This window comes from Streptomyces sp. NPDC041784 (genome assembly GCF_055591025.1).
Genome location: NZ_JBVJAB010000004.1, coordinates 370,023 through 426,260, shown reverse-complemented (window position 1 = coordinate 426,260; position 56,238 = coordinate 370,023). Strand labels below are relative to the sequence as shown.

52 protein-coding genes and 1 pseudogene are annotated in these 56,238 nt (G+C 73.3%); 27 read left to right on the top strand and 26 right to left on the bottom strand.

Annotated elements, in window-relative coordinates:
- Positions 1-306: 306 nt before the first annotated feature.
- Positions 307-2,485, top strand: a pseudogene (locus tag ACZ6D7_RS11325) (DEAD/DEAH box helicase).
- 369 nt (positions 2,486-2,854) lie between these two features.
- Here ACZ6D7_RS11325 and ACZ6D7_RS11320 read toward each other — a convergent pair.
- From ACZ6D7_RS11320 to ACZ6D7_RS11300, 5 genes are all read right to left on the bottom strand, one after another.
- On the bottom strand, positions 2,855-3,118 hold the full coding sequence (locus ACZ6D7_RS11320; protein ID WP_469487285.1) for a type II toxin-antitoxin system RelE family toxin: 264 nt from the start codon (positions 3,116-3,118) through the stop codon (positions 2,855-2,857).
- Entirely contained in the window at positions 3,111-3,377 is a 267-nt protein-coding gene (locus tag ACZ6D7_RS11315; RefSeq protein WP_469487282.1) for a type II toxin-antitoxin system Phd/YefM family antitoxin, read from the bottom strand. The genes ACZ6D7_RS11320 and ACZ6D7_RS11315 overlap by 8 nt, the downstream gene beginning before the upstream one ends.
- 251 nt (positions 3,378-3,628) lie before the next feature.
- On the bottom strand, positions 3,629-4,309 hold the full coding sequence (locus tag ACZ6D7_RS11310) for a response regulator (RefSeq protein ID WP_469487277.1): 681 nt from the start codon (positions 4,307-4,309) through the stop codon (positions 3,629-3,631).
- A gap of 59 nt (positions 4,310-4,368) precedes the next feature.
- Entirely contained in the window at positions 4,369-5,577 is a 1,209-nt protein-coding gene (locus tag ACZ6D7_RS11305; RefSeq protein ID WP_469487275.1) for a sensor histidine kinase, read from the bottom strand.
- 5 nt (positions 5,578-5,582) lie between these two features.
- Positions 5,583-6,323 carry a TetR/AcrR family transcriptional regulator gene (locus ACZ6D7_RS11300; protein ID WP_469487272.1) on the bottom strand — a complete coding sequence of 247 codons (741 nt, stop codon included), beginning with the start codon at positions 6,321-6,323 and terminating at the stop codon, positions 5,583-5,585.
- Positions 6,324-6,549: 226 nt separating this feature from the next.
- On the opposite strand from ACZ6D7_RS11300, the gene ACZ6D7_RS11295 reads away from it, so the two are divergent.
- Positions 6,550-8,085 carry an MFS transporter gene (locus tag ACZ6D7_RS11295; protein ID WP_469487270.1) on the top strand — a complete coding sequence of 512 codons (1,536 nt, stop codon included), beginning with the start codon at positions 6,550-6,552 and terminating at the stop codon, positions 8,083-8,085.
- A gap of 59 nt (positions 8,086-8,144) precedes the next feature.
- Entirely contained in the window at positions 8,145-8,795 is a 651-nt protein-coding gene (locus ACZ6D7_RS11290; protein ID WP_469487267.1) for a hemerythrin domain-containing protein, read from the top strand.
- A gap of 109 nt (positions 8,796-8,904) precedes the next feature.
- Here ACZ6D7_RS11290 and ACZ6D7_RS11285 read toward each other — a convergent pair whose 3' ends face one another.
- Together ACZ6D7_RS11285 and ACZ6D7_RS11280 are read right to left on the bottom strand one after the other, a co-directional pair.
- On the bottom strand, positions 8,905-9,768 hold the full coding sequence (locus ACZ6D7_RS11285; protein WP_469487265.1) for an SDR family oxidoreductase: 864 nt from the start codon (positions 9,766-9,768) through the stop codon (positions 8,905-8,907).
- A gap of 50 nt (positions 9,769-9,818) precedes the next feature.
- The gene (locus ACZ6D7_RS11280) at positions 9,819-11,447 is read right to left on the bottom strand and encodes an FAD-dependent monooxygenase (RefSeq protein WP_469487262.1); all 1,629 of its coding nucleotides are present in this window, start codon (positions 11,445-11,447) and stop codon (positions 9,819-9,821) included.
- 302 nt (positions 11,448-11,749) lie between these two features.
- On the opposite strand from ACZ6D7_RS11280, the gene ACZ6D7_RS11275 reads away from it, so the two are divergent.
- The 6 genes from ACZ6D7_RS11275 (at position 11,750) to ACZ6D7_RS11250 (ending at position 15,477) form a co-directional block, all read left to right on the top strand.
- Entirely contained in the window at positions 11,750-12,061 is a 312-nt protein-coding gene (locus ACZ6D7_RS11275) for an antibiotic biosynthesis monooxygenase family protein (RefSeq protein WP_469487259.1), read from the top strand.
- Complete coding sequence (locus tag ACZ6D7_RS11270) at positions 12,058-12,540, top strand: nuclear transport factor 2 family protein (protein WP_469487256.1); 483 nt, start codon at positions 12,058-12,060, stop codon at positions 12,538-12,540. The genes ACZ6D7_RS11275 and ACZ6D7_RS11270 overlap by 4 nt, the downstream gene beginning before the upstream one ends.
- 1 nt (position 12,541) lies before the next feature.
- Positions 12,542-13,111 (top strand): nuclear transport factor 2 family protein, encoded by a 570-nt coding sequence (locus ACZ6D7_RS11265; RefSeq protein WP_469487253.1) that lies wholly within the window; start codon positions 12,542-12,544, stop codon positions 13,109-13,111.
- Entirely contained in the window at positions 13,099-13,560 is a 462-nt protein-coding gene (locus ACZ6D7_RS11260) for a nuclear transport factor 2 family protein (protein WP_469487250.1), read from the top strand. Before ACZ6D7_RS11265 ends, ACZ6D7_RS11260 begins: the two co-directional genes overlap by 13 nt.
- Positions 13,557-14,327 (top strand): SDR family NAD(P)-dependent oxidoreductase, encoded by a 771-nt coding sequence (locus ACZ6D7_RS11255; protein ID WP_469487247.1) that lies wholly within the window; start codon positions 13,557-13,559, stop codon positions 14,325-14,327. The genes ACZ6D7_RS11260 and ACZ6D7_RS11255 overlap by 4 nt, the downstream gene beginning before the upstream one ends.
- A gap of 94 nt (positions 14,328-14,421) precedes the next feature.
- Positions 14,422-15,477, top strand: coding sequence for an LLM class flavin-dependent oxidoreductase (locus ACZ6D7_RS11250; protein WP_469487244.1), 1,056 nt, complete (start codon positions 14,422-14,424; stop codon positions 15,475-15,477).
- Between the two features lie 77 nt (positions 15,478-15,554).
- On the opposite strand, the gene ACZ6D7_RS11245 is transcribed toward ACZ6D7_RS11250, so the two are convergent.
- Positions 15,555-17,027 carry a GMC oxidoreductase gene (locus tag ACZ6D7_RS11245; RefSeq protein WP_469487240.1) on the bottom strand — a complete coding sequence of 491 codons (1,473 nt, stop codon included), beginning with the start codon at positions 17,025-17,027 and terminating at the stop codon, positions 15,555-15,557.
- Positions 17,028-17,116: 89 nt separating this feature from the next.
- A complete protein-coding gene (locus tag ACZ6D7_RS11240; protein ID WP_469487235.1) occupies positions 17,117-18,187 on the bottom strand; it encodes a phosphotransferase family protein in 1,071 nt (356 codons plus the stop codon).
- 192 nt (positions 18,188-18,379) lie between these two features.
- Here ACZ6D7_RS11240 and ACZ6D7_RS11235 point away from each other — a divergent pair, with 192 nt between their 5' ends.
- The 3 genes from ACZ6D7_RS11235 (at position 18,380) to ACZ6D7_RS11225 (ending at position 20,715) form a co-directional block, all read left to right on the top strand.
- Positions 18,380-18,898 (top strand): flavin reductase family protein, encoded by a 519-nt coding sequence (locus tag ACZ6D7_RS11235; RefSeq protein ID WP_469487232.1) that lies wholly within the window; start codon positions 18,380-18,382, stop codon positions 18,896-18,898.
- A complete protein-coding gene (locus ACZ6D7_RS11230; protein ID WP_469487228.1) occupies positions 18,895-19,683 on the top strand; it encodes an SDR family NAD(P)-dependent oxidoreductase in 789 nt (262 codons plus the stop codon). The genes ACZ6D7_RS11235 and ACZ6D7_RS11230 overlap by 4 nt, the downstream gene beginning before the upstream one ends.
- A 78-nt stretch (positions 19,684-19,761) precedes the next feature.
- Positions 19,762-20,715: an aromatase/cyclase gene (locus ACZ6D7_RS11225; RefSeq protein WP_469487223.1), complete on the top strand. Its 954-nt coding sequence runs from the start codon at positions 19,762-19,764 to the stop codon at positions 20,713-20,715.
- Positions 20,716-20,775: 60 nt separating this feature from the next.
- Here the strand turns inward: ACZ6D7_RS11225 and ACZ6D7_RS11220 are convergent, their stop codons facing one another.
- From ACZ6D7_RS11220 to ACZ6D7_RS11195, 6 genes are all read right to left on the bottom strand, one after another.
- Positions 20,776-21,735 (bottom strand): MBL fold metallo-hydrolase, encoded by a 960-nt coding sequence (locus ACZ6D7_RS11220; RefSeq protein WP_469487218.1) that lies wholly within the window; start codon positions 21,733-21,735, stop codon positions 20,776-20,778.
- 140 nt (positions 21,736-21,875) lie between these two features.
- Complete coding sequence (locus ACZ6D7_RS11215; protein WP_469487215.1) at positions 21,876-22,802, bottom strand: zinc-binding dehydrogenase; 927 nt, start codon at positions 22,800-22,802, stop codon at positions 21,876-21,878.
- Positions 22,799-23,062, bottom strand: coding sequence for an acyl carrier protein (locus tag ACZ6D7_RS11210; RefSeq protein WP_469487212.1), 264 nt, complete (start codon positions 23,060-23,062; stop codon positions 22,799-22,801). Before ACZ6D7_RS11210 ends, ACZ6D7_RS11215 begins: the two co-directional genes overlap by 4 nt.
- A 79-nt stretch (positions 23,063-23,141) precedes the next feature.
- Positions 23,142-24,386 carry a ketosynthase chain-length factor gene (locus ACZ6D7_RS11205; RefSeq protein ID WP_469487209.1) on the bottom strand — a complete coding sequence of 415 codons (1,245 nt, stop codon included), beginning with the start codon at positions 24,384-24,386 and terminating at the stop codon, positions 23,142-23,144.
- Positions 24,383-25,636, bottom strand: a complete 1,254-nt coding sequence (locus tag ACZ6D7_RS11200; protein WP_469487206.1) for a beta-ketoacyl-[acyl-carrier-protein] synthase family protein — start codon at positions 25,634-25,636, stop codon at positions 24,383-24,385. The genes ACZ6D7_RS11205 and ACZ6D7_RS11200 overlap by 4 nt, the downstream gene beginning before the upstream one ends.
- Before the next feature lie 104 nt (positions 25,637-25,740).
- Positions 25,741-26,478: an SDR family NAD(P)-dependent oxidoreductase gene (locus ACZ6D7_RS11195; RefSeq protein ID WP_469487201.1), complete on the bottom strand. Its 738-nt coding sequence runs from the start codon at positions 26,476-26,478 to the stop codon at positions 25,741-25,743.
- Positions 26,479-26,751: 273 nt separating this feature from the next.
- Here ACZ6D7_RS11195 and ACZ6D7_RS11190 point away from each other — a divergent pair, with 273 nt between their 5' ends.
- Positions 26,752-27,552 (top strand): AfsR/SARP family transcriptional regulator, encoded by an 801-nt coding sequence (locus ACZ6D7_RS11190; protein WP_469487195.1) that lies wholly within the window; start codon positions 26,752-26,754, stop codon positions 27,550-27,552.
- Between the two features lie 77 nt (positions 27,553-27,629).
- Here the strand turns inward: ACZ6D7_RS11190 and ACZ6D7_RS11185 are convergent, their stop codons facing one another.
- Genes ACZ6D7_RS11185 through ACZ6D7_RS11175 form a run of 3 tightly spaced genes read right to left on the bottom strand, consistent with a single transcriptional unit; the run spans position 27,630 to position 31,677 of the window.
- Entirely contained in the window at positions 27,630-29,189 is a 1,560-nt protein-coding gene (locus ACZ6D7_RS11185; protein WP_469487192.1) for an FAD-dependent oxidoreductase, read from the bottom strand.
- Complete coding sequence (locus tag ACZ6D7_RS11180) at positions 29,186-30,763, bottom strand: class I adenylate-forming enzyme family protein (protein ID WP_469487946.1); 1,578 nt, start codon at positions 30,761-30,763, stop codon at positions 29,186-29,188. Before ACZ6D7_RS11180 ends, ACZ6D7_RS11185 begins: the two co-directional genes overlap by 4 nt.
- Positions 30,763-31,677, bottom strand: coding sequence for an arylamine N-acetyltransferase family protein (locus tag ACZ6D7_RS11175; RefSeq protein ID WP_469487189.1), 915 nt, complete (start codon positions 31,675-31,677; stop codon positions 30,763-30,765). The genes ACZ6D7_RS11180 and ACZ6D7_RS11175 overlap by 1 nt, the downstream gene beginning before the upstream one ends.
- A gap of 209 nt (positions 31,678-31,886) precedes the next feature.
- Between ACZ6D7_RS11175 and ACZ6D7_RS11170 the strand changes: the two genes are divergently transcribed.
- Genes ACZ6D7_RS11170 through ACZ6D7_RS11140 form a run of 7 tightly spaced genes read left to right on the top strand, consistent with a single transcriptional unit; the run spans position 31,887 to position 41,041 of the window.
- Complete coding sequence (locus ACZ6D7_RS11170; RefSeq protein WP_469487185.1) at positions 31,887-33,467, top strand: carboxylesterase/lipase family protein; 1,581 nt, start codon at positions 31,887-31,889, stop codon at positions 33,465-33,467.
- 43 nt (positions 33,468-33,510) lie between these two features.
- Complete coding sequence (locus ACZ6D7_RS11165; protein ID WP_469487181.1) at positions 33,511-34,683, top strand: 3-deoxy-7-phosphoheptulonate synthase; 1,173 nt, start codon at positions 33,511-33,513, stop codon at positions 34,681-34,683.
- A gap of 44 nt (positions 34,684-34,727) precedes the next feature.
- Positions 34,728-35,510 (top strand): 2,3-dihydro-2,3-dihydroxybenzoate dehydrogenase, encoded by a 783-nt coding sequence (locus ACZ6D7_RS11160; protein ID WP_469487177.1) that lies wholly within the window; start codon positions 34,728-34,730, stop codon positions 35,508-35,510.
- A 1-nt stretch (position 35,511) separates the two neighbouring features.
- The gene (locus tag ACZ6D7_RS11155; protein WP_469487943.1) at positions 35,512-36,240 is read left to right on the top strand and encodes an isochorismatase family protein; all 729 of its coding nucleotides are present in this window, start codon (positions 35,512-35,514) and stop codon (positions 36,238-36,240) included.
- Positions 36,237-38,267, top strand: a complete 2,031-nt coding sequence (locus ACZ6D7_RS11150) for an anthranilate synthase family protein (RefSeq protein WP_469487171.1) — start codon at positions 36,237-36,239, stop codon at positions 38,265-38,267. The genes ACZ6D7_RS11155 and ACZ6D7_RS11150 overlap by 4 nt, the downstream gene beginning before the upstream one ends.
- A 45-nt stretch (positions 38,268-38,312) precedes the next feature.
- The gene (locus ACZ6D7_RS11145) at positions 38,313-40,043 is read left to right on the top strand and encodes a fatty acyl-AMP ligase (protein ID WP_469487169.1); all 1,731 of its coding nucleotides are present in this window, start codon (positions 38,313-38,315) and stop codon (positions 40,041-40,043) included.
- Entirely contained in the window at positions 40,040-41,041 is a 1,002-nt protein-coding gene (locus tag ACZ6D7_RS11140; protein WP_469487164.1) for a beta-ketoacyl-ACP synthase III, read from the top strand. The genes ACZ6D7_RS11145 and ACZ6D7_RS11140 overlap by 4 nt, the downstream gene beginning before the upstream one ends.
- 117 nt (positions 41,042-41,158) lie before the next feature.
- Here ACZ6D7_RS11140 and ACZ6D7_RS11135 read toward each other — a convergent pair whose 3' ends face one another.
- The 5 genes from ACZ6D7_RS11135 to ACZ6D7_RS11115 form a co-directional block, all read right to left on the bottom strand.
- Positions 41,159-42,205 (bottom strand): helix-turn-helix domain-containing protein, encoded by a 1,047-nt coding sequence (locus tag ACZ6D7_RS11135; protein WP_469487161.1) that lies wholly within the window; start codon positions 42,203-42,205, stop codon positions 41,159-41,161.
- A gap of 60 nt (positions 42,206-42,265) precedes the next feature.
- Positions 42,266-43,540, bottom strand: coding sequence for a methyltransferase domain-containing protein (locus ACZ6D7_RS11130; RefSeq protein WP_469487157.1), 1,275 nt, complete (start codon positions 43,538-43,540; stop codon positions 42,266-42,268).
- Positions 43,541-43,581: 41 nt separating this feature from the next.
- Positions 43,582-44,466: a dTDP-4-dehydrorhamnose reductase gene (rfbD, locus tag ACZ6D7_RS11125; protein WP_469487152.1), complete on the bottom strand. Its 885-nt coding sequence runs from the start codon at positions 44,464-44,466 to the stop codon at positions 43,582-43,584.
- A complete protein-coding gene (gene rfbB / locus ACZ6D7_RS11120; RefSeq protein ID WP_469487146.1) occupies positions 44,463-45,446 on the bottom strand; it encodes a dTDP-glucose 4,6-dehydratase in 984 nt (327 codons plus the stop codon). Before rfbB ends, rfbD begins: the two co-directional genes overlap by 4 nt.
- Before the next feature lie 73 nt (positions 45,447-45,519).
- Positions 45,520-46,656: a nucleotide disphospho-sugar-binding domain-containing protein gene (locus ACZ6D7_RS11115; protein WP_469487140.1), complete on the bottom strand. Its 1,137-nt coding sequence runs from the start codon at positions 46,654-46,656 to the stop codon at positions 45,520-45,522.
- A 211-nt stretch (positions 46,657-46,867) separates the two neighbouring features.
- On the opposite strand from ACZ6D7_RS11115, the gene ACZ6D7_RS11110 reads away from it, so the two are divergent.
- Together ACZ6D7_RS11110 and ACZ6D7_RS11105 are read left to right on the top strand one after the other, a co-directional pair.
- Positions 46,868-47,935: a glucose-1-phosphate thymidylyltransferase gene (locus tag ACZ6D7_RS11110; protein WP_469487137.1), complete on the top strand. Its 1,068-nt coding sequence runs from the start codon at positions 46,868-46,870 to the stop codon at positions 47,933-47,935.
- A 49-nt stretch (positions 47,936-47,984) separates the two neighbouring features.
- Positions 47,985-48,581, top strand: coding sequence for a dTDP-4-dehydrorhamnose 3,5-epimerase family protein (locus ACZ6D7_RS11105; RefSeq protein ID WP_469487940.1), 597 nt, complete (start codon positions 47,985-47,987; stop codon positions 48,579-48,581).
- 2 nt (positions 48,582-48,583) lie between these two features.
- On the opposite strand, the gene ACZ6D7_RS11100 is transcribed toward ACZ6D7_RS11105, so the two are convergent.
- Positions 48,584-49,366 carry an AfsR/SARP family transcriptional regulator gene (locus ACZ6D7_RS11100; RefSeq protein ID WP_469487129.1) on the bottom strand — a complete coding sequence of 261 codons (783 nt, stop codon included), beginning with the start codon at positions 49,364-49,366 and terminating at the stop codon, positions 48,584-48,586.
- 413 nt (positions 49,367-49,779) lie between these two features.
- Here ACZ6D7_RS11100 and ACZ6D7_RS11095 point away from each other — a divergent pair, with 413 nt between their 5' ends.
- Both ACZ6D7_RS11095 and ACZ6D7_RS11090 read left to right on the top strand, forming a co-directional pair.
- Positions 49,780-50,388 carry a helix-turn-helix domain-containing protein gene (locus tag ACZ6D7_RS11095; protein ID WP_469487127.1) on the top strand — a complete coding sequence of 203 codons (609 nt, stop codon included), beginning with the start codon at positions 49,780-49,782 and terminating at the stop codon, positions 50,386-50,388.
- On the top strand, positions 50,360-51,082 hold the full coding sequence (locus tag ACZ6D7_RS11090) for an RNA-guided endonuclease InsQ/TnpB family protein (protein ID WP_469487123.1): 723 nt from the start codon (positions 50,360-50,362) through the stop codon (positions 51,080-51,082). Before ACZ6D7_RS11095 ends, ACZ6D7_RS11090 begins: the two co-directional genes overlap by 29 nt.
- Before the next feature lie 77 nt (positions 51,083-51,159).
- Here the strand turns inward: ACZ6D7_RS11090 and ACZ6D7_RS11085 are convergent, their stop codons facing one another.
- Positions 51,160-52,182, bottom strand: coding sequence for an FAD-dependent monooxygenase (locus ACZ6D7_RS11085; RefSeq protein WP_469487119.1), 1,023 nt, complete (start codon positions 52,180-52,182; stop codon positions 51,160-51,162).
- Positions 52,183-52,234: 52 nt separating this feature from the next.
- The gene (locus tag ACZ6D7_RS11080; RefSeq protein ID WP_469487116.1) at positions 52,235-52,909 is read right to left on the bottom strand and encodes a hemerythrin domain-containing protein; all 675 of its coding nucleotides are present in this window, start codon (positions 52,907-52,909) and stop codon (positions 52,235-52,237) included.
- Between the two features lie 280 nt (positions 52,910-53,189).
- Here ACZ6D7_RS11080 and ACZ6D7_RS11075 point away from each other — a divergent pair, with 280 nt between their 5' ends.
- The 3 genes from ACZ6D7_RS11075 to ACZ6D7_RS11065 are packed head-to-tail and all read left to right on the top strand — an operon-like array spanning position 53,190 to position 56,089.
- Entirely contained in the window at positions 53,190-54,215 is a 1,026-nt protein-coding gene (locus tag ACZ6D7_RS11075; protein ID WP_469487113.1) for a 3-oxoacyl-ACP synthase III family protein, read from the top strand.
- 34 nt (positions 54,216-54,249) lie between these two features.
- The gene (locus ACZ6D7_RS11070) at positions 54,250-55,041 is read left to right on the top strand and encodes an arylamine N-acetyltransferase family protein (protein ID WP_469487108.1); all 792 of its coding nucleotides are present in this window, start codon (positions 54,250-54,252) and stop codon (positions 55,039-55,041) included.
- Between the two features lie 22 nt (positions 55,042-55,063).
- Positions 55,064-56,089: a Gfo/Idh/MocA family protein gene (locus ACZ6D7_RS11065; protein ID WP_469487104.1), complete on the top strand. Its 1,026-nt coding sequence runs from the start codon at positions 55,064-55,066 to the stop codon at positions 56,087-56,089.
- Positions 56,090-56,238: the final 149 nt, after the last annotated feature.

The window sequence follows — 56,238 nt, the reverse complement described above, 5'->3', positions numbered from 1 at the left end:
CGCATCAATGGCTAATGCGCAGTGTGACTGCGCGAACTTGCTCTCGTTTCCTTGCTGGTTGAGGGGGCTGGGGATGAGTCGCGGTCCGAGGGAGTTGGCCGCACGGAAGCCCCGGGAGTGGCTCACATCACCATCGACTTAGCGTGTTGGCCCTGTACGGCGCGGCCGACCGTCGCCCTCGCCCTTCCTGTGTTGGTGCCCCTTGCTGCGGGGCCGCTCCGGCTGGGCTGGGGCCAATGCGGAATCGCGGGAGGTTGTGCCCGGTCTCCTGGATGATGTGGGGACTGTGGGAGAGGGGCGGGGCGCGTGGGACGTGGCGAGGGGACACGGTCGCGAGGGGAGCGCGGCTGTACGAGGCGGTGCAAGCTGTGGTCACTGACCACAGCAGGGCGGTCGAGGCAGTAAAGGCGGCACTGAAGCCGATTCACGATGCGGCGGTGAAGCGGGAGCTCGACGCCATTCCCGTCGCCCGGTTGCAGGACGTCACCGAAGGACGGCTCCGGCTTGGGAGCGTGGAGAAGAGCGGGCTGCGCACCGTAGGCCGTGTACTCGAAGCGGGTCCCTACCGGCTGCGGCATATTCCCGGTGTCGGGCACCGCACGGTTGACCAGATGCTTGCCGCCGCCCGCTGGCTCTCCGAGGCCGCGCACGAGACCGTGGCAGTTCACATAGACGTGGACCGGCCCGTACCGAGCACCACAGCGCTCGTCATGGCCTTGCACGTACTGGTGGAGGCGGGCGCCGACGCCCGGCGCGCGGTTGACAAGGCGACAGCCCTGGCGGAGCGGCTTGGGTCCTTTGCTGGTTGCTGCCAGGTCCGCTGCCGGCCGGATTCGGATGCTTCTGGCGGGTCACGAGAAGAAGGCCCGCGCGTTGACGGCGGTCACGGAGATCCGATCGCTGGTGGACGAGGCGGAACACGGGGGCCTGGACGGACTGCTTGCCCAGGCCTCGGTGGACCTGCTGCGGCCTTCGAGTGACCTCGCGGCCTGGACGGACTTCGAACTCCGTTCCGCCGAGTACTACAGCCTGCTCGCCGAGATCTCCGGGCGGCTGCCCGACGCGGCTGCTGCCGAGGGTTTCCTACCGGACGAGATCGCAGAGCGGGTACGGACCCAGCACCTCGACGATGCGCACCGGCGGGTCTCCCTGCGCGGCTACCAGGCGTTCGGTGCGCGGTTCGCCCTCGCGCAGCGCAAGGTGATATTCGGCGACGAGATGGGGCTCGGGAAGACCATCCAGGCGATCGCCGTGCTGGCACACCTGGCCGCCGAGGGACAGAGCCACTTCATGGTCGTCTGCCCGGCCAGCGTCCTCGTGAACTGGACACGGGAGGTCGAAGCCCGCAGCGCCCTGCGGGTCACGGTGCTCCACGGCCCGGATCGGCACTATGCGTTCGCTGACTGGAAAGGGCGGGGCGGTGTCGCGGTGACCACCTTCGACGCTCTGCGTGGTTTTCCCGAGCCGGGCGGAGGAGAGGTAGGGCTGCTGGTAGTCGACGAAGCGCACTCCGTGAAGAACCCGAGTACCAAGCGTTCTCAAGCGGTCGCCGTGTGGACGGATCGCTGCGAGCGCACCCTTTTCATGACCGGAACACCGATGGAGAACAGGGTCGTGGAGTTCCGCAACCTGGTCCGGATGCTCGACGGCGATGTCGCGGATTCCTTGGGAGATCGGGACGCGCTGGCCGGATCGGTTGCCTTCCGCAAGGCCGTCGCCCCGGTCTATCTGCGACGCAACCAGGAGGACGTGCTGACGGAACTCCCGACCCTCCAGCAGACCGACGAGTGGGAGGAGCTCAGCGCGTCGGACGAGGAGGCGTACCGGGAAGCCGTGCGCGTCGGCAACTTCATGGCGATGCGCAGGGCTGCGTACATGCGCCCCGAGAGGTCGGCCAAGCTGGGTCGGCTCCGTGAGATCGTCCAGGAGGCCGGGGGGGAGCGGGCAGAAGACGGTGATCTTCTCCAATTTCAAGGACGTGCTGGGCGTGGTGAAGGAGGCACTCGACACAGGACCCGCTGACGGCGCTCCGGTATTCGGGCCGCTCACCGGCAGCGTCCCGGCCGGGCGGCGGCAGCAGATCGTCGACGACTTCGCCGGCGTCTCGGGCCCCGCGGTGCTGCTGGCGCAGATCCAGGCGGGGGGCGTCGGCCTCAACATGCAGGCCGCCTCCGTGGTTATCATCTGCGAGCCTCAGATCAAGCCGACCATCGAACACCAGGCAGTGGCCCGTGCCCACCGCATGGGTCAGGTCAGGCCGGTTCGTGTGCACCGCCTCCTCGCCACCGGGGGCGTGGACGAGCGCATGGTGAAGATGCTGGAAGACAAGTCCCGCCTGTTCGATGCCTACGCCCGCCGCAGCGCCGTGGCCGAAGCCACCCCGGACGCGGTCGATGTCTCAGATACTGAGTTGGCCCGTCGGATCGTCGAAGAGGAACAGGCCCGCTTGGGCCTGACCGGTGGGAGGCTCACGACACCCGAGTGAGTGACAGGGGGTGCGGTGCCTCAGCTATCAGCGCGGCCTCGTCGACGAGCCAGCCCCAGGGCGTGGATTCTCCCGTTCGGTGGAGGCCCCAGCAGTCCGCAGACAGTCCGCAGGACGGTCGTAAGCGGCCGTCGGAGGCCAACGCAACCAAACGGTGGAATGCCTGGTCAGAGCCCTGGATGTGGCTCCGCCGCAGGTCAGGATCGGGCCGCAGGCATTCCGCTTCAACGTGTGAGCGGATAAAATAACACCACGTCGTTGATCTGGCAAACATGCAGATCGGAAGGGGCCGGGCTCTCAAGAGCCCGGCCCCTTCGTCGATCCCGTGCTGGATCGGTGCTGGATCTTCTGACCTGACGTCAGGAGTGCTCAGGTGTCGTAGACGGTGGAGCGGTGCCCGACGTGCACAACCCACACCACCAGCTCGCCGTTGTCGACCGTGTAGACGACGCGGTAGTCGCCGACTCGCAGGCGACGACGCTCCGGCTGGGACACGAGTGCGGTGGTGTTGAAGCCGAGCGGATCGCTCTCCAGCTCGGTCAGTTTGGCAAGGATGCGCAGTGCCATGTCGCGAGGGATCTTCCGGAGTTCAGCCTGCGCCTCCGGCCGGAAGGCGGTTCGGTACTCACTCACTGCGCGCCAGCGTCTCCCTCATGATGTCCTCGATCGGGATGCCGGGTGCCGGGTTGGCCATGCGCTCGTCGATGATCCGGTTGATCTCGCGCTCTTCCCACTCCTGGTACCTGCGCAGCACCTCGATCGACACCACGGCGGCCACTTGCTTGCCGCGCCGCGTGATGACGGTGGGCACGTCGTCCCGGTCGGCCCGCTCGACGACCTCGGCCAGGTGGGCACGTACGTCGCGGATGGACTCTATGGGCATCTGACTCATGCGCCCAAGCGTACTGAGTGTCGCATGTGTACACAAGGTGGGTGTCCGGCTCTGGAGTCAGTAGTCAGGTCACATGTCAGGCCAGGTTGCGCACCACATCGATCCGCGATGCGCGGGGACTTCCGAGCATGGGAGCCAAGACCCGCCAGGCCCTGATGGATGCCGGTCCGGCGGCGTTGTCCTTCCGGGGGCGTAGCCGGGCTGGTCATCCTGCTTCAGCAGGTTCCGTACGGCGAGCCGGCTTCCTGGGGTCAGCTCAGCCATCCCGGTTTGATCATGCCGCTTTCGTAGGCGATGATCACCAGCTGTGTGCGGTCGCGGACGTTGAGTTTGGTCATGATGCGGCTGACGTGGGTCTTCGCGGTGTAGGGGCTGAGGACCAGGCGTGCGGCGATCTCGTCGTTGGTGAGGCCGGCGCCGACCAGGCGGATGACCTCGAACTCGCGCTCGGTGAGGACGTTGAGGCGGGGGCTGACGTCCGGCTGGACGACGCGGCCGGCGAACTCGGCGATCAGGCGCCGGGTCACCGCGGGGGCGATCAGCGCGTCGCCGCGGGCGCAGACCCGGATGCCGTGCAGCAGTTCCATCGGCTCGGTGTCCTTGACCAGGAAGCCGGAGGCGCCGGCGCGCAGGGCGCCGTACACGTAGTCGTCCACGTCGAACGTGGTGAGGATGACCACGCGGACCTCGGAGAGGCTTTCGTCGGAGACGATGCGGCGGGTGGCCGCGAGGCCGTCCTCCTCGGGCATGCGGATGTCCATCAGGACGACGTCGGGGCGCAGTTCGTGGGTCAGGCGGACGGCCTCGGTGCCGGTGGACGCCTCGCCGACCACCTCCAGGTCGTCCTCGTCGTCGATGATGGAGCGGAATCCGGCCCGGACGAGTTTCTGGTCGTCGGCGAGCAGCACTCTGATGCGTGGCGTCGTCGTCATGGGGCCACCCTAGACAGGGAGTTCTGCCGTGTCGTGCGTGAATCGGCCGGTGGGGCACATCAGTTGACGGTGGGTTCGGGAAGGGGGTCCGCCGTCGTCAGGGGCAGGGTCGCGTCCACCCGGAAGCCCTGGCCCGTGTCGCGCGCGGTCAGTCGGCCGCCCAGCGCACGGGCCCGCTCGGTCATGCCGACGATGCCGCTGCCCCGGTCGTTCCCGTCAGCGGCGCCCTGGCCGTCGTCCTCGATGCGGACGCGCAGTTCGTCCGGGGTGTAGGCGACCTCGATGGTGGCGTTGGCGGCCTGGGCGTGCCGGGTGATGTTGGTGAGGGACTCCTGGACGATGCGGTAGGCGGCCAGGGAGATCTTGGAGGAGAGGACGGGCTGCTCGCCCTCGACGGTGACCTTCACGTTCAGGCCGGTGACGGCGGCCCGGTCGGCCAGTTCGCCGAGCCGGTCGAGGCCGGCCGTCGGCGCGGTGGGCGCGGCCTCGTCCACCTGCCGCAACACTCCCAGCGTGCCCCGCAGTTCGCGCAGGGCCTCCTTGCTGGTGTCGCGGACGAACTCCAGGGCGGTGATGAGTTCGGCGGTCTGCCCGGGGCGGCGGGTGCTGCGGTGCAGGGCGGCGGTGGTCTGGACGTGGATCAGCGAGATGTTGTGGCCCAGCACGTCGTGCAGCTCGCGGGCCAGCCGCAGCCGTTCCTCGGTCGCCGACTGCTTGGCCCGTACGTCGCGTTCGCGCTCGGCGGCCAGCGCCCGGGCCTCGGCCTCGGCCAGATAGGCCTGTCTGGTGCGCATCGCGTGGCTGAACGCGATCACGCTCAGGAACCAGCCGCTGAGCAGCGCGATCGACATGTTGTCGACGCTGCGCTGCTGGTCGACGACGCCCAGCTCGCCGTAGGCGATCACCAGCATGATGAGCACCGCGAGGGCGACGACCGCGGTCAGCTGGCCGGATCTGGCGACGCTGTAGAGGGCGACCATGAAGACCAGGGCGGGTGTCGGGCCGTTGATGCCGGCGTTCGTGTAGTAGACGAGCGTCACCAGCAGGGCGAGCACGGCGGCGGCGAGGGGCCGGCGGGCGCGGAAACCGAGCCCCAGCCAGCCGATCGTCGCGGCGGCGCAGCCGGCCAGCGCGGCGAGCGCGCCGTCCGCCGTGCGGCCGAGGACGATCCAGCCCAGTTCGAGTAACTGGCAGACGCCGACCAGCGCCATCGTCCGGTCGATCCGGAAGACGGGTTCGGCCGGCGCGGCGACGGGTGAGGAGGCCATGTCCATCAGGGTACGAGGGGGTGGGTGCCGGCCGGGGTGCCGTGGATCCCGTCGGGGCGGGTGTGGGCGGCCAGGAAGTCGTGCACGACCCGGCGCACGTACTCCTCCGTGACCGGGCGTCCGGCCAGCAGCCGGCGGTACATCAGGGGGCCGGCGAGCTGGTCGACGGCGAGGTCGACGTCGAGGTCCGGGTCGATTTCGCCGCGGGTGCGGGCGGCTTCGAGGATGGTGCGGAAGTCCTGGGAGCCGTGGCGGTAGAGGTCCTCCTTGAGGCGGGCGAAGACCGGGTCCACGCCGGCGCGTTCGATGACGGCGCGCAGTCCGCGGTCGCTCACCGGGTCGTGCAGGAGGCGGCGCAGTCCGTCGAGCTGGTGGACGAGGTCGTCGCGCAGGTCGCCGGTCAGGGGGGCGCGGGCGGTGGAGATGCGCTGCGCGATGACGTCGCGGACCAGGCCGGAGGCGTCTGGCCAGTGGCGGTAGAGGGTCGAGCGGCCGACCCCGCTGCGGGCCGCGACGGCGACATGGGTCACCGCCGACCAGCCCTGCTCGACCAGCAGGTCGCGGGCGGCGGCGAGGGCGGCGGCCCGGCTGCGCTCGGCGCGCGGGTCGGGGCCGCGGCCGGGCGCGTCGGGCGCGTCGAAGCCCCGGTCCGGCGCGGCTGACGGGCCCGTGTCGGGGCCGGGCGCGGGCGGCGCGTCGGGGGCGTCGAGGGCGCCGGTCGGCTCGGGGGCGGGAGAGGCGGACATCCGGCTCCGTTCGGTCGTACGCGCGGCGGGGTCGGGGCGAGGCCGCCGCGCCAGGGGGTTCTGGGACAGTCTGCCTCGGATCCCGCTCTGGGACACCTTGCCCCAGAGATGACTATGGTGCATCCTGTTCCAAAGATTCGGAACAGTCTGTCTCATACATTCGGGGCAAGGTGTCCCATAGTGGCCCGGTAGCTGCCCCACAGGACCTCTCAGGAGTGAGTGATCCGTGTCCACACAGCCCCAGGCAAAGACGTCGGCGCGGGAGGCCCCGCCCGGCGGTTCCGCCCACAAGTCCCTCGCCCTGACCCTCATCGCCATCGCGCAGATGATGGTCGTGCTGGACGTGTCGATCGTGAACGTGGCCCTCCCGTCGATCCAGCAGGCGCTGGACTTCTCGGCCACCGACCTGGAGTGGGTCGTCAACGCCTACGCGCTCGCCTTCGGCGGCCTGCTGCTGCTCGGCGGCCGGATCGCGGACAAGTTCGGCCAGCGCAAGGCGTTCATCGCCGGCATCGCCCTGCTCACCGCCGCCTCGCTGTTCGGCGGCATGGCGAACAGCAAGGAACTGCTGCTCGCCGCCCGCGCCCTCCAGGGCGTCGCCGCCGCGCTCGTCGCCCCCGCCGCGCTCGCGCTGCTCACCAGCACCTTCGCGCCCGGCGCCGAACGCAACAAGGCGATGGGCGTCTACGGCGCGGTCGCAGGCCTCGGCGGCGCGCTCGGCAACGTCCTCGGCGGCGTCTTCACCGACGCCCTGAGCTGGCGCTGGGTGCTCTTCGTCAACGTGCCCATCGGCCTGCTGGTGCTGCTCGGCGCGCCCCGCGCCTTCCGCGAGTCCACCCCCACCCCCGGCAAGCTCGACCTGCCCGGCGCGATCTCGGTGACCGGCGGCACCTCCCTCATCGTGTACGGCCTGATGAACGCCGCCTCGCACGACTGGAGCGACACCGCCACCGTCCTGCCGATCGTGGCCGGCGTCGCGCTGCTGCTGCTGTTCCTGGTGATCGAGGCCCGGTCCTCCTCCCCGCTGATGCCGCTGCGGATCTGGGCCTCGCCCGCCCGCTCCGGCTCGTACGTGATCATGCTGACGATCGGCGCCGCGCTGATGGCGCTGTTCTACTTCCTCACCCTGTTCATCCAGATCGTGCTCGGCTTCAGCCCGATGCGGACCGGCTTCGCCTTCCTCGCGTTCGCGGTCGGCGCGGCCGTCACCGCCACCCTGAGCAGCACCCTGATCGCGCGGACCGGGCCGCGCGCGCTGCTCGCCGTCGGCACGCTGGTCTTCGCCGCCGGGCTGTTCTGGCTGTCGGCGCTCGGTGCGGACAGCTCCTACACCACCGACCTGCTCGGCCCGCTGGTCCTCGGCGGCGCCGGCACCGGCCTGTGCTTCGTCCCGCTCGCCCTGGCGGCCGTCGCCGGCGTGCGCGACCAGGAGGCCGGGGTCGCCTCGGCGCTGCTCAACGCCGGCCAGCAGGTCGGTGCCGCGCTCGGGCTCGCCGTCCTCGGCACGATCGCCGCGAACGCCACCGAGAACCGGATGAAGGAGCTGCTGCCCGGCTCCGGCGGCGGCGACGCCCACGGGGCCACCGGCGGACAGATGCCGCCGCAGATCCAGGAGGCCGTCCACGACGCCCTCTCGCACGGCTACGGCGTGGGCTTCCTGGTCGCCGGCTTCGTCCTGGTCGCCGCCTTCCTGATCGCCCTGTTCACCATCCGGGTCTCGGCCGAGGACGCGGCCCGCACGGACGTCGCCGCGGTCGTCTGAGCCCACCGCGTCGACGGCCCCGCCCCCGCACCCATGCGACGTCCGAAAGGAGCCCTTCCATGACCGGCACCCACGCCGCCCGCACGGCGCCCGACCTGACCCTGATGTACGCCACCCACGACGCGTTCCGGCGCGATCTGGGCCTGCTGTCCGCGGCCGCCCGCAACGACGGCGCCGCCCCCGGCTCGGCCTTCCGCACCGGCTGGGACACCTTCCAGCGCTTCCTGACGATCCATCACACCGCAGAGGACGACGTGCTGTGGCCCCTCATGCGGGGCAAGCTCGCCGACGACCCGGCCGGGCTGCGGCTGATGGACGAGATGGACGCCGAGCACGCGGTGATCGACCCGATGATCGAGTCCGTCGAGGAGGTCCTGGCCGACCGCCGCCAGGACCGGCTGCCCGCGCTCGTCGAGACGGTCGCCGAGCGGCTGGTCTTCCACCTCGAGCACGAGGAGAGGGCGGCCCTGCCCGTCGTCGCCACCCTGCTCAGCAAGGAGGAGTACGACACCTTCGGCGCCGCCCAGCGCCGGCTGCTCGGCCTCAAGGGCGGCGCCGTGTACTTCCCGTGGGTGCTCGACGGCGCCCCCGAGGAGACCAGCCGCAAGGCGCTCGGCGTACTGCCGCCGCCGGTGCGGTTCGTGTACCGGGCCATCTGGCGGCCCCGCTACGAGAAGGACCGCCGGACCCTCACCCGGGCGGCCGCCTGACCACCCCGCACACGACCGTGCCCGGTGTCCGTCGACGGACACCGGGCACGGTCGTAGGACGGCCACGGCAGGCGCACCGGCACACCGGCGTACGGCGGCCCCGGCCGGGTCAGGCGAAGTGCGCGGCGTGCGCCGCCGCCCAGTCCCGGAAGGAGCGTCCGGGCCGGCCGAGCACCCGCTCGAGGTCCGGGAACAGCCGCCCGCGGAAGTCGTCGCCCGACTCCAGCACCGTCGCCAGCGCCTTCGCCACCCCGGCGGCGGTCGCCTCGCCGTAGCGCTCCGCCAGGATCGCCCGATGGGCCTCGACCGAGATCTGCTCGAACCGCAGCGGCCGCCCGAGCGCCTCGCCGAGCACCGCGACCTGCTCGCGCGCGGTCAGCGCGGCCGGTCCGGTCAGCGCGTACGCCCGCCCGGTGTGCCCCGGCTCGGTGAGGGCCTTCACCGCGACCTCCGCGATGTCCTCGGGGTCGATCAGCGCCTCCGGCAGATCGGCGACCGGGGAGCGCACCACGCCCTCGCCGCGGATCGCCGGCGCCCAGCCCAGGGCCTGGGTCATGAACCCGTTGGGACGCAGGATCGTCCAGCCCAGCCCCGAGTCCCGCAGGGCGTTCTCGGCCTGGCGGTGCCACTTGCCCAGCGGGGTGTCGTGCTCCTCGTCGACCTCCTCCACCCCGAGCGTGGAGAGCTGGACGACATGCTCGACGCCCGTCTTGCGGGCCACCGCCACCAGGTTCGCGTCATGGGTGCGCTTGTTGTGGCCGAGCGCCATCAGGAACACCCGGCGCGCCCCCTCCAGGGCGTCCGGCAGCGTGTCCGGCAGATCCAGGTCCGCGCGCACCACCTCCACCCCGGCGGGCAGCTGCGCCCGGGCCGGGTCACGGGTCAGCGCCCGCACCGGGTGGCCCGCCGCGAGCAGCCGCCTCAGCACCTTGCCGCCGACGTTGCCGGTGGCCCCGGTCACCACGATCGTCATGGCTGTCTCCAATCCAGAGGTTCAACAGGGGGTCTTGGGGAGGGGCCGGATCAGCCCGCCGGGCGGTCCAGGACCGTGCGCAGCGCGCCCTCCAGGTCCGCCGTGCGTCCGTCGTCCGCCGCCCGCCAGGCGAGGAACCGGTCCGGGCGCACCAGCGCCGCGCCGGACGAGGTCACGCCGTACGCCTTCTCCCAGCCGCCCGCCCGGTGCACGGTGAGATGGATGCCGAGCCGCAGCGAGGTGTTGGCCGCCGCGGCCTCCCAGGCGGCGCCGTCGGAGCCGACGAGCAGCACGAAACCGTGCCCGAACAGCGCGGTCGTGGTGCCGCCGGAGTCCAGCGGCACGTACGGCGCCCGGGAGCCGGGCCGGCCGGTGGGCGCCGTCGGGTCCTCCAACGGCTCGCCCTCGTCGCCGAGTTCGCGGACCACAGCGCCTCCGTCGGCGCAGCGGTAGCCGAAGACCTGGGTGACGGGGGAGATCGGCGCGGCCGCCGTCCCGTCGTCGAGGTCGGGGCCCAGCCGCTCCACGGTGTTGGCGAACTGCTGCTCGGCGATCATGTCGGCGACCGGCCGGCGCTCCGCGTCATGGCTGGCGAGCAGCCCCGGACCGGCCAGTCCCCGGGCCGCCAGCGCCAGCTTCCAGGCGAGGTAGAAGCCGTCCATGACGGCCGTGTTGCCGCCGAGTCCGCCGGGTGCCGGGACCACCTTCGCCGCGTCGCCCACCAGATGGACGCGGCCCACGGAGAATCGGTCGGCCACCTCGCAGACGATCTCCGTGCCGCCCGAACCGGTCACCGTCAGCTCCAGGTCCGGCATGCCGAGACCGGTGCGGACCAGGTCGGCGCACTGGGCGTCGGAGTACCCGGAGAAGTCGGGCCGGTCCTTCGTCATGCCCCGGATGTAGCCGTACCGGCCGGGCACGTCCGTGGTGTAGAAGACGCCGGGCACCGGCTGGAGCAGATGGAACAGGGCGAACCGGTTCCCCTCCGCGACCCCGCCCTCCAGATGCGCGAGCTGTCCGCTCATGTCCGCGTCGAAGAACACCCGGAACACCTCGCCGATCCGGCCCCGCCCGTGCGTGCCGACGCCCAGCGCCCGGCGGACCGGGCTGTGCCGGCCGTCCGCCGCCACCAGCCACCCCGCCCGCACCTCGCGCTCGGCGCCGGTGGCCGTCTCGCGCAGCCGGGCCGTGACCCCGTCGGCGTCCTGTGTGAAGGAGACCAGCTCGGTGCCGAAGGCGAGGTCCGCGCCCAGCTCCCGGGCCCGGTCGGCCAGGATCACCTCGGTGCGCTCCTGGCTCGCCATCCCCCAGCCCTCGGGCGACACATGGCTCATGCTCATCTCGCCCTGCGTCATGATGCCGCGCAGCACCGGACCGGCCAGGGTGTCGGCCAGCGCCATGTAGAACGCGCCGGTGCCGCCCGGGGAGGCGGCGACGATCCGGTCGGCGACGCCGCCGATCCTGAGCGCCTCCATCGTGTGCGGGTACTGGCCACGCGCCTTCATCACGACCGAGGTGCCCGGGTGCTTCTCGACGACCAGCGGGCGGACGCCGTGCAGGGCGAGGAAGAGCGCGGTGGACAGGCCGGACAGACCGCCGCCGGCGATGAGGACCGGCACGGTCGCCTCGGGCACGGATCCCTCGGACTCGGATGCCTCGGACTCGGGGGCCTGGGACACGGTTGCTCCTGGGGCTCGGCTGACAGGGTCGCGGTCCTCAAGGATCGGCAGCGCGGATGGTGGACGGGTCGGGGCGCGGTGCCGCCCGGCAGGGGACTCGGTCGTGCGGGTCTGCCTCCGGCCTCCAACACGCCACCACCCCGTCATCAGCGGCGGGCTGAAGGGTGGGATGCGCACGCACCACCCGCAAGTCGCACCATCCGTAACCCGCACCACCCGCACCACCCGCACCACCCGCACCACCCGCACCACCCGCACCATCCGCAAGCCGCACCACCCGCCCGCCCCAACGAGGAGTCTTCGTGGTCGTCTTCGTCAACAAGCTGACGCTCATCGGCAAACCCGAGGAGCTGGAGCGGATCTACGCGCATGTCGCGGATTTCATGGAGGAGCAGCCCGGCCTGATCCGCTACCAGCTGGTCCGCTCCCAGAAGGAGCCCGGCATCTACTTCAACGTGGCCGAGTGGGACAGCAAGGAGTCCTTCGACACGGCGCTGGCCGAACCGGAGTTCCGGGCCCGGCTCAAGGCGCTCGGCACGGTCATCAAGGGCGAGCCGCACCTCAGCGACGTCGTCGTCGAGGGCGTCGCCCGCCAGCCCGGGGCGGCTCGGTGACCCCCGCCGGCACCGCCCCGGCCACCGCGCCCGAGGCCGCCACCGCGCCCGCGGTCACCGCCGAGGCCTACGCGCAGATCCTCCAGTTCTACGCCGGGCACATGCAGGACCTCGACGCGGGCGCCGCCGAGGACTGGGCGGAGGGCTTCACCGAGGACGGCGTCTTCGCCCAGAACGTCAAGCCCGAGCCGTGGCGCGGCCGCACCCACATCGCCACCTCCATGCGGCGCGGCCTGGACCGGCTCGCCGAACGCGGCGTCCAGCGCCGGCACTGGCTGTCCATGGTCGTCGCCACGCCCGCGGAGCCCGTCACCGGGTCCGACGAGGCCGTGCGCACCCGCTACTACGCCGTCGTCTACGAGACCCCGCGCGGCGGCCAGGCGTCGGTGTACCTGAGCACCACCGGCGAGGACCTGCTGGTCCGCCGGGGCGCCCGGTGGTTCATCGAGCACCGCGAGATCTTCCACGACGGGGCCTGACATGCCGCCGCTGGAGCCCGTCGAGCCGGCCGTGCCCCTCGTGCCCGTCGAACCGGTGGCACCGGTCGCACCCGCCGTGCCGGTCGACGCCCGTCTCTACGACCAGGTCCAGCGGTTCTACGCCCGCCAGGTGCAGCTCCTCGGCGACGGGGACGTCGACCGCTGGGCCCTGACCTTCGCCGAGGACGCCGTCTTCGAGCAGGAGGCTCCTCCGGAGAAGGTCTTCGCCGGGAACGCGCCGCCCGTCAGGCGCGGGCGCGCGGCCATCGCCGCCGCCGCGCGCGGGGCCGTCGCCGAACGCCGGGCGGCCGGGCTGGTGCGGCGGTATCTGATCGGGATGCTCACCGTCCACCGGCTGCCGGACGGCGCGCTGCGCACCCGCTACGACGCGGTGCTGGTGCAGACCCCGCCCGGGGGCCGCGCCGCACTGCACCTGAGCACCACCGGCCGGGACCTGCTGGTGCGCCACGGCGCCGGCTGGCTGGTCCGCCACCGGATCAACTCCCACGACAGCGAGGCCGGTTCGCACACCGGCTTCGGACAGCAGAAGGAGAAGCCATGGCCGATCTGACACGCGAGCGGGTGGAGGCGGCCTACGCGGCCCTCCTGACCGGCGACCGAGACAAGATCACCGAGTACTGGTCCGAGGACCTGCGCTTCCAGATGCCCGGCAACCACCAGTTCGCCGGCTGGTTCACCGGACTCGACGACTACCTCGAGAAGATGTCCAAGCTGATGGAGGCCTGCGACGGCCGGATCACCTCCGAGACCGTCAGCGTCCTGGTCAACGAGCAGGACGGCGTCTCCGTCGACATCTACCGCCTCGACGGCTACCGCGCCCACGCCGAGGAGGGTGCCACCTCGCCGTACGAGCGCCTCCAGGTCGAGGGCGTGCACATGCTGCGCTGGGAGAACGGGCGGATCGTCGAGGGCCGCAGCGCCCTGTTCGCCGACGGGGTGACCCGGGCCAACCTGTGGTGGTCGCCGGTGGGCACGGACGGGGAGCGCACGGAGCTGTGACCGCCGCCGACGGTGCGCGCAGCCTGGCCGGACGGGCCGTCGTCGTCACCGGCGGCGGCACTGGGATCGGCCGGGCCGCCGCGCACGCCTTCGCGGACGAGGGCGCCCGGGTCCTGGTGGTGGGGCGGGGCGCCGCCCGGCTCGCCGAGACCGCCGACGGGCGCCCCGGCATCCATGTCTGCGCGGCGGACGTCGGCGCGGCCGACGGGCCCGCCCGGATCGTCGAGGCCGCGGTGAGCGCGCTCGGCGGCCTCGACGTGCTGGTGAACAACGCGGTGACCATGCGCTCGGCGCCGCTCGGCGCCATCGCCCGGGACAACACCCACGAGCAGGTCGCCACCAACCTGCTCGCCCCGCTCTTCCTCACCCAGGAGGCGCTGCCCCACCTGGAGGCCGCCAAGGGCACGGTCCTCAACGTCACCACGGCCGGCAACCAGCGCGGCTGGCCCGGCCACTCGGTGTACGGCGCGACCAAGGCCGCCCTGGACTTCCTCACCCGCACCTGGGCGTTGGAGCTGGCACCGCGCGGTATCCGGGTCGCCGCCGTGGCGCCCGGCCCGGTCGAGACCCCGATCGGCGAGCACGCGGGCCTGGACGCCGAGGGCGTGGCACGGCTGCGCGAGCGCCAGCGCCGGCGGGTGCCGCTCGGGCGGGTCGGACAGCCCGAGGAGATCGCCTGGTGGCTGGTGAACCTGGCCCGGCCCGAGGCGTCGTACGCCACCGGCCTGGTGCTGCCGGTGGACGGCGGTGCCGGGGTCGTGTTCTGAGCGGCCCCGCGGTCCGGGCGAACGCCCCGCGTCCCCGGCGTCCCCAGCGGCCCCCGAGTCCCACTTGTTCGACCACACGGAGCTTGGAGCATCCATGGAATTCGGCATCAACTTCTTCCCGACCGTCGGCCCGGCCGACAAACCCGCCGACCAGTACTTCGACGAGGCGCTGCGGCTGGCCGAACTCGCCGAGGAACTCGGCTACGACCATGTGAAGACCGTCGAGCACTACTTCTTCGAGTACGGCGGCTACAGCCCGGACCCGGTGACCTTCCTGGCCGCGGTGGCCGCCCGCACCAGCCGGGTCAAGCTGGTCACCGGCGCTGTCATCCCGGCCTTCACGCACCCGGTGAAGCTGGCCGGCAAGCTGGCCATGCTGGACAACATCTCCCACGGCCGGCTCCAGGTCGGTTTCGGACGGGCCTTCCTGCCCGACGAGTTCGACGCCTTCCAGCTGCCCATGGACGAGAGCCGCCCCCGCTTCCTGGACGGTCTGCGCGCCTGCCAGAAGCTGTGGGCGGAGGAGAACGTGGTCTGGGACAGCGAGTTCCACAGCTTCGGCCCGGTCACCCTGCTGCCCCGCCCCTACCAGCGCCCGCACCCCAGGATCCTGGTCGCCGCGGCGATCACGCCCTCCTCCTGCGAGCAGGCGGGCCGGGACGGTCACGGGCTGCTGCTCGTGCCGTCGATCTCCAAGCGCGAGAAGGTCCAGGAGATGCTCACCCTGTACCGCAAGGCCTACGCCGAGGCCGGGCATCCGGCGGGCGGCGACGAGGTGCACCTCAGCTACGGCTGCTACCTCAGCGAGGACCCCGCCGAGGCCCGTACCAAGGGCCGGGAGTACGCCCGCCGCACCAACGCGGTCATGGTGGACGCGGTCGCCGCCTGGGGCACCCGCCGCAGCGAGGGGTACGCCGGGTACGAGTCGATCGTCGACAAGATCAACAAGGCGGACTTCGACAAGTCGCTGGCCGAGAACAAGACCCTGGTCGGCAGCCCCGAGGAGGTCACCGAGCGGCTGCACACCATCCGCGAGTGGTTCGGGGACGTGACCATCAGCCTCCAGCTGATCTCCGGCAACCCGACCTACGAGGAGTCGGCTCGCAGCGCCCGGCTCTTCGCCGAGCGGGTCATGCCGAACTTCCGCTGACCGAGCGGCACATGAGGAGGGGCTCCCCGAACCGGCCGGGTTCGGGGAGCCCCTCCTGTCGTGTCCCGCCGGGCCGGTCAGCGGCCGCCCGCGACCGACGGCACCAGCAGCGACGACACCCGCGCGGCCACCGCCGCCACGGTCAGCGCCGGCGGCACCGCGCCGGAGGAGCCGTGCAGCAGCGAGCTGTCCACGACGTACAGGTTCCGCGCGCCGTGCACCCGGCCGTCGGCCGCCGTGGCCAGCCCCAGCGGCACACCCCCGACGACGTTCCCGCCGGTCGTGCCGATGCGGTTGAACGCGGTACGGCTGCCCGGGGTCGCCGCGTTCAGCCGGTCCAGGGTGTCCTGCACCGCGCGGGCCGCCCGCTGCACCCGCGGGTCCGCGACGGGCCAGTTGAGCACGACGTCGTCGGCGTCGGCGTCGTAGGCGAAGGAGCCCAGCGGGTCGGTCGGGGACGCGCCGATGGTGGTGATCCAGCCCTCGTCGGCGGGCGCGTCCACCCAGGGGAAGTTGAGCAGGGTGACCGGGGCGTACGGGTTGTCCTCCCAGTCCTTGACCAGCACCGAGCACGGGCCGCCCTGCGCCGGGTTGTTGGGGGCCATCCCGGTTCGCGCGGTGATCACCTCACTGTTGCCGACCCGGCTGCCCACCGACGCGTCCAGGTCCGGCAGATGACCCTCGGCGCGGGCCCGCAGCAGCAGCCGGGTGGTGCCCAGGGTCCCCGCGGCCAGCACCAGATGGGCGGCGCGCACCTCGTGCCGGGCGACCACCCGGCCGCCCTCGTCCAGCTCGTCGTACGCCACCAGATGGCCCTCGCCGTCGGGGCGGATGCCGGTGACGCGGGAGAGCGGGCGGACCTCGACCCGGCCGGTGGCCTCCGCGCGGGCCAGCACGGTGACGTCCATGCTGCGCTGGGCGCCGCTGTTGACGCCGAAGACGTTGAGCCCGGCGATGTGGGACGCCGTCCGGCGGCCCGCCATCTCCTCGCGGACCACGTCCCAGTCGACGGCCAGGTCCACCAGGTCGTGCGGGATGCCCGCCCGGTCCAGCTGCTCCATGAAGTCCCGGGAGGAGCGGTAGAAGTCAGACTCCAGGACGTCCTTCGGGATCGGGGAGCAGCCGATCAGCTCCCGGGCCACGGGGTACCAGACGTCGTGCATCTCGTCCCGGTCGAGCACCCCGGCGAAGGCCCGCTCGAACAGCGCGGCGGACGGCTCGACCATGGTGCCGTTGCTGAGCAGCGAGGCGCCGCCGACGCCGGCCGCCGCGATCATCGTCAGGCCCTCGCCCTCCAGGGACTCCAGGACGCCGGTCCGGATGTCCAGCGTCTTGTCCGTGAGCGGGGAGCGGGGGCTGAGCCAGGAGGCGCGGCCGTCCGGCGCGTGCTGGGTGGCGAAGGTGTCGCCGTCGGGGCCGACCGGCCAGCGCCTGCCGCGCTCCAGCACGAGGGTGGCGACCCCGGCCTCGGCCAGCCGCAGGGCCGCGATCGAACCGGCGTATCCGGTGCCGACGACCAGGGCGTCGGCGCGATGCTGATGGGTTTCCATGGGACGGCCTTTCGATGGGGATCGGGTACGGCGGGTACGGCGAGTACGGCGACTACGGCGGGCCGGACCGAGGCGGTCGGCCCGGGCGGTCAGCCCAGCGCCGTGAGCGTGCGGGCCAGGAGGCGTTCGGCGTTGCGGGCGAGCGGGATGTCGGCCTCGTCGGCGACCAGGCCGTGCTCGACCAGGAGCCGGCCCACGCGGGCCGCGATCAGGGCGAACCGGAAGCCGGCGAAGACCTCGAACCAGTCCAGGTGCCGGGCCACCGGTCGGCCGGACAGCTCCTCGTAGCGGCGCACGGTCTCGGCGCGGCCGGGCAGCCCGGCCAGCCGGGGCGCGCCCACGCCCTCGCTGAGGTGCCGGTCGAAGTACAGGTACCAGGCGAGGTCGGCCTCGCCGGGGCCCAGGAAGACCATCTCCCAGTCGAGCACGGCGGCCGGGACCACCCCGTCGAAGAGGAGGTTGCCGAGCCGGGCGTCGCCCCACAGCAGGCTCGGCGCCGCCGGCTCGGGCGGCAGGCCGCCGCGCAGCAGCGCCAGGGCGTCCGCGGTGACCGGGGTGCCCCCGCCGAAGTGGTCCAGGTGGGCTTCGTAGTGGTCGAGTTGACGAACCAATCCGCCGGGTCCGTGCGGGGAGTCGCGCAGGCCGTCGAGGCCGAGCGCGGTGACGTCGAGCCGGTGCACGCGGTGCAGCACCTCGACGCCCGCCCACCACACCGCCGCCCGCTCCGGTTCGGTCAGCGCGGCCAGCGGTCCGCCCGGGCGGTGGTACGACGGCAGGTCCGGCGGCACCCAGCCGGACACATGGTCCATGGCGTAGAACTCGGCGCCCAGCAGCGCGGGGTCGGGCTCGAAGCCCAGGACGCCCGGCACGGGGACGTCGGTGTCCCGCAGCGCGCTCAGCACCCGGTACTCCTCGGCGAGCCGGGAGCCCGGCAGCACCTGGTACCGGGTGGGCGCGACCCGGACCACGAGCCGGTGTTCGCGCGCGCCGCCGTTCTCCTCCCACACCGCGTCCACCAGCAGTGTCTCGTGGGAGAAGCCGAGGCCCTCGGGCACCTCGACGCGGGCCCGCAGGTCCCTGGCGCCGGGCAGTCGGTCGGACAGCCAGGCGGTCAGCCGTTTCCGGGTCAGTTCGGGATCACGCTGCTGCGGTACGGGCACGGGCGGGCCTCCTTGCGCCGGCGGATTGCCCTCATCGTGCGCGGAGCCGCTGGGGACCCGATGGAGGACGGACGGCGGCGGCCCCCCATCGATCCCAGACCGGTTCTCCAACCGCCGCTGCCAGCATCGCCGTTGACCAGCAACAACCACCGGGAGGTCGTCATGCCCATGGCTCCGCCTGTGGGAGAGCATGTGGAACCGCAGGTGTTCCGGCACATCCTCGGCCACGTCCCGACCGCCGTCACCGTGGTCACCGCCGCGACCGGCGACGGGCCCGCGGGGCTGGTGGTGGGGTCGTTCGTGTCGGTGTCGCTCGAACCGCCGCTGGTGGGGATCTTCATCGACGAGAAGTCCGCCAGCTGGCCGCCGATGAGCCGGGCGGGCTCCTTCACCGTCAACGTCCTCGCCCACGACCAGCGGGAGCTGTGCGCGCGGTTCGCCAGGAGCAGCGGCGCGGGCGGTCCGGCCGCCAAGTTCGCCGGGCTGTCCTGGTGGGAGTCGCCGCACGGCAACCCCGTCCTGCCCGGCACCTCCGCCTGGCTGGACTGTCTCGTCCGCCAGGTCCAGCGGCTCGGCGACCACTTCTTCGCCGTGGCCGAGGTGGTCCAGCTGGGCGTGGACGCCTCCCGGCCGCCGCTGGTCTTCCACCGGGGCGCCCTGCGGACCGTCTCGGCGACCGACACCACATCCGACGGAAGGAACCAGCAATGACGAACGGGCAGCGGCCGAGGACGGCCCTCATCACCGGCGCCACCAGCGGCATCGGCCGCGCGGTGGCGAGCGGCCTCGGCCGGGACGGCTTCCGGGTGTTCGTCACCGCGCGGACCGCCGAGGCCGTCCAGACCACCGTGAAGGAGCTGACCGCCGAGGGCGTCGACGCGGCCGGCATCGCGGCCGACGTGCGCGAGGCCGAGGACGTCCGGCGGGCGGTCACGGCCGTGGTGGACCGGTTCGGCGGGGTGGACGTCCTGGTGAACAACGCGGGCCGGTCCGGTGGCGGCGTCACCGCCGACATCGCCGACGACCTCTGGTACGACGTGATCGAGACCAACCTCAACAGCGTGTTCCGGATGACCCGCGAGGTCCTCACCACCGGCGGGCTGCGCGCGAGGTCCTGGGGCCGGATCATCAACATCGCCTCCACCGGCGGCAAGCAGGGCGTCGTCCTGGGCGCCCCCTACTCGGCGTCCAAGCACGGCGTGGTGGGCTTCACCAAGGCGCTCGGCCTGGAACTGGCGAAGACCGGCGTCACCGTCAACGCGGTCTGCCCCGGCTATGTGGAGACCCCGATGGCCCAGCGGGTGCGCGAGGGGTACGCGGCGGCCTGGGAGATCGGCACCGACGAGGTGCTCGACCGGTTCAACGCCAAGATCCCGCTGGGCCGTTACACCCAGCCGGACGAGGTCGCCGCCCTGGTCCGCTATCTGGCGGGCGACGCCGCCGCGGCCGTCACCGCCCAGGCGATCAACGTGTGCGGCGGGCTCGGCAACTACTGATCCCGCTCCGGGGGCTCCTCGACTCCCGCCGAGAGAACTCGACTCACTTCCCAGAGAATCCGAGAGAAACGGCTTCCCATGGCGCAGACCCACCACGCCCGTCACACCGTCACCGTCGCCGCCCCGGCCGACACCGTCTACGGTCTGCTCGCCCGCGCGGCGGACTGGCCGCATGTCTTCCCGCCCTCGGTGCACGTGGAGCAGACCCCGGCCGGCGAAGGCGAGGAGACCCTGAGGATCTGGGCCACCGCCAACGGCGAGGTCAAGGCCTGGACCTCACGGCGCCGGCTCGACCCGGTGGCCCGCACCATCACCTTCCGCCAGGAGGTCTCCCAGCCGCCGGTCGCCGCGATGGGCGGCACCTGGACGGTCCGCCCGCTGCCCGACGGCGGCAGCGAGGTGATCCTCGACCACGACTTCGCCGCCGTGGACGACCTGCCGGAGAACGTCTCCTGGATCGAGCGGGCCCTGGACCACAACAGCGGCGCCGAACTGGAACGGCTGCGGGCCGGCGCCGAACAGGCGGACCGGCTCGGCGAACTCCTCCTGGAGTTCGAGGACACCGTGCTGATCCAGGGCCGCGCCGAGGACGTGTACGACTTCGTCTGGCGCGCCGACCGCTGGCAGGAGCGGCTCCCGCACGTGGTGCGGCTGGTGCTGGACGAGCCCGCGCCGGACATCCAGGAACTGGAGATGGACACGCTCGCCACGGACGGCTCCACGCACACCACCAAGTCGGTGCGGGTCGGCTTCGGGCCCGACCGCATCGTCTACAAGCAGCAGCGCGTGCCGGCCCTGCTCACCGTGCACACCGGCGCGTGGACGCTGACCGACACCCCTCAGGGCCTGTCCGCGACCTCCCGGCACACGGTCGTCATCAACCCCGACAACGTCACCGCCGTGCTCGGCGAGGGCGCCACGGTTGCCGACGCCCGCGCGTTCGTGCGCAAGGCGCTCGGCACCAACAGCCTGGCCACCCTCGGCCACGCCAAGCGGTACGCGGAGCAGCGGGCCGGGGTGGCCGCCGTCTGACGTACCCGCGCAGGAGGGCCCGCCCGGTGCCGACCGGGCGGGCCCTCGCGCGTGTGCGGCTCAGGCCAGGCAGGTGGGCGGGCGGCCGCCGTTGTACCGGGCCATCTCGGCGAAGACCGGGCCGGAGCGGATCTGTGTGTCGAGCGGCTTCCCCCGCGCCTCGGAGAAGGCCCGGTGCAGGTTGGCGACGATCCGCTCCGGGTCGCGCAGCTCGTCGTACGGGCCGGGCGAGGCCTCCCGGGCGGTCTCGTACGGGGTGAGGCCGGCGGCGACGCCCTCGTCGGCGAGGCGGCCGAGCCACCGCAGATAGGTCTCGGTGTCGTCGAGGACCTCGGGCCCGGCGACGGGGCCGTGGCCGCCGACGATCACCCGGGGCCCCAGGGCGCGCAGCCGCTCCACGGCGCGCAGCGAGCCGAGCACGGACCCGGCGAGGACGAAGGGCGTGCAGCCGGGCATCAGCACGTCGCCCGCGAACAGCACCCGGTGCTCGGGCACCCACACCACCACGTCGCTGTTGGTGTGCGCCGGGCCGACATGGATCAGCTCCACGGTCAGCTCGTCGACGTACACGGTCAGTCGGTCGGTGAAGGTGACGGTGGGCAGCGAGCGTTCGATGCCGCCGAGGTCGCCCCAGTCGGTGTCGGGCCACACCTGCTTGAGGGCCTCACCACGCTCGGCCATCTCGGTGCGGGCCAGTTCGTGGCCGACGACGGTCGCCAGGGGCGCGGCCACCGCGTTGCCGAAGGTGTGGTCGCCGTGGTGGTGGGTGTTCAGCACGGTACGGGGCTCCCCGCGCCCGAGGCCGAGCGCGGCCGCCCGCAGGCCCCGGGCCCGGGCCTCGGTGGCGGCGGAGTCCACGAGTGCCACCGAGCGGGGCCCGGCGAGGATCCCGGAGTTGCTCAGACACCAGCCCCCGTCCGGCTGGACGAAGGCGTGGATCCCGTCGGCGACCTCCTCCACCCGCGGCGGCGGCACGGACGAGCGGAGACGGTCGTACGGCGTGGTGGTGGGCAGGCTCATGTCCCCACCGTGCCCGGGGACGCTGGAGGACGGCAGGTGCCCGGGTCCACGCGCCCGGAGCCCGGAAGACGCGGGGGCCCGGCAAACGCGGGGGCCCGGCGGTCCGCACACCGCCGGGCCCCGGGAACACCCCCTGAGTGTCAGAGGGTGAGGACGACCTTGCCGTTGGCCTTGCGGTCGCGCAGGGCGTCCAGGGCCGGGCCCGGGTCGATCCAGGAGCCCACGGACGCCAGCTGCGGGTCGAGCCGGCCCGTCGTCACGAGGTGGACCAGCGCGGTGAGATCGCGGGCCGGGTCGCGGCGGGTCAGCTCGTCGAACAGGTGCAGATAGCGGATCCGCAGGCCGGGACGGGCGTGCCCCCAGTCGACGGTGAGCCGCAGCTCCTCGCGGGCGGTGTTGCCGTAGGCGACGAGCGTGCCGCCGGGGCGCAGCCGGCGGAAGGCCCGGCCGAGCACCTGGCCGCCGCTGCTGTCGAGGAGCACGTCCACCGGCTCGCCGTTCACGGCGTCCGCGTCGGTCTCGTCGTACGTCGTCACCGCCCGCGCGCCCAGCGCCCGCAGGCCCTCGGCGCGGCCGGGGGAGCCGACCTGGGCGAGCACGTCGGCGCCCGCCGCGGCGGCCAGCTGGACCAGGGTCCGGCCGACCCCGCCGCCCGCGCCGGTGACCAGCACGGTCCGGCCGAGCAGCACCCCGGCGTACTCCAGCGCGTACAGGGCGGTCAGTCCGGCCACCGGCAGGGCGGCGGCGGCCGGCCAGTCCACGGAGTCCGGGACGGGGGCGAGCCGGCTGGGGGAGACGGCGACGCGTTCCGCCCAGCCGTCGCGGTCGGCGAGCGCGGTGACCCGGGTGCCGGCCGGCGGGCCGCTGCCGTCGGCGGCGGCGCGCAGCACGGTGCCGGCGATGTCCCAGCCGAGCCGGGAGCCGGCGGGCAGCTGCCCCATCAGGGCGAGTTCACCGCGGTTGACGGCGAGGGCGCGGACCTCGACGAGTGCCTGGTCCGGCCGGGGCTCCGGTTCGGCGACCGACTCCAGCCGGGGGCCGGACGCGCCGGTGACGAGCGCCTTCACGCCGCGTCCGCCGTGATCAGCCCGTTCACCAGCGTCAGGAGCTTGCGGGGCGTGTCGGCGTCGGCCACCGCCTCGTCCTCCAGGGTGATGCCGCACTGGCGCTGCGCGAGGCTCGCCACCTCCAGCATGGCCAGCGAGTCGTATCCGAGGTCGCCGAACGCGGTGTCGAGGGTGTCGGCGGTCAGGGCCGGGGCGTCGGCGTCCTGCCCCGCGGCCTGCTCCAGCAGGGCCTTGAGGTGCTCGACGGTGAACTGGGACATGGCTGGGGTTCTCCTTCTGGCCTGAGGGTGTGCCTGAGGGTGTGCCTGAGAGGGTGGAGTGCTTCGGAGTACTGAGGGGTCAGGGGCGGTGCGGCCACTCCCCGTCGAGCGTGCGCACCACCAGCGCGGCGGTGAAGCCGCCGGTGCCGCGGGCGAGGACGAGGGCGGTGCGCAGCCGGGCCTCGCGCGGGGCGCCCAGCACGAGGTCGAGGTCCGCGCAGGCGGGGGCGGGGTCGGTGACGTGCGCGGTGGGCGGGATCACCCCGTCGCGCAGGGCGAGCAGCGCGGTCGCCGTGTCCAGCGCGGAGCCGCCCGCGGCCAGCCGGCCGACCAGGGTCTTGGGCGCGGTGACCGGCACCCCGCGGGCGCCGAACACGGCGGTGAGCGCCTCGGCCTCCCGCCGGTCGGCCTCGGGGACCCCGGCGGCGTCGGCGAGGACGACGTCGATGTCCCGGGGCCCGATCCCGGCGTCGGCCAGGGCCTGGTCGATCACCCGGCGCAGTACGGGCGGGCGGCCGGAGTCGGGGTGGGGGTCGACGCCGGAGGCGTAGCCGGCGATCTCGCCGTAGGGCCGCGCGGCGCCGCGCTCGCGCGCGAACTCCTCGTCCTCGACGGTGAGGACGGCCCCGCCCTCCCCGGGCACCCAGCCCGAGGCGTCGGCGTCGAAGGGGAGGTAGGCCCGGTGCGGGTCCTCGCGGGTGCTCAGCTCGCCCACCGACAGGTACGCCGTCCAGCCCCAGGGCGACAGCGCCCCGTCGACGCCCCCGGTGAGCACGAACGGCGTGCCCTTGCGGATGTGCCGGCGGGCGTGACCGGTGGCGTCGATGCCGCCCGCCTGCTCGGTGACCAGCACCCCGCTGGGTCCGCGCATACCGTGCCGGATGGAGATCTGGCCGGTGTTGACGGCGTAGAACCAGGCGAAGGACTGATAGGCGCTGACATGGCTGCCGCCCTGGCTCCACAGCTTCTCCAGCTCGCGCTGGCCGAACTCGAAGCCGCCGTAGGAGTTGGCGGTCACCACGCTCATCCCGTACTCGGGCAGCGCCTTCGGGTCGGCGCCCGCGTCCGTGAGGGACCATTCGGCGGCGACCAGGGCGAGCCGGGTCATGTGGTCGGTCTGCGGCAGCAGCCGGCCGGGGATGTGGTCGGGGGCGTGGAAGCCGGTGACCTCGCCGGCCAGCCGGGCCGGGTAGCGGGCGGCGTCGAAGCGGGTGACCGGGCCGATGCCGCTCTCGCCGCGCAGGGTCGCCTTCCAGTACTCCTCGGTGCCCAGGCCGTTGGGCGCGGCCACGCCCAGGCCGGTCACCACCGCGCGGGCGCTCACGCCGCCCGCCGTTCGGGCCGGGTGAGCACCATGGCGCTCTGGAAGCCGCCGAAGCCGCTGCCGACGGTGAGGACGGTGTCGGTGCGGTGCTCGCGGGCCACCAGGGGCACGTAGTCCAGGTCGCACTCGGGGTCGGCCTCGTGCAGGTTCGCGGTGGGTGGCACCACACCGTGCTCCATCGCCAGCGCGGAGGCCGCGATCTCGATGGAGCCGACGGCGCCCAGCGAGTGCCCGATCATCGACTTGATGGAGCTGACCGGGGTGGCGTACGCGTGCGCGCCGAGGCTGCGCTTGAACGCGGCGGTCTCGTGCCGGTCGTTCTGCTTGGTGCCCGAGCCGTGCGCGTTGACGTAGTCGATCTGCTCCGGCCGGATCCGCGCCTCGTCGAGGGCGACCCGGATGGCCTCGGCCATCTCCCGGCCCTCGGGCCGCAGTCCGGTCATGTGGTACGCGTTGCAGCGCCCGGCGAACCCGGCGATCTCGGCGTAGACGTGCGCGCCGCGGGCGCGGGCGTGCTCCAGCTCCTCCAGGACGAACATGGCGCAGCCCTCGCCGAGCACGAAGCCGTTGCGGGTGCGGTCGAAGGGGCGGGAGGCGTGCTCGGGGTCGTCGTTGCGCGGGGTGGTCGCCTTGATCGCGTCGAAGCAGGCCACGGTGATCGGGGAGATCGGCGCGTCGGTGGCGCCGGTGATCATCACGTCGGCGGAGCCCTCGCGGATCAGCTCGGTGGCGTGCCCGACCGAGTCGATGCCGGAGGTGCAGCCCGCCGAGACCACCGCGGACGGGCCCTCGGCGCCGGTCACCCAGGCCACCTCGCGCGCCAGCGAGCTGGGCACGAACCAGTCGTACAGATGCGGCATGGCGTAGCGGTGGTCGACGGTCCAGGTCGCGCCGGAGTCGCTGACCACCGCGTACTCGCGGTCCAGGCTGATGGTGGCGCCGACCGCGCTGCCGATGGCGACGCCGGTGCGGTGCGGGGCGAGCCCGGTGTCCTGGAGACCGCTGTCGGCGAGCGCCTCGCGGGTGGCGACCACCGCGAACTGCGCGGCGCGGTCCATCCGGCGGATGTCCTGCGGGCCGAGGCCCTCGGCCGCCGGGTCGAAGTCGGCCTCGCCGGCGATCCGGGAGCGGAACGCGGAGGCGTCGAAGTGCGTGATGGCGCGGGTCGCGGTGCGTCCGGCGGTGAGCGTGGACCAGAACGCCTTGGTGCCGAGCCCGCCGGGGGCGATCACCCCGATCCCGGTGATCACGACCCGGCGCGGTCGCGCCGATGTGTGTGTGCCTGCCTGTGTCACTGCCACTGACCTTCCATGGGAGTCCTCGTGTGGGCGTGCCGTGTTCACCGGCCCCGTGTTCACCAGCTCAGTCCGCCGTTGACCTCCAGCACATGGCCGTTGACGTACGAGGAGGCGTCGGAGGCCAGGAAGAGAGCCGCCTCGGCGACCTCGTCGGCGCGGCCCGCGCGGCCCTGGGCGATCTTGCCGCCGTAGTAGGACCAGAGGGCCTCGTTGCGGGCCAGCTCCCGGCCCATGCCCTCGTCGACGAAGCCCGGGCTGAGGCAGTTGACGGTCACCGGGCGGCCGGCCAGTTCGACCGCGACGACCCGGGTGAGCGCCTCGATCCCGGCCTTGGACGCGGCGTACGCGGAACTGCCGCGGGCGACCCGGGTCGCCAGCGCCGACGACAGGGTGATGATCCGGCCCCCGCCGTCGCGCTCCACGTACGGGATCGCCGAACGCACCGTCAGGAAGGTGCCGTTGAGGTTGGTGGCGACCACGTCCGCCCAGTCGTCCGGCGCCAGCCGCTCGGCCGGACCGGGCCGGCTGAGGCCCGCGTTGGCGACCACCACGTCCAGCCGCCCGTACGTCTCGTGCACCGCCCGCATCAGCTCCTCGACCGAGCGGGGGTCGCGTACGTCGACGGGGTGGTGGGCGAGGTCGCCCCCGCCGAGCGGTGGCAGTTCGCCCCGCTCGTCGGGCCGGCGTGCCGCGCACACCACCCGGCACCCCTCCTTCGCGAACGCCTGGGCGACGGCGTGGCCCAGGCCCTTGGTGCCACCGGTGACGATGGCGACTTTCCCTGCGAGTCGCACGCGTGCCTCCTCGGGGATTTCGTGCCGACGCCGACCGACGCTACGGAATCCCGAGGGAGGCTGGCTGAATTCCCGATAGGGGGCGGAGATGGGGCGAGTTGACGGATCCCGTACGTGCATCGGAGGGAGTCCCGAACCGCGGGGATACGCTCGTGACACCGAAAAACACGGATTGCCAAGGCTTTTGGTAATGGGTCGGTAAAACGGCACGATAAACGCGTGCGAGAGGTCGACATGGAATTTTCTGTGCTTGGTTCACTACGCGTACGTGAAATGGGCTGCGACTATGCTCCGACGGCACCGAAGCAGCGTCAGCTCCTCGCGCTGCTCGTGCTCAACGCCAACCACGTCGTCTCGGTCGGCACCTGTATCGAGGAGTTGTGGGGCGGCAACCCGCCCGACACGGGGCTGTCCACCCTCCAGTCGTACGTCCTCCAGCTGCGCCGGATCCTGAAGCGGGTGCCGCGGATCGGCAGCCTCCAGGCGGCGCGCGAACTGCTGCGCACCCGCGACGGCGGCTATCTGCTCGCGGTCGGCCCCGAGGAACTGGACGTCACCCGCTTCCACGAGCTGGTGCGGCGGGGCCGGGCCGAGCTGGGCAAGGACGACGCGGCCGCCTCCGAGCTGTTCTCCCGGGCGCTCGGCCTGTGGGAGGGGACCGCGCTCTCCGACGTCCAGGCGGGGCCCGTGCTGCGGGTCCATCTGGCCGGCCTGGAGGAGACCCGGATCAGCGTCCAGGAGCAGCGCATCGACGCCGATCTGCGGCTCGGCCGCCACCACGACCTGCTCGGCGAGCTGAGCGCGCTGTGCGCCCACTACCCGACCCACGAGAGCCTGCACGCCCAGTTCATGCTGGCGCTGTACCGCTCGGGGCGCCGCACCCAGGCGCTGGAGGTCGTGCACCGGCTGCGGACCATGCTCCACGACGAGCTGGGCCTGGAGCCCTCGCCCCGCATGAAGCGCCTGCACCAGGCCGTGCTGGCCTGCGACCCGGGCATCGACGCCCCGGCCGAGTCCGCCCCGCTGCTCACCCTGGACCTGCTCTCCCGGGGGTTCGCGGCGAGGTCGGCCTGAGCGGCGCACCCCGCCACCCCCCATGCGGACGGGCCCCCTCGCGGTGTCGCGAGGGGGCCCGTCCGTGTCCGGGGCGCTCAGCCGCGCGGATGCAGCACCCGGGTCAGCTCGGCGCGCAGCCGGCCGAGGTCCCTCTCGTGGCCGTGCGCCGCGATGTGCCCGTCCGGCCGCACCAGGTAGTAGCCCGCCTCGGCGCACCCGGTGAGCGGGACGGCGTCGAACGGGTGCAGGACGACCTGCCGCACCCCCGGCCAGGGATCCAGCGCCCGCGCGGCCAGCTCGGGGAGGGCGCCGTACGGGCTCGACGGCTGGACGGCAAGGGTCCAGCCGGCCGGTGCGGAGCCCGTCATGCCGTACCGGACCGCCAGTTCGCGGGGGAAGACCATGCCGGTGCGCAGCCGGCCGGGGACGCGGCCGAGGAGCCGGCAGCGGGGGCGGCCCGAGGGCTCCTGGGTGGGCCGCACGGGCGTGTAGCGCACCCGGCGGCCCGCCATCACCGGGAAGACCCGGTCCGGGACGAGCCCCGAGCGGTCCGCCGCCCGGAACAGCGTGTCCCGGACCGCGATCCGCGTCCGGGTGCGCGCCATCCAGGCCCGGGTCTGCCGGTCGGTGTCGGCGACGATCCGGTCCGTGGCCTCGGACCGCTCCGCCGTGTAGTCCTCCAGCAGCGACACGGGGGAGTCCCCGCCGAGCACGGCGGCCAGCTTCCAGGCCAGCTGGAAACCGTCCTGGAGACCGTTGTTCATGCCCTGCCCGCCCGCCGGGCTGTGCACGTGCGCGCTGTCCCCGGCCAGGAACACCCGCCCCCGCCGGTACTCGGACGCGGTGCGCGCGTGCACCCGGTACACCGTCCGCCACACCGCCTCGGTGATGACGACCCCGCCCGGCCCGCGCTCGTCCAGGAGCCGCTGCATCGACTCCACGGTCACCCGCTCCCCGCCCTCGGGCAGCACGGCGAGGATCCGGAACACCCCGCCGGGCAGCGGCGCGATCATCAGGGTGCCGGACGCGGCCTGGTAGTACAGCAGCCGCCCGGCCGGCAGCTCGCCCGCCACCCGGGCGTCGATCAGCGCGAACGACAGCGGATACGTGGTGCCCTGGAAACCGATGCCCAGCGCCCCGCGCACCGCGCTCGACGCGCCGTCCGCGCCCACCACGAACGAGGCCCGCACCCGCCGCACCCCGGCGTCCCCGTGCTCCACCACCGCGGTCACCCCGTCGGTCGCGTCGATCCGGCCGCCGTAGTCCACGTCGTCGAAGGCCAGCAGCCGCGTCCCGCGCTCGATCTTCCCGCCCAGCTCGTGCAGCCGCGCGGTCAGCAGCCGTTCCGTCTCGTACTGCGGCAGATGCACCGGCCGCAGCTCCTCGGGGATGGTGAACGACGCCAGCGGGGTGCCGCCGGAGAAGTAGTCGAAGCCGGTGACGGGGAGCGCCGCCGCGCGCAGCGCGCCCCCCACGCCAAGGTCGTCGAGGAGGTCGAGGGCGCGCGGCCACAGGGCGAGCGCCTTCGGCGTGGTCGAGGGCCCGTCGGCCCGGTCGATCAGCCGGACACCCACCCCCCGCCGCAGCAGCTCGCACGCCGTGAACAGCCCCGTCGGACCGGCGCCCACGACCAGTACGTCGGCCCGCTCGCTCATCCGGCCTGCTCCAGGCGTTCCCGGAGCCGGCGGGCCAGTTCGATCCGCTGCACCTTCATCGTCGCCGTGCGCGGCAGCTCCGACAGCGGCATCTGCACCGGGTCGGCGAGCTGCGGGAAGTCCACCACCGCGCGCCGCCAGCGGACCGGGTCCAGCGGCACGTCGCCCTTGGTGCACACCACCGGCAGCGGCTCCTGGGCCGGGCCCGGCACGAGGACCAGCTCCAGCAGCTCCTCCAGCCGGCCCAGCACGGCGTCCTCCACCTCCAGGGTGCTGTCCACGTTCGGGATCACGTCCACCGCGCGGTCCAGCACGTGCACCCGGCCCCAGCGGTCGCGGTAGCCGACGTCACCGGTGCGCCACCAGTCGCCGTTCAGCTCCTTGCGGTAGCGCTCGCCCTCCGCGTAGTAGTCCACCGCCCGGCCGTCGCTGAGCACCTCGATGAACCCTGGGGTCTTCTTCGTCGGCCGCCGGCCCTCACGCGGCACCACCCGGACATGGGTCATGCCGGGCAGCGGATAGCCCAGGCAGCGGCCGTTCGCCTTGTACGCGTTCTTGCGGGTGTACCAGCGGGCCACCAGCGGACCGCACTCGCTCTGCCCGTAGAACTGGAAGAACAGCGGACGCGAACGCCTCGACGCCGACAGCAGCTTGTGGATGGTGGGCGGATGGATCGCGTCGAACGTCCCGCTGAAGAACCGCACGTTGGCCAGCGGCCGCAGCGGATGGTCCGCCAGGTCGGCCCACTCCACATAGGAGTTGGGATGCGTCTCCACGATGCCCGGCCGGGTCCGGGCCAGCAGCGGGGCCACCTCCTCGGGCGCGCCGCGGTCGATCACCACCACCGGCATCCCGTGCTCCAGCATCACCGCCAGCGCCATGTACATCCGCGAGTGCACGAACGAGACGTGGATCGCGTACGTCTCCTTGCGGCGGATCAGACTCACCAGGTACTCCTGCGGGCGGTAGCGGCCGCGCAGCGACAGCGCCGTGTGGACCACCAGCTTGGGGATGCCGGTGGTGCCCGAGGTGTGCGTCATCAGCGCCGGGTGGTCGCCGTCCAGCAGCACCGGCTCCCGGCGCGGCGAACCCGCCAGCGACTCCAGGGACACCGTGCCCGCCCGCTCCCCGCGCGGTACGACGACCGTGGCCGCCGCCTTCGCCAGGTCCAGGCCGGCCAGCTCGTCCGCCAGCTTGCCCTCGTCGGTCAGCAGGTGCGGCTGCTCCAGCCGGTCCAGCAGCGCGCCCACGGTGGGCCCGTCCAGGGCCGGCGACAGCAGCACCGGCACCGCGCCCAGCCGGGACGCCGCGCACGCCAGCACCCAGATGTCGAAGTTGTGGGCCTTGTACAGCGCGAGGTGCTCGCCCGCCCGCACCCCGGCCGCCCACAGCCGGGCGGCCATGTCGTCCACCAGGTCGGCGAGCCGCGCCACGGTCAGCGTCCGCCCCGCCTCGGGCGCCGCGTCCAGGTCGTGGTCCAGCGTGAACGGCACGTGCGGATGCCGGGCCGCGGCTTCCTCGGGGATCATGCCGAGCCGCAACGGGCGCCTGCTGGCCGGAAGATGGAGCAGCATCATGCCTCCTGGGGAGTGGGGATCGGGTCCTGCGGGGCCGGCGCGAGGGCCGCCAGGCGCTGCCGCAGCAGCCGGGCGTCCCGGTCGGTCAGCCGCACGGCGAACGTCTCGCGCAGCAGGTCCACCACCGCGTCGCGGGACAGCGCGGTCCGCTCGGTGCGGCCGTCGCCGTAACGGGTCGTCAGCTCCCGGTCGACCAGCGTCTGCTGGACGTCCTCGGTACCGCGCATCGCGATCACCTTGCCGGTGAACGTGGAGCGCTCGTGGTGGGCCGTGTAGTAGTTGGACACCTCGAAGTCGACGGCGAAATGGCGCTCCACGCGGAAGGTGTACAGGTCGAACCAGCCGTCCTCGTGCAGGGTCTGGAGCACCCACTGGTCCTGCTCGCGGATCACCCGCCAGCTCCAGGCGCCCACCTTCGCCACCTCGCCCGCGCCGAGCCGCACGGGCTCGATCAGCCCCTCGGCACCGAACCCGGCGTCCACCGCCCACAGTTCGAGGCCGGCCGAGACGACCAGCACGGTGTGCGCGCGGTAGCGGGTCAGCCGGCGCCCGTTGCGGACCCGGGCCAGCAGCCGGGTCACCGGGAAACCGAGCCGCTCCAGCACGGCCGCGAGGAGCAGGTTGTGCTCGAAGCAGTAGCCGCCGCGCCCGCCGTCCACCAGCTTGCGCTGGACGTCGCCCAGGTCGAGGGAGACGCCCCGGCCCAGCGCCACGTCGAGGTTCTCGAAGGCGATGGACTCCTTGTGCGCCCGGTGCAGCGCGAAGAGGGTCTCCACCGAGGTGTCGAGCGGACCGTCGTACCCGGTACGGCGCAGATAGGCATCCAGATCGAGGCGATCCCCGCCCCATTGCGGATCGGGCCGGACCGTCTGCTGCCCCACCGGTGAGAGCGCGCCTTTTTCCATAGCCATGCGCCGGATCCTGGGGACCGCCGGGCCCGCCCGGCAACGGACGCCCGCGCATTCCGTCAGGTCGAATCCGCGAATGTGTCAGGTCACTCGGAGGACCTGACGGATTTCCCGGTCACTTGACGGAATTCACAGCGTCGCATTGGTCACCCCGCCGCCCTCGGCACAGGATCGGCCAGCGCCTCTCCCCCTGCCAAGGAGCTGCACCCACGATGACCACAGGCGTATCACCGCACCCCGCCGGACCCGTCGTGCGCACCACCGCCGGTGCGCTGCGCGGGACCCTGGAGGAACACCACGGCCGCACCCTGGCCGTGTTCCGCGGGGTCCCCTACGCCGAGCCGCCCGTGGGCCCGCTGCGCTTCGCCTCGCCGCGCCCGCCCCGGCCCTGGCGGGACGTCCGCGACGCCACCCGGTTCGCCGCGCCCTTCGTCCAGTCGGGCCGCCCCGAGAGCGCCGAGGACGCCCTGTACGCCAACGTGTGGACCCCCGACACCGCCGGGCGCCGCCCCGTCATGGTGTACGTCCACGGCGGCGGCTGGGCGGTCGGCGCCGGCAGCGTGCCCACCTTCGACGGTGCGGCGCCGGCCGCGCGCGGCGACATCGTCGTCGTCAACTTCAACTACCGGCTGGGTGTGTTCGGCTGGGGCCTGCACGACGACCTCGCCGACCCGGAGACGGGGCTATGCGCCAACTGGGGCCTCCAGGACCAGTCCGCGCTGCTGCGCTGGGTGCGGGAGAACGCGGAGGCCTTCGGCGGCGACCCGGACGCCGTCACCCTGTGCGGCACCTCCGCCGGCGCGGCCACCGCCCGGCTGCTCGCGACCCACCCGGAGAGCGCCGGCCTGATCACCCGGCTGATCGCGATCAGCGCCCCGCCCGTGTCGGCGCCCGCCTGCGCCCTCACCCCCGACGACGCCCGCACCGTGTACGAGACGCTCGCCAAGGAGTGCGGCACCACCGTCCCCGGCCTGCGCGAGGTACCGGCCGACCGGCTGCACCGGGCGTGGGGGGACTTCTTCGCCCCGCCGCCGGCACTGCGGCCGGTCGCCTCGGGGCGCGAGTACCGCGGGCCCGTCCTCGACGGCGTGACGCTCCCCGCCGGGCTGCCGTCCGTGCCGGCAGTCCCGGTCATGAGCGTCCACAACCGCACCGAGGGCTCCTTCTTCACGGACCCGCTCTCCCCGTCCTTCCCGCCCGCCCCGCCCGCGCCCACCGACGACGCCGGACTGCGCGCCGCCGTCCACGACGTGCTCCTGAAGTGCGCCGCGAAGGTGCCCGACGGCCTCGCCGAGGAATGCGTGCGCGCCTACCGCGAGGCCGCCGCGGCCGACGGGACGCCCGCCGACCCGCGCACCCTGTGGACCGAGATCTGGGGCGACGCCCTTTTCCGCGCCCCGATCGTCCGCCAGGCCGACCGGCACGCCCGCGAGGGCCGCACCCCCCAGTACGTCATGGAGTTCGCCCACCCGGTCCGCCCCCCGCACTTCGGCACCCCGCACGACGCCACGTCCAAGTTCCTGTTCGGCTCCCACGCCCACCCCCTAAACGTGGCCCAGTTCGGGGACGGACCGCTGGAGCGGCGGATCTCCGGCACCTTCGCCGACCTCGTCACCTCGTTCGTGCGCGGCCTCGCGCCCACCGCCCCCGGCGTCCCCGACTGGCCCGTCCACGCGCCGCAGGACCCCACCACCCTCGTCCTCGGCGGGCCCGGCCCGGCGCGCCTCGCCCACACCCCGGGGCGCCGCCGGCTGCGGTTCTGGGACGGGCCGGGCCGCCACCTCCAGCCCTGACCGACCGGCAACCGGCACCCGCGCCTTCGTAGGGAGAAAAGCTGTGGACAACGTTCCGCGTCTCATCCGCTCGCGTCCGGCCCGCCAGCAGCCCCGGTGGGACGACCCGGCCGTGCTGCGCCGGGTGACCGACGACCTGGCCGGCCGGCCCGCCGTCGTCAACGCCGCCGACGTCCGGTTCCTGCGCGGCCAGCTCGCCCAGGTCGCCGCGGGCGAGGCCCACGTGGTCCAGGCCGGGGACTGTGCCGAGGACCCCGCCGAGTGCACCGGCGGCTACATCGCCGCCAAGGCCGCCGTGCTCGACCTGCTGGCCGGCACCATGCGGATGGCGAGCCGCCGGCCGGTGCTGCGGGTCGGCCGGATCGCCGGACAGTTCGCCAAGCCCCGCTCCAACGACACCGAACACGTCGGCGGCCGCACCCTCCCCGTCTACCGGGGCCACCTGGTCAACGGGCCCGAGCCGGACGCCGCGAGCCGCCGCCCCGACCCGCGCCGGCTGCTCACCTGCTACCAGGCGGCCCGCGACGCGGTGAACAACCTCGACTGGTACCTGCCCGCCGAACGGCTGCGCATCGACACCCCCGTCTGGACCAGCCACGAGGCCCTCGTCCTCGACTACGAACTCCCGCTGCTGCGCCGCGACCAGACCGGTCGGCTCGTCCTCACCTCCACCCACTGGCCCTGGATCGGGGAACGCACCCGCCAGGTGGACGGCGCCCATGTCGCCCTGCTGGCCCGGGTCAGCAACCCGGTCGCCTGCAAGGTCGGCCCCACCATGACCCCGGACGAGCTGCTGCGGCTGTGCGAGGTCCTCGACCCCGACCGCACCCCCGGACGGCTCACCCTGATCGCCCGCATGGGCGCCGGGCTCGTCGCCGACCGGCTGCCGGCGCTGGTGGCCGCCGTCCGCGCCGCCCGGCACCCGGTGATCTGGCTGAGCGACCCCATGCACGGCAACACGGTGACCGCGGCCGACGGCCTCAAGACCCGGTTCGTGGAGACCATCCGCCGCGAACTGGAGGGCTTCCAGGAGGCGGTGCGCTCCGCCGGGGGCGTCGTCGGCGGGGTCCATCTGGAGACCACCCCCGACGAGGTCACCGAGTGCGTCGCCGACGCGAGCGCCCTCGACCGGGTCGGCGACAAGTACACGACGTTCTGCGACCCGCGGCTCACTCCCGAGCAGGCGGTCGAGGTGCTGTCCGCGTGGACGGGCTGACACCGCGGCCCCGAGGAGCCCGTCGTCCCCGAGGAAGGAACCCCATGGACCCACAGACGTATCCCCGCGCCGCGATCGTCACCGGGGCGGCGGGCGGCATCGGAGCCGAGGTCGCCCGCACCCTCGCCGCCCGCGGCCTGGCCGTCGCCGCCGTCGACCGGGACGCCGCCCGCCTCACCGAGGCGGTGGAGAAACTCACCGCCGACGGGCTGCCGGTCACCGCGTTCCCCGCCGACGTCACCGGCACCGGCGCCGCCGAGGAGGTCGTGGCCGCCGTCGAACGCGCCCTCGGCCCCGTGGAGTTCCTCGTCAACGCGGCCGGCGTGCTGCGGCTCGGCGAGGTCAGCGGCTACCGCACCGAGGACTGGCACGACACCCTCGCCGTCAACGCCACCGGCGTCTTCCTGATGTCCCGGGCGGCCGTCCGCCCCATGATCGAGCGCCGCCGGGGCGCCATCGTCACCGTCGCCTCCAACGCGGCCGGTACCCCGCGCACCGAGATGGCCGCGTACGCCGCCTCCAAGGCCGCCGCGACCATGTTCACCAAGAGCCTCGGCCTGGAGGTCGCCCGGTACGGGGTGCGCTGCAACATCGTGGCGCCCGGCTCCACCGACACCCCGATGCTCAGCTCCATGTGGACGGACGACTCCGGGCCCCGGGGCACCGTCGAGGGCCGCCCCGAGGCGTTCCGCGTCGGCATCCCGCTCGGCCGGATCGCCCGCCCCGAACACGTCGCCGACGCCGTCGACTTCCTGCTGTCCGAGCGCGCGGCCCACATCACCCTGCACGAACTGACCGTGGACGGAGGTGCCGGACTCGGTGTCTGACATGGTGTCCAGCGAACAGGTGACCGAGTTCACCGCCGGAATACCCCCCATCGAGCCCTACGACCCCCCGGCCGGCGACGAGCTGCCGGCCGCCGTGGCCCCCTGGTCCCCGGACCCGCGCCGGGCCGTCCTCCTCGTCCACGACATGCAGCGCTACTTCCTGCGCCCGCTGCCCGCCCGCCCCCGCGACACCGTGCTGCGCAACGCCGTCCGGCTGCGGGAGCGCTGCGCCGACCTCGGCATGCCGGTCGCCTACACCGCGCAGCCCGGCTCGATGACCGAGGAGCAGCGCGGACTGCTCAAGGACATCTGGGGCCCCGGCATGCGGGCCGCGGACGCCGACCGCAGGGTCGTCGACGCCCTCGCCCCCGCCGACGGGGACTGGCTGCTGACCAAGTGGCGCTACAGCGCCTTCCACCACTCCGGGCTGCTCGGCCGGATGCGGGAGGCGGGCCGCGACCAGCTGATCGTGTGCGGGGTCTACGCGCATGTCGGCGTGCTGATGACGGCCGTCGAGGCGTTCAGCAACGACATCGAGACCTTCCTGGTCGCCGACGCCGTCGCCGACTTCAGCCGCGACCACCACCAGCTGGCCCTGCGGTACGCGGCCGGCCGCTGCGCGGTCGTCACCGACACCGACGGCCTCGTCGACGCCCTGGAACTGGCGGTGCCCGCCGACGCGGTCCGCTGGCACCGCACGGCGGCCCACCCGGAGTGGGTGGTGGTGTGACTCCCGACCCGCTCTTCGACGACGTCCTCGCCGGGCGCGTCCCCGCCTACGCGCTCCTGCACCGCCCCGAGCGCGCCCCGGGCCGGCTGGAGGTGCTGGCCGGCCCGGTCGGCACCCCGGACACGCTCGCCGAGCTGCCCCTGCCGGCCCCCGGCGAACACGGCCCGGCGAACGGCCCGCGTCACGACGTGCTGGCCCTCGTGCCCTACCGGCAGCTCGCCGAACGCGGTTTCGCCTGCACCGACGACGGCACCCCGCTGCTCGCGCTGCGCGCCGAACGCCAGACCTCCCTGCCCCTGGACGCGGCCCTGGACCGGCTCCCGGCGCCCGCCATCCGGCTCTCCGACGGCCACTTCGACGTGCCCGACGACGCGTACGCCGACATCGTCCGCCGCGTGGTGCGCGACGAGATCGGCCGGGGCGAGGGCGCCAACTTCGTCATCCGGCGCTCCTTCGTCGCCGACATCGGCGACTACGGCCCCGAGGTCGCCCTCGGCTTCTTCCGGCGCCTGGCGCGCGCCGAGTCGGGCGCGTACTGGACGTTCCTCGTGCACACCGGCGAGCGCACCCTGGTCGGCGCCACCCCCGAACGGCACGTCAGCCTGCACCACGGCACCGCCGTGATGAACCCGATCAGCGGCACCTACCGCTATCCGCCCGGCGGGCCCACCCTCGACGGCGTCCTCGACTTCCTCGCCGACCGCAAGGAGACCGACGAGCTGTACATGGTCGTCGACGAGGAACTGAAGATGATGGCCCGGATCTGCGCCGACGGCGGCCGGGTGGTCGGCCCCCGGCTGAAGGAGATGGCCCGGCTCGCGCACACCGAGTACGTCATCACCGGCCGCAGCACCCGCGACCCGCGCGACATCCTGCGCGAGACCCTGTTCGCCCCGACGGTCACCGGCAGCCCCCTGGAGAGCGCCTGCCGGGTCATCGGCCGCTACGAGACCCGGGGCCGGGGCTACTACAGCGGCGTCGCCGCCCTCCTCGGCCGCGACGAACACGGCGCCCCCGCCCTGGACTCGGCCATCCTCATCCGCACCGCCGACATCGACCCCGCCGGCCGCCTCCGGATCGGCGTCGGCGCCACCCTCGTCCGTCACTCCGACCCGGCATCCGAGGTCGCCGAGACGGCGGCGAAGGCGGAGGGCCTTCTGACGGCCCTGCGCGGCCCGGCCGACGCCGGGTCCGGCACGGCCGGTCAGGCCCGACCGACGGCGCCGCGCGCGCCGAGAGCGGCCGACGGGCCCGGAACGGCCGATGGCTCCGCGTCGCCCGTGCAGCCCCACCCCGGATCGGATGCCGTCGTCGAACAGAGCAGCGGCATGCGGGCCGGGGGCTTCGACGGGCATCCTCTCGTCCGCCGGGCGCTGGAGGGCCGCAACGACCGGATCTCCGGGTTCTGGCTGGACGCGCCCGAGCGGCGGAGCCGGGCCGCCGTGCCCGGACTGGACGGGCGGCGGGTGCTGATGGTGGACGCCGAGGACACCTTCACCGCGATGATGTGCGGACAGCTCGCCGCCCTGGGGCTCGAGGTGACGGTCCGGCGGTTCGACGAGGCCTACGACCTCGACGGCTGGGACCTCGTCGTCCTCGGCCCGGGCCCCGGCGACCCGCGCGACACCGGCGACCCGCGCATCGCGCATCTGCACGCCGCCGTCGCCCGGCTGCTGGAGCGGGGCCTGCCGTTCCTCGCCGTCTGCCTCAGCCACCAGGTGCTCAGCCTGCGGCTCGGCCTCGACCTGGCCCGCCGCGCCACCCCCAACCAGGGCGTGCAGCGCGAGATCGACCTGTTCGGCACCGTCGAACGCGTCGGCTTCTACAACACGTTCGCCGCGCGCAGCCCCCAGGACAAGGCCGAGGTCGAGGGCGTCGGCGCCGTGGAGGTCTGCCGCGACCCGGACGGCGACGAGGTGCACGCCCTGCGCGGCCCCCACTTCGCCTCCCTCCAGTTCCACGCGGAGTCCGTGCTCACCGAGCACGGCCCCCACGTCTTCGAGTCGCTGTTGCGCGGGCTGCTGTGAGCGAGCCCCATGAAGATTCCGTATCCACCGGGGAGTTGACCTCAGATGACATCCGTTGACAGCCTCCGCACCCTGCCGGACGTGCTGCGCCGGCGCGCCCAGGAGCAGCCGGGCCACCCCGCCTTCGTCTTCCTGACGGCCGGCGAGGAACCCGGCGACAGCCTCACCTACCGCCGCCTGGACGAGGACGCCGAGGACCGGGCCGCCGCCCTGCGCGCCGCCGGCCTGGAAGGCACCTCGGTGATCCTGATCCACCCGGCGGGCCTGGAGTTCGTCCGCACCCTCTTCGGCTGCATGTACGCCCGGGTCGCCGCCGCCCCCGTCCAGGTGCCGAGCCGGGAACGCGGACTGGAGCGGCTGCGCCGGATCGCCGACGACGCCGGCACCACCACGATCCTCACCTGCAAGGAGGTCCGCGACGACCTGCTGGCCCGGTTCGGCGACTCGCCCCACCTGGCCGGCCTCACCCTGATCGCCACCGACGACCTCCCCGCGGCCACCGCCACCGGGGAGGCCCCCGCGCCGGGGCCGGGGGACACCGCGCTCCTCCAGTACACCTCCGGCTCCACCGGCGACCCCAAGGGCGTGGTCGTCAGCCACGCCAACTTCGTGCACAACGTGCTGGAGACCGACGCGCTCTGGCCGACCGACCCCGACGGTGTGTTCGTGTCCTGGCTGCCCCACTTCCACGACATGGGCATGCTCTTCGGGATCATCATGCCGGTGTGGACGGGCCGCCCCTCCTACCTGATGGCCCCGGACGCCTTCGTCCGCCGCCCGATGCGCTGGCTGGAGGCCCTGTCCCGGTACCGCGGCACCCACGCCGCCGCGCCCAGCTTCGCCTACGAGATGTGCGTCCGCGAGGCCGCCCGCACCGGCGTGGACCCGGCGCTCGACCTGTCGTCCTGGCGGATCGCCGTCAACGGGGCCGAACCGGTCCGCTGGCCGGTCGTCGAGGACTTCACCCGCGCCTTCGCCGCCGCCGGCCTCAGGCCCCAGGCCATGTGCCCCGCGTACGGCCTCGCCGAGAACACCCTCAAGGCCACCGGCAGCCGCCCCGGCGACCTGCCCACCGTCCTGCGGGTCGACCCCGACGCGCTGCGCGAGGACACCGTACGGATCGCCGCACCCGGCGAGGCCGCCCAGCCGCTCGTGGGCGTGGGCGTCACCGTGCTCGACGCGAGCCTGCGCATCGTCGACCCGGCCACCCGCCGCGAACGCGCCGAGCTGGAGGTCGGCGAGATCTGGCTCAGCGGACCCGGCGTCGCCGGCGGCTACCACCAGCGTCCCGACGAGACCGCCGAGGTCTTCGACGGCCGGATAGCGGGCGACGAGCAGGCCGGACCGCATCTGCGCACCGGCGACCTCGGCTTCCTCCACCGCGGCGAACTCTTCGTCACCGGACGGCTCAAGGACGTCATCATCCGCAAGGGCCGCAACTTCTACCCCCAGGACATCGAGGTCCAGGTGGAGGGCACCGACGACGGACTGCACCCCAACTGCTCCGCCGCGTTCTCCGTGGACGACGGCACCAACGAACGCCTCGTCGTGGTCGTCGAGGCCGACGGCCGCGTGCTGCGCGCCACCGACGGGCCCACCCTCAGCCGGCGCATCCGGGAGGCCGTGCACGAGGGCCAGCGGCTGCACGTCGACGACGTGGTCGTCGTACGGCGTGGCTCGCTGCCCAAGACCTCCAGCGGGAAGGTGCAGCGCCGCGCCTGCCGCGCCCGGTACCTGGAGGGCACCCTCAGTCCGGCCGTGGGGCGGGCGTCATGACCCGGCCGCTGCGCGCCCCGGCCACCAGCCCCGGCGCCCGGATCCTGGGCGTCGGCTCCTACCGGCCGACCCGGGTGGTGGGCAACGCCGAGATCGCCGCCCGGATCGACTCCAGCGACGCGTGGATCACCCGGCGCACCGGCATCCGCAGCCGACGGCACGCGGGCCCCGACGAGACCATCGTGACCATGGCGGTCGAGGCGTCCCTCAAGGCGCTCGCCTCCGCCGGCGTCGCCCCGGAGGCCGTCGACATGGTCCTCCTGGCCTCGATGTCCGACCTCCAGCAGTCCCCGCCCACCGCACCCCGGATCGCCCATCTCGTCGGGGCCCGTTCGGCCGGCGCGCTGGACACCGGCGCGGCCTGCGCCGGCTTCTCCTACACCCTGGGCGTGGCCGACTCCCTGGTCCGCTCCGGTTCGGCCCGGCACGTCCTGGTCGTCGGCTCGGAACGGATGAGCGACATCATCGACCCCGAGGACCGCGGCACCGCGTTCCTCTTCGGGGACGGCGCCGGAGCGGTGGTCGTGGGCCGCTCCGACCGGCCCGGCATCGGCCCGGTGGCCTGGGGCTCGGACGGCGAGAAGGCCGGCCTGCTCGCCCACAACCGCTCCTGGCTGGCACTCCGCGACGCGCCGCACCCCTGGCCGACGATGCGGATGGCGGGCCCCGAGGTCTTCCGCTGGGCCGTCCACACCGTCCCGCACACGGCCCGCCGCGCCCTGGACCTGGCCGGCGTCACCCCGCAGGACCTCGCCGCCTTCATCCCCCACCAGGCCAACGCCCGCATCATCGACGGCCTGGCGAAGGACCTGGACCTTCCGGAGGACGTGGTGATCGCCCGGGAGATCACCACCCTCGGCAACACCTCGGCCGCGTCGATCCCCATGGCCATGGAGACGGTCCTCTCCCTGGGCGACCTCCCGACGGGCAGCCGCGCCCTGCTGGTCGGCTTCGGGGCGGGCCTGCTGTACGCGGCCCAGGTGGTGGAACTTCCCTGACAGCGATGTGCCCCTTCGCCCGCACGGGCCAAGGGGCACATCTCTGTCAGGGGGAGTGGAACGACTCAGGGGCGCGGGGCTGTGTCCACCGCGGCAGGCCGCGCCGCGCGGGCGCGATCAGCCCCCGCCCACCCGCACCCGCAGACGAGGCCAGACAAGCGCCGCCGCCGCCCAGGTCCGGTTCCCCTCGTGGGCGGCGAGCAGCACCCGATGCCCCGCGGCGAGAACCCCGTCCTGCGCGGCCCGCGCCAGCGACAGAGGAAGCCCCCCGGACACCCCGAGGCGCCGTTCCACGGACAGCTCCAGCCGCCCCTCCAGCGAACGCACCGCCGCCGGATCCCCCGGGTCCGCCGCGAGCCGGTCGATGTCCCCCGCGGTCCACCCGACGGCCTCCAGCGCGCGCCAGCTCGCCGCGTACAGCCGTTCCTCACCGCCCCGCCGCGCGTCGGTCCCGAGCACCACTCTGCCCAGCGCCCCAGGCTCGTCGGCGGACCCGGCCCGCACCACCACCGCGCCCGCCCCGCCCAGCCACTGCCGCGCCGCCGTGGTCCACGGCGGACACGGTTCCGCCGTCCCCGCGTCGGAGGCGATCAGCAGCACCCGCTCCGACGCACCGGAGGCGACCAGCCCCGCCGCGTTGGCGAGCCCGTACAGAAAGCCGCCGCACACGGTCGCGAGATCGAACGCGGCGGCGTCCCCGAGGCCGAGCCGGTCGGCGACCTCGGGCGCCGAGGCCTGCCCGGGACGCCCCGGCGTGGCGGTGGCGACGACCACCGTGTCCACCTCCGGCGCACCGGCCGAGGCCAGCGCCCGCCGCCCCGCCTCCACGGCCGGCTGCGGGCGGGACGGTCCGCCCGGCCGGCCGAAGACGCCGCCGATGCCGTCGACGACCGCTCCCGTCCCGCCCGGCCGCAGCGGCGCGTGCCCGGCGGCGACCAGGAGCGTGTCGCGCTGGGCGGTGTCCGCGTCCAGCCGGTCGGCGAGCCGCAGCAGCAGCTCACGTCCCGGCCGGGAGCGCCCGTTCTCCACGAAGCTCAGATGCCGGGCGGAGACGTCCGCGGCGGCGGCGAGGTCCAGCTGGCTCAGCCCTCGCCGGCGCCGCAGGTCCCGCAGCACGGACCCCAGGTCCGGTGCGTCCGTTCGCAGTTCGGTGGTGGCGATCACGCTTCGGAGGCTAGCTCCGCCGCCCACCGGCGGCGCCGGACGCACCGGTTCTTCGTCACCTCACAGCTCTTCCACCGAGGACACGATCCGCGGCCGCGGCACCGGCACGATGAACCGGCCGCCGTTCTCCAGGAACGCCCGCTCCTTGCCGAGGATCTCCTTGGCGTAGTTCCAGGCCAGCAGCAGGTAGTAGTCCGGCGGGTTCTGCGCCCCGTGCTCGGGCGACGTGATCGGGATGTGCGAGCCGGGCTGGAGCCGGCCCTGCTTCAGGTCGGTGGTGTCGATGCAGAACTCCAGGTCCTGGGCGTTCAGCCCGCTCACCCCGAGCAGGGTGTTGCCCTTGGCCGGCGCGCCGTAGCCGGCGATCCGCTTGCCGTCCGCGACCAGCCCCCGCACCAGCGGCGCCAGGGTCTCCCGGACGTGGTCCACGCGCCGCGCGAACGTGTCGTAGGTGGCGTCCTCGAAGAAGCCCGAGGCGCGCTCCAGCTCCTGGAGTTCGGCGACCACGGGACGCGGCTGCCAGGGCGCGTCCTCGCGGCTGACGAAGACGATGATCGACCCGCCGTGCACGGCCGCCCGCTCCACGTCCACGACCCGCATCCCGTGCCGGGCGAACAGCGTCGACAGGGTGGAGACGGAGTAGTACGAGAGGTGCTCGTGGTAGATCGTGTCGAACTCGTTGTGCTCCAGCATGTCCAGCGCGTACGGCACCTCGATCGCGAACACCCCGGACGGCTCCAGGAGGTCGCGGGCGCCGCGGGCGATGTCGGCGACGTCGTCGATGTGCGCGAAGACATGGCGGCCCAGCAGCAGCCGGGCGCGGCCGTACTCCTTCACCACGCGCGCCGCGGTCTCGGCGGAGAAGAAGTCCGGCAGGGTCTCGATGCCGCGCTCGGTGGCCAGGGCCGCCAGGCTGCGCGCCGGGTCGATGCCCAGCACCTCCATGCCCAGGTCACGGAAGGCGGCGAGCTGCTGGCCGGTGTTGCTGCCCAGCTCGACGACGAACCCGCCCTCGGGTATCCCGAACCGCTCCACGCACAGCTCGGCGAGCCCGCGCATGTGCGTGGCGATGGTGTCGGAGTCGGAGGTGACGTAGAAGTACGTGCGGTACAGCACCTCGGGGTCGACGGTGTGGGTGAGCGTCAGCAGCCGGCAGGAGCGGCAGGAGATGACGCCGAGCGGGTAGCGCGGCTCGTCGCCGAGCGGAGCGCCGGGCTCGAGGTAGCTGTTGGCCAGCGGCAGCGGGCCGAAGGAGACGACCTCCTGCCAGTCGGATCCGCCGCACACCCGGCACACCTCGACCTGCTGCACCGGATCGAACGTTTCCTGGCTCATGTCGGTACCTTTCGCATGGGAGTTGGCGGGGGAAGCCGGCCTCAGGGAGCCGTCCCCGGTGGGAGCGGCAGGGCCTCGCGGAGCATGTCCTGCCAGGGCGCGGGCGGCGGCAGGCCGGCCAGCGCCCAGCGGTCGTGGCCCAGCACCGCGTACCGGGGCCGGGTGGCCGCGGTGGGGAAGTCCTCGGTGCGGCAGGGCTGGACCAGGCCGGGGTCGAGCCCCAGCCGGGTCACGGCGGCGCGGGCGAACCCGAACCAGGTGGTGCGGCCGCCGGCCGAGCCGTGGTAGATGCCGGCCGGGGCCCGCCGGGCGAGCGCCCGCCGGCCCAGCTCGACCAGCCGTACGGCCAGCTCCCCGGCCCAGGTCGGCTGCCCGTGCTGGTCGTCGACGACCCGGACGGTCTCCCCGGCGGCGACCCGGCGCGCGACCCGTTTGACGAAGTCGCGGCCGTGCTCGCCGTAGAGCCAGCTGGTGCGCACGACGTACCCGGTCGCGGGCAGCCGTTCCAGCACCGCCCGTTCCCCGGCGAGCTTGCTGCGGCCGTAGGCGTTGAGCGGGGCGGTGACCGCGTACTCCGGGTAGGGCGCGGGATCGTCGCCGCGGAAGACGTAGTCGGTGGAGACATGGATGAGCGGGACGGCCGCGGCGGCGCAGGCGGCGGCCAGGCCGGCCACCGCCTCGCCGTTGACCGCGCGGGCCTCGGCCTCATGGGTCTCGGCCAGGTCGACGGCCGTCCACGCGGCGGCGTTCAGGACGATGTCGTGGCCGGGGACCGCGGCCCGCACCGCGTGGGTGCGGGTGATGTCCAGGGCGGCCCGCGTGGTGGCGGTCACCCGGGCGGTGGGGTCGTGCCGCAGCACGGCCAGCACCTCGCGGCCGAGCATGCCCGCCGCGCCGGTGACCAGCCAGCCCACGGGGCGGGTCACGCGCCGGCCGGGGGCTCCCCGGCGGCACCGGCCGGCGGCCGCCACCAGTCGGGGTTGTCCCGGTACCAGGCGACGGTTCCCGCCAGCCCCTCGTCGAAGGGGATCCGGGGCTCGTAGCCGAGTTCGTCGCGGATCCGGTCGATCGCGAGGGCGTACCGGCGGTCGTGGCCCTTGCGGTCCGGGACCCGGCGCACCGCGTCCCAGTCCCGCCCGCAGGCCGCGAGCAGCCGGCCGACCAGCTCACGGTTGGTCAGCTCGGTGCCGCCGCCGATGTGGTAGATCTGCCCGGACCGGCCCTTGTCCAGGGCGAGTTCGACGCCCCGGCAGTGGTCGGTGACGTGCAGCCATTCGCGGACGTTGCCGCCGTCGCCGTAGAGCGGCACCTGTTCGCCGCGCAGCAGCCGGGTCACGAACAGCGGGATGAGCTTCTCCGAGTACTGGTACGGGCCGTAGTTGTTGGAGCAGCGGGTGACCACCACGTCCAGGCCGTGCGTGCGGTGGTAGGCCAGGGCCAGCAGATCGGAGGCGGCCTTGGAGGCCGAGTAGGGCGAACTGGGGTCGAGCGGCTGGTCCTCGGACCAGGCGCCGGCGTCGATCGAGCCGTAGACCTCGTCCGTGGAGACATGGACGAACCGTCCGACGCCGTGGGCGAGCGCCGCGTCCAGGAGGACCTGGGTGCCCAGCACGTTCGTGGTGACGAACGGCGTGGCGGAGGCGATCGACCGGTCGACATGGGACTCGGCGGCGAAGTGGACGACGGCGTCATGGCCCGCCATGACCCGGCCGACGGCGTCGGCGTCCCGGATGTCCGCCCGGACGAAGTCGAAGCCGGGCAGGTTCGCGACCGGCGCCAGGTTGGCGAGGTTGCCGGAGTACGTCAGCGCGTCGAGCACGGTCACCCGGTCCGTGCGACGGGCCAGCAGCCCGCGCACGAACTCGGATCCGATGAAGCCCGCGCCGCCCGTGACGAGAATGCGCATGGTCTACCGCTCTCAGCTCGGTCGGTGGGATCGGGGGTGTCGGTTTTCGTTCCTCCGGGGGGAGCCGGCGTGCTCAGCCCCGGACGGTGGTGACGATCCGCTCGGCGACCTCGCCCGGCAGCGGCAGCCCGTGGATCTCCGTACGGACCTCCGCCGCGGACCGCTTCAGCGACTCGTCGTTCAGCAGCGCGTCCAGGTGCGTCTTGGCGATCTCGTCGTGGCGCACGTTCAGCCCCGCGCCGCGCCCCGCGACCCGGGCCGCGCTCTCCGCGCGCTCGCCCTCGTCCGGCATGAGGATCTGCGGGACGCCCGCCTCCAGCGCGGCCAGCGTGGTGCCCGAACCGCCGTGGTGGATCAGCCCGGCGCTGCTCTCCAGGAGCAGGCCCAGCGGGACCCAGCCGGCCAGCCGCACATTGTCCGGCAGCGTCGGCAGCGACGAGGTGTCGATGTCCCCGAGGGCGAGCACGAACTCGGCGTCCGTGTCCCCGGCCAGCGCGATGACCCTGTCCAGCGGGCCGAGCCCGCCGAAGCCGGGGGCGGTGGTACCCAGGGTGACGGCGATCCGCGGCCGGCCGGACTTCTCGTGCAGCCACTCGGGCACGATCCCGCCGCCGTTGTACGGCAGGTAGCGCAGCGGCCAGCCGCCCTCGGCGTTGCCGGAGACGCTCGGCGGGGCCACGTCGATGGTGTGCAGCACCTTCGGCAGCTCGGCGCCGTGCCGCTCGAACAGTTCGGCGTTCCACTCCCGCAGGTCGCGGGTGAAGCGGCCGGTCTGGACGAAGCCGTAGCCGTGCTCGAAGGCCGGGATGCCGAGCTTGCCGGCGGCGAGCAGACCGCCGATGCCCAGCGAGGAGAAGACCACCGCGTCGGGCCTCCACTCCTCGGCGACCTCGACGTACCGGTCGATCATCGAGGTCTGCCGGTTCATCAGGACCGCGTAGAAACGCTGGGTGGACTCGAACGACGTGTGGTCCACCTCGGCGTACTGCCCGGCCAGGTCGGGACGTTCGGCGAAGGTCTTCTGGACCATGCTGACGACCGTCTCGCCCGGGCAGACGTCCTCGACGTGCAGCCCGGCGTTGCGGACCGCGAGGCCGTCGCCGCCGGTGGCGAACAGCACCTCGTGGCCGGCCAGGCGCAGCGCCCAGGCGAGCGGCACGGCGGGAAACGAATGGCCGATTCCGGGGGTGGTGGCAAAGAGGATTCTCATGGTTTTCGGCTCCCTTCCGGCCCTCAATTTCCCGGTTTTCCACCGCCCCGGTCCATTACCTGCCAGGTAATAAATCAGGTCCGTCAGCGAGGTGTCAGCGGAAGGTCAGCGGGGCGTGCTCGACGGCCCAGGGGAGTGTCAGCGGCGGGGGTCAGCATGGGAGGCGACCGTCGAAGGTCCATGAGAGCGCACCGACTGTTCAGGAGTTGCCGTGAAAGGACTGGTACTGGCCGGGGGGTCGGGCACCCGACTGCGCCCCATCACCCACACGTCCGCCAAGCAGCTGGTCCCGGTCGCCAACCGGCCGGTCCTCTTCTACGTCCTCCAGTCGCTGGCCGACGCCGGGATCACCGAGGTCGGCATGATCGTCGGCGACACCGCGGCGGAGATCCGGGAGGCCGTCGGCGACGGTTCCCGCTTCGGTGTCGACATCACCTACATCCGGCAGGACAAACCGCTGGGACTGGCCCACGGCGTGCTCATCGCACGGGAATTCCTCGGCGACGACGACTTTGTCATGTATCTCGGTGACAACTTCATCGTCGACGGCATCGTGCCCTTCGTGGAGGAATTCCGCCGGGAATCCGTGGATGCCCGGATCCTGCTCAGCAAGGTCGCCGATCCGAGCGCCTTCGGCGTGGCCGAACTCGACGAACGCGGCGAGGTCGTCGGCCTCGTCGAGAAGCCCGAGTTCCCCAAGAGCGACCTGGCGCTCGTCGGCGTCTACCTCTTCACCGCCGGCATCCACGAGGTGATCCGCACCCTGACCCCGTCGGCGCGCGGCGAGCTGGAGATCACCGACGCCATCCAGCGGCTGATCGACGACGGCCGCCGGGTGCGCTCCTCCGAGATCACCGGCTACTGGAAGGACACCGGGAACGTCCAGGACATGCTGGAGGTCAACCGGGAGGTGCTGGAGCGGGTCGAGCCGCTCGTCGAGGGGGACGTGGACGAGGCCAGCGAGATCGTCGGCCGGGTGGTCGTCGCCCCCGGGGCCGTGGTGCGCAACTCCCGGATCATCGGCCCCGCCGTGATCGGCGCCGGCTGCGAGGTGACCGACGCCTACGTCGGCCCCTTCACCTCCGTCTCCGACGGCTGCCGGGTGGTCCGCAGCGAGATCGAGTTCTCCATCGTGCTGCCGGACGCCTCCATCGAGGGCGTCTCCCGGCTCCAGGCGTCCCTGATCGGCCGCCGGGCCGTGGTGACGGCCGCGCCGCGCGTGCCCAACAGCACCCGGCTGGTGCTGGGCGACCACAGTTCTGTACAGCTGCCGATCTGACGGCTGCCCATCCGAAGGCCGCTGTTGTGAAGGGGGAAGGGCCATGGACATCAGACCGCTGGCCGTGGCGGGCGCCTGGGAGATCGTCCCGCAGGTGCACGAGGACGCGCGCGGCGCGCTCTGGGAGTTCTTCCGGCCCGACCGGCTCGCCGAGGTGACGGGCCGCCGCTTCGACACCCTCCAGGGCAGCGTCTCGCTCTCCACGCGCGGGGTCGTGCGGGGCATCCACTTCGCGGACGTCCCGCCCGGCCAGGCCAAGTACGTGACCTGCGTGCGGGGCGCGGTCCTGGACGTCGTCGTCGACATCCGCACCGGCTCGCCGACCTTCGGCGCCTGGCAGGCCGTACGGCTGGACGACACCGGCCGCAGGGCGCTGCTCATCGAGGAGGGGCTCGGCCACGGCTTCTGCGCCCTCACCGAGGAGGCGGCCATGCTCTACCTCTTCGACGAGACGTACGCCCCGCGCCGCGAGCACGTCGTGCAGGCCCTCGATCCCGGCCTCGGCATCCGGTGGCCGGTCGCCGACGCCGTCCAGTCCCCGCGCGACGCGACCGCCCCCACCCTGGCCCAGGCCCGCGCCGAGGGCCTGCTCCCGTCCTACGAGGCGACGCGGGCGGCGGCACGGGCGGGGGCGCGGCCGGCCTGACGTCACGGCGCGGCGGCCACCGGCGGGGCGAGCAGCGGGTCGTGCTCCAGGATGGCCCGCTCGGTGCGCCGCAGCAGCGGTGAGGGCTCGATGCCCAGCTCACCGGTGAGCCGGGACGACAGCTGACGGTAGGTCTCCAGCGCCTCGGCCTGCCGGCCCGACTGGTACAGGGCCAGCATGAGCTGCTCGAAGAACCGTTCCCGCAGCGGGTTCTCGGCGCACACCTCGCGCAACTCCCCGAGGACATGGGCGTGGTGACCGAGCGCCAGCTCACTGTCGAAGAGCAGCTCCAGGGCCTGGATGCGGTACTCGTCGTAGCGCGCGGCGGCCGACCGGCACAGCACCCCGCCGCTCTCCCCGCCCACGGCCGGCCCCCGCCACAGCCGCAGCGCCCCGCGCAGCAGGTCCCGCACCCGCCGCGGATCCCGCCCGGCCGCCGCCCGAGCCTCGTGCACCGCGCGGACGAACGCGTCGGCGTCCAGCGTGGCGTCGTCCAGCAGCAGCTGGTACCCGTGCGGATCCCCGACCAGCCGGCTGCCCCGCCGTTCCGGTTCCAGCGCGTCGAGCTGCCGCCGCAGCCGGCTGACGTGCGCCTGCAACGCGTTGCCCACCCCGTCCGGCCGGTCCCGCCCCCACACCTCCCGCACCAGCGCCTCCGTCGACACCACCCGCCCCTCACTCATGGCCAGGGCCTGGAACAACGCCCGCCGGAACGCCCCGCGCACCGCCACCAGCCCCCGCGCGGACCGCGCCTCCAACCGCCCGAGCACAAAGAATTCGATCACCGCGACCTCCCCGTCCGTCAGGTCCCCGGGGCCGACGGTAAGGGGGTGCGGGGGAGGAGGGGACGAGGAACAGGGGACTGTGTCAGGTGGCGCCACGCGGACCCGTCCCGGCGCGCGCGACCTGACGAAGAGCGTTCGATTCCGTGGCACCGCGCGCCGGAACCCGCGTCTAATGCGGACCGGACCGCCTGTACCACCTTGCTTGCCGGGCAGGGGAAGCCGAATCGCCGCCGGGGCGATTCGTCGTCTCGGGAGATATGGAGGTGAGGCCGGCCTCAAGCCGTTCGTGGTGTCGGCGGGTTAGGGCCCTGTGGCCGGGGGTGCCCTGGAATGCGGGGCTGGTCTTCACTCTCAGGGGTGATGGTGATCGAAGGCGTGCGCGGGAGGGGAGCAGGATGGCTAGGTTTCGTGGCATGTCACGTTTCCGGCTGTACCCGACGCCCGTGCAGGAGCGGCAGATGCTGCTGCACTGCGCGCACGCCCGGTACGTCTGGAACCTTGCCGTTGAGCAGCACTCGCACTGGCGCCGGTGGCGTAAGAGCGCGCCCGGTTTCGTGGAGCAGTGCCGCCAGCTGACCGAGGCCCGGCGGGAGAACGAGTGGCTGGGCTCCGGGAACGCGGACGTGCAGCAGCAGGCACTGAAGGACTTCACCAACGCCAGGAACGCCAGGTTCACGTCCGGGTTCGGTGAGCCGACATGGCGCAGGAAGTTCCGGCACGAGGGTTTCCGGGTCATCGGCACCGACCGCGTACCGGAGTGCACCGCGGACGGGTCGCCGAAGCTGAACGCGAAGACCGGCAAACAGGTCATGGGCCGCTCTGTGGTCGTGCAGAGGCTCAACCGGCGGTGGGCGCAGGTCAGGGTGCCCGGCTGCGGCTGGGTCCGGCTCCGCCTCAGCGCCAAGGGCAGGGGCGCGCGGCTGCCCGACGCGAAGACGTTCCGGGTCACCTTCCCGCAACGGTCAGTGGCACATCGCGTTCGCGGTCGTCCCTGTGCCGATCCCGGCGCCCGGCACGGGTGAGGTGATCGGCATCGACCGGTGTTTCACGATCACCGCTGCCCTCTCCGACGGCCGGAAGCTGAACTGCCCGCAGCTCACCGTCAGGGAACGCTCCCGGATCCGAAAGCACGAGCGGCGGGCGGCCCGGGCGAAGAAGGGCAGCCCCGAGAAGGCGGCCGAATATGCGAAGGCCGCCAGGCTCAAGGCGCGGGAGGCGAACCGGCGCAAGGACTGGTGCGAGAGGACCAGCACCATGCTCGCCCGTGACTTCGATCTCGTCCGGTTCGAGAAGCTGAACATCAAGAACATGACCCGCTCCGCGAAGGGAACCGTCGAGCAGCCCGGCAGGAACGTGGCGCAGAAATCCGGCCTGAACCGGTCGATCCTCGCCCAGGGCTGGGGCCTGCTCCGGCAGCGTACCGAGCACAAAGCGCCCGGCCGGGTCGAGGACGTTCCCGCCCCTTACACGAGCCTGCGGTGCAGTGCCTGCGGCTGGATCGAGAAGAAGTCGCGCAAGAGCCAAGCCGACTTCGAGTGCGTGTCCTGCGGCTTCACCAGCAACGCGGACACCAATGCGGCACACAACGTCGCGGCAGGACAGGGCGGGATCCCCCGCCCCCGGCGCTCAGCCGGTGCCGGAGGGGTGGCAGCGGCCACCGGACGCTCGAGCGCCCGTGAACCTCAACCCAACCGGGTTGGAATCCCCCTTTTTTAAGAGGGGGAGGATGTCAAGGAAGGACCGGACGCCGATGAAGGAAGCGAGCCAGGGACCCCGCGCCGCCGCCCCGCCGGTCATCGCCGCCCCGCGTAGGACGTGAACGCCTGCGGGAAGTCCGCCGGGTCGCAGTCCATCACGTTGCCGAGCCGGACCGCGTCGTCGACGGCGTGGAAGGCGGTCGGCAGGGAGTGCAGGAAGGCGGGCCGGACGGCCGCGCCGGTGAGCACCACCCGGCGGTCGTGCCGGCGCGGGTCCCGGTCCCCGTCGCAGGGCACCCACATCCGCCACTCGGTGCCGAGCCCGACCAGTTCCCGGGCCGTGTCGGCGAGCCGGGGCATCCGGTCGAGGACCTGCGCGGCGGTCGCGGGCGCGCCCCGCACCAGGGCGGGCGCGTCGTGCGCGCAGGTCGCGGTGATCCCCACCCGCCGGTCCCCGGACGGGTAGTGGGCCAGCTGCCAGGACGGCCCCTCCCACAGGGTGACCGCGGTGCGCGCCGACAGCTGCGGCTGGAGCCGCGCGGGCACCCGCGCCCGGGGGACCGCCGTGTGGAACGTGGCGTACGGCGAGACCCGTCCGGGCTGGCCGGTCAGCCGCTGCCTGACGGGTGAGCAGACGCCGTCGGCGCCGATCAGCGCGTCGGGGCGGAGCCGTTCGCCGGTGCCGAGGAACACGGTGAGGAGCTGGTCGGTCTGCTCGTAGTGGACCACCGAGGTGTCCTCGCGGATCCGGATTGCCGGATCGTTTCGGCAGGCTCCGAGCAGCAGGTCGTACAGATCGCCGCCGTGCACCACGGCGTGCGGCCGGCCGTGGCGCGAGTCGGTCGGCACGGTGGAGATCGGCCGTCCGGTCACCCCGTTGACCAGGTGCACCTCGTGCACGGTGACGGCCCGCCGGCGCGCGTCCAGACCGATCCCGAGCTGGTCGAGGGCGCGCAGCGCGGTGGGCGTCAGATGGACCCCGGCGTCCGGCGGCACGAACGGGTCGCGTTCCCTGAGCACGGTGACCCAGTGCCGCTGGCGTGCCACGGCCAGGGCCGCGGCGAGGCCGCCGACGCCGCTCCCCGCGACGACGACCTCGCCCATGGAGAGGGGCATCATCACCTTCCGGGTGGCCGGGGCGCGCGCGACGGCCACCAGCGGCCGCCGCGGCTCAGACGGTGGGCGTGGTCCAGCGCGGCGTCGCCCGGTAGGCGGGCTCGAACGACTGCTGGAACAGGCCCTGCACCGGCGGCGGAAGCATGCCGAGGACCTTCTCCCGGGCGCTCGCGGGAGCGTCGTCGAGCAGCCAGGCGAGGTAGAAGCCCACCTCGTCCATGCCCTGGCTGCCCATCATGTACTGGTGGTACTTGGCCCAGCCCTCGGTGCCGAGGTGGTGCTCGACCAGCGGCAGCGCCCGGTCCTCCTCGTGCTCCATGTGCAGGGCCAGCGAGGCGGCGAACTCCTTGACCGCGGCCTGGAGTTCCGGGCCGCCGGCGGTGAACGCGGCGTCCACCCGCTCCTGGAGCGGGTCGATCTGCCCGTGCTCGGCCTCCATCAGGTCCAGCGTGGCGAGCTCCCCGGCGTCGGTGACCTTCTCCCGCAGCTGGGGCCAGACCGCCTCGTCCTCGCCGACGTGGTGGATGTGCAGCTCGTGCTTGATGGTGTCCCAGCCGGTGCGCACGGCCTCCTCGCCCTGGCGCCCCTCGGCCACGGCCGCCTCTAACCGGCGCATGTCGCGCAGCAGGGCGTCATGCGTCAGGAACATGACCGTGAAGTCGACCGCCCCCTGCGGCTGGTCGCGGAAGCGCTTGCTCGCGCCGTGGAGTTCCGTGTCTTCGCTGCTCATGGGGTCTCCTGGAACGTTTCGGGCATGACGGCCACCGCCCTGGGTGCCGGCCTCGGTAGACCGCACCGTAACCGCAGAATGTCTTAGTGAGCAAGCATCTCACTGAAAAAGCTCCTTGGTGGGTGTCTTCATCCCCTCACCTGACAGAGTCGGACAGCCGCCCTTTGTCCTCCGCCCGGACCCCGGCACAGTCGCTGGGGACCCGCACGTGCGGCTTTCGGCTCGCCGGGACCTCTCCCGGGCCCTTCGGGCGAGTCCGCGCAGAGGAGGAACGCGACAGTTGAGCACCCATCACGGAACTCGGAGCGACGGCCGCGCCGTCGGCATCGCGAGCATCGGCTCGTACGTCCCGCCGAACGTCATCACCAACGCGGAACTCGCCGGCCCGGCGGGCGTCACGGAGGACTGGATCGTCCGCAAGACCGGCATCCACACCCGCCGCCGCGCGGGCGCGGAGCAGGCCACCTCGGACCTCGCGGCCGAGGCCGCCCGCCAGGCCCTGGCGGGCGCCGGGCTGCGGGCCGCCGACCTCTCCCTCGTCATCGTCGGCACCACCACCCCCGACGTCCTCGGGCCCGCCGTGGCCTGCCAGGTCGCCGACCAGCTGGGCTGCGACACGAACACCGCCGCGTTCGACGTGCACGCCGCGTGCAGCGGCTTTCTCACCGGCCTCGCGACCGCGGAGAAGTTCCTCCTCGGATCCCCCGGCGGAACTCCCGGACACGCCCTGGTGATCGGCGCCGACGCCTACACCCGCTTCCTCGACCCGGCCGACCGGCGCACGGTCGTGCTGTGGGGCGACGGAGCCGGCGCCGTCGTCCTCGGACCGGCCGCCGAGGGCCGCCCCCGGATCCTCGCCACCAAGCTCCTGAGCGACGGCTCCATCGCCGGGCTGGCGACCATCCCGGCAGGCGGCAGCCGCCGCCCCGCCAGCCACGAGACGGTCGACGGACGCGCGCACTACGTCCACATGGACGGCCGCTCCGTCTCCGCGGCGCTCCAGGAGGCCGTGCCCGGCATGCTCGACGACTTCCTCAAGGAGAACGGCGTCGAGAAGTCCGAGATCGCGCACCTGGTGATGCACCAGGGAAACGCGAACCTGGTGGCCCATCTCACCGGCATGCTCGGCCTGGAGCAGGCCCAGGCCCATCTCACCGCACCCGTCTACGGCAACACCGGCTCCGCCTCCATCCCGGTCACCCTGGACCAGGCGGTGCGCGAGGACGCCGTACGCCCCGGCGACCTCGTGCTGATGATCGCCTTCGGGGCCGGACTGACGTACGCCTTCACCCTTCTGCGCTGGTAACCGCGCCGCCGACCCACACGAGGATGGACGAGAAATGACCGACATCGACGTCGACGCGTATCTCGCACGCATCGGGGCCACCCGGCCCGAGAAGGCGGACTACGAGGCGCTCTGCTATCTCCAGGAACGCCATCTCATGACGGTGCCCTTCGAGACGCTCTCCTTCGTCGAGCGCGAGATACCGAGCATGACCGAGGAGTTCGTCTTCGACAAGATCGTCCGGCGGCGCCGGGGCGGCGGCTGCGGCGAGCTGAACTCGGCGTTCGCGCTGCTGCTGAAGTCCCTCGGCTTCCGGGTCGTCCCGCTCGGCGGCCGGGTGCTGCACAACGGCCACTCCGCGTTCCGGGGCGTCCACAACGGCCATCTGGTGCTGCGGGTCGAACTCGACCAGTCGTACCTGGTGGACGTCGGCTTCCGCTGGGCCAGCCGGCGGCCGCTGAAGATCGCCGAGCGGGGGATCCAGAAGGACGAGCACGGCGAGTACCAGCTGGTGCACACCCCGCAGGGCGACATCGAGATGGTCCACGACGGCGTGCTGCGCTGGCGGGCCGAGACCCACCCCCGCGACCTCGACGACTTCGAGCCCCTCATGTGGTACTTCGCCACCTCCCCGGACGCCAGCAGCGCCGGCCAGCTGTGGGCGTCCATCGTCACCGCGACCGGCCGGGTCTCCCTCTTCAACCGGGTGCTCACCCACCACCGCGACGGCGGCAAGGAGTCCCGGGAGCTGACGGACGACGCCGAGTTCGTCGCGGAGTTCGAGAAGTGGTTCGGGATCACCCTGACCGACGTACCGGACCTGCCGCGGGCGGACAACGGCGTCTGACGCCGGAAGGGACACATCTGTCATGAACAGCAAGGTGCGATGGGGGCTCCTCGTCACCGGCGGCTACGCCGACGTCGCGATGCGCGCCAACGCCGCCTCCCGCACGACCGAGTTCGTCGCGGTCGCGCACGACGACCCCGAGCAGGCCCGCAAGTACGCCGACAACCACGGGCTCGCGCGGGCGCACGGCTCGTACGAGGACCTGCTGGCCGACGACGAGGTGGAGGCCGTCTTCGTCGCGCTCCACCCGGTCGACCACGCCGAGTGGGCGATCCGCGCCCTGCGGGCCGGCAAGCACGTGGTGGTGGAGAAGCCGCTGGCGCTGAGCGCGGCGGACGCCGAGCGGGTCTTCGACGCCGCCGAGGAGGCCGGCCGGACGTGTGTGGAGGGCGTCTTCTTCCGCCATCACCCGCGGACCCTGCTGGCCAGGCGGCTGGTGGAGGAGGGGGGCATCGGCGACCTGCGGTACATCTACGCCGCCTGCACGGCCAGCCTGCCCCCGGACTACTTCCGCCGCGACCGTGCCCTCGGCGGCGGCGGACTGCTCGACCTGGGCGCCTTCACCCTCGCCGCCGTACGGCTCTTCGGCGGCACCCCCGAGCGGGTGTACGGGGAGGAGGTGCGCCGCGACGGCGGGGCCGACCTCAACTTCTCGGCCCAGCTGCGGCTGCCGAACGACGTCCTCGCCCAGTTCGAGGTCGGGCAGGAGGTGTGCCGCGGCGACGCGCTGCACATCGTCGGCACCACCGGCCGGCTGGTCCTGGACGACCCGTGGTTCAGCCGCGACATCACCCGGCTCGAACTCCAGACCCAGGGCCCGCCGCCGCACGCCGACCCGGTCAGCGAGTACCTGCCGGTCGACCCCGAGGGCGTCCACGGCTGCGACGAGCCGTACGCCGTCTCCCGGATGCTGTTCGACGACGTCTCGCGGGCCCTGCGGACCGGCACGCCGCCGCCGTACGGCCGTGCCGACGCGCTGGAGCAGGCCCGTGTGATGGATGCCCTGTTCGCCTCCGCCGCGCAGGCCCAGGTCGTCACCCTGACCTGACCGCGCGGGATTCCCGACGGCCCCGTCGCCGAACGCCCGGCCGCGCAGCCCCTCGTGGGCCGCGCGGCCGGGCGTTCGGTGTGTGAGGGGCGGGCGTTCGGTGTGTGGTGGCCGGCGCGGCAGGCCCATGGCCGGTGTCGCGCGTCCCC

Bases quoted from the DNA above. Each gene is read 5' to 3' on its own strand.
- ACZ6D7_RS11315 (WP_469487282.1), bottom strand. From the start codon at position 3,377: ATGAGTCAGATGCCCATAGAGTCCATCCGCGACGTACGTGCCCACCTG.
- ACZ6D7_RS11310 (WP_469487277.1), bottom strand. From the start codon at position 4,309: ATGACGACGACGCCACGCATCAGAGTGCTGCTCGCCGACGACCAGAAA.
- ACZ6D7_RS11305 (WP_469487275.1), bottom strand. From the start codon at position 5,577: ATGGCCTCCTCACCCGTCGCCGCGCCGGCCGAACCCGTCTTCCGGATC.
- ACZ6D7_RS11300 (WP_469487272.1), bottom strand. From the start codon at position 6,323: ATGTCCGCCTCTCCCGCCCCCGAGCCGACCGGCGCCCTCGACGCCCCC.
- ACZ6D7_RS11290 (WP_469487267.1), top strand. From the start codon at position 8,145: ATGACCGGCACCCACGCCGCCCGCACGGCGCCCGACCTGACCCTGATG.
- ACZ6D7_RS11285 (WP_469487265.1), bottom strand. From the start codon at position 9,768: ATGACGATCGTGGTGACCGGGGCCACCGGCAACGTCGGCGGCAAGGTG.
- ACZ6D7_RS11265 (WP_469487253.1), top strand. From the start codon at position 12,542: ATGCCGCCGCTGGAGCCCGTCGAGCCGGCCGTGCCCCTCGTGCCCGTC.
- ACZ6D7_RS11260 (WP_469487250.1), top strand. From the start codon at position 13,099: ATGGCCGATCTGACACGCGAGCGGGTGGAGGCGGCCTACGCGGCCCTC.
- ACZ6D7_RS11250 (WP_469487244.1), top strand. From the start codon at position 14,422: ATGGAATTCGGCATCAACTTCTTCCCGACCGTCGGCCCGGCCGACAAA.
- ACZ6D7_RS11245 (WP_469487240.1), bottom strand. From the start codon at position 17,027: ATGGAAACCCATCAGCATCGCGCCGACGCCCTGGTCGTCGGCACCGGA.
- ACZ6D7_RS11230 (WP_469487228.1), top strand. From the start codon at position 18,895: ATGACGAACGGGCAGCGGCCGAGGACGGCCCTCATCACCGGCGCCACC.
- ACZ6D7_RS11225 (WP_469487223.1), top strand. From the start codon at position 19,762: ATGGCGCAGACCCACCACGCCCGTCACACCGTCACCGTCGCCGCCCCG.
- ACZ6D7_RS11220 (WP_469487218.1), bottom strand. From the start codon at position 21,735: ATGAGCCTGCCCACCACCACGCCGTACGACCGTCTCCGCTCGTCCGTG.
- ACZ6D7_RS11210 (WP_469487212.1), bottom strand. From the start codon at position 23,062: ATGTCCCAGTTCACCGTCGAGCACCTCAAGGCCCTGCTGGAGCAGGCC.
- ACZ6D7_RS11190 (WP_469487195.1), top strand. From the start codon at position 26,752: ATGGGCTGCGACTATGCTCCGACGGCACCGAAGCAGCGTCAGCTCCTC.
- ACZ6D7_RS11185 (WP_469487192.1), bottom strand. From the start codon at position 29,189: ATGAGCGAGCGGGCCGACGTACTGGTCGTGGGCGCCGGTCCGACGGGG.
- ACZ6D7_RS11180 (WP_469487946.1), bottom strand. From the start codon at position 30,763: ATGCTGCTCCATCTTCCGGCCAGCAGGCGCCCGTTGCGGCTCGGCATG.
- ACZ6D7_RS11175 (WP_469487189.1), bottom strand. From the start codon at position 31,677: ATGGCTATGGAAAAAGGCGCGCTCTCACCGGTGGGGCAGCAGACGGTC.
- ACZ6D7_RS11170 (WP_469487185.1), top strand. From the start codon at position 31,887: ATGACCACAGGCGTATCACCGCACCCCGCCGGACCCGTCGTGCGCACC.
- ACZ6D7_RS11160 (WP_469487177.1), top strand. From the start codon at position 34,728: ATGGACCCACAGACGTATCCCCGCGCCGCGATCGTCACCGGGGCGGCG.
- ACZ6D7_RS11155 (WP_469487943.1), top strand. From the start codon at position 35,512: ATGGTGTCCAGCGAACAGGTGACCGAGTTCACCGCCGGAATACCCCCC.
- ACZ6D7_RS11145 (WP_469487169.1), top strand. From the start codon at position 38,313: ATGACATCCGTTGACAGCCTCCGCACCCTGCCGGACGTGCTGCGCCGG.
- ACZ6D7_RS11140 (WP_469487164.1), top strand. From the start codon at position 40,040: ATGACCCGGCCGCTGCGCGCCCCGGCCACCAGCCCCGGCGCCCGGATC.
- ACZ6D7_RS11130 (WP_469487157.1), bottom strand. From the start codon at position 43,540: ATGAGCCAGGAAACGTTCGATCCGGTGCAGCAGGTCGAGGTGTGCCGG.
- rfbB (WP_469487146.1), bottom strand. From the start codon at position 45,446: ATGCGCATTCTCGTCACGGGCGGCGCGGGCTTCATCGGATCCGAGTTC.
- ACZ6D7_RS11115 (WP_469487140.1), bottom strand. From the start codon at position 46,656: ATGAGAATCCTCTTTGCCACCACCCCCGGAATCGGCCATTCGTTTCCC.
- ACZ6D7_RS11095 (WP_469487127.1), top strand. From the start codon at position 49,780: ATGTCACGTTTCCGGCTGTACCCGACGCCCGTGCAGGAGCGGCAGATG.
- ACZ6D7_RS11085 (WP_469487119.1), bottom strand. From the start codon at position 52,182: ATGATGCCCCTCTCCATGGGCGAGGTCGTCGTCGCGGGGAGCGGCGTC.
- ACZ6D7_RS11080 (WP_469487116.1), bottom strand. From the start codon at position 52,909: ATGAGCAGCGAAGACACGGAACTCCACGGCGCGAGCAAGCGCTTCCGC.
- ACZ6D7_RS11070 (WP_469487108.1), top strand. From the start codon at position 54,250: ATGACCGACATCGACGTCGACGCGTATCTCGCACGCATCGGGGCCACC.
- ACZ6D7_RS11065 (WP_469487104.1), top strand. From the start codon at position 55,064: ATGAACAGCAAGGTGCGATGGGGGCTCCTCGTCACCGGCGGCTACGCC.